Here is a 57,671-nt window from a genome sequence, read left to right as displayed (position 1 = left end):
CGGAAGATTTGAAAGCTGAAATGCTGAAGCCTAAAACGGAGCAGAGCGGTTTAAGCGTCGAGAAACCATCATCGGTTATTGATCTTCATATTGAAGAACTTTTGCCAAGCGGCCCCGGTAAGCGAACTCCCGCCGACTTGCTGAAACTTCAGCTCGATACGTTCGAAAAAACCCTGGAAAATGCCATTGCCAACGGCATGCACGACATTACGTTTATTCATGGGGTTGGCAGCGGAGCACTACGTACTGAATTACATAAGCGATTGAGTCGGCATCCGAACGTTCGGTTTTTCGAAGACGCTCAGAAACAGAAGTTTGGCTATGGTGCCACGAAGATCACTATTAAATAACGCGGATAATAGTTAATGTAATAGTCTTATTAATAATGCGTTATAGTTTATTCTGTCATCCCGGCGATAGGAGGGATCTTCAGTTGTAGAAAGAAATCATAGAAGATCCCTCCTATCGCCGGGATGACAGAAAATGGCTATCCATAATTCACTATTTAACAGTAAGTACCCAATTTCAACAATGCGTATGCTCATACAGGGGATTTTATTCCTTGTCCGTAGTTCCCGGCTGCCTGTTTTCTTTTTAAGTTGTATACTTGTGGCTTGCCAGCCCGGTAATCGTCTAAATCCGCAAGCCCCTAAAGAAGCCTACAACACTACAGAAATGGAAGTTCGTAACGAACGTTTTTTGTCGACAGTTCATGTGCCGGTGTCTATTGCGATAACCGATATCGAGCGTCAGATCAATGCGCAGGTGAACGGGTTGATCTACGAAGACAATAGCCTGGACGATAATCATGGCGACCAGTTTATGACCAAGGTCTGGAAGCGCGGAACCATTCTTATGACCGCCCAGGATAGTCTTTTTCAATTTACGGTTCCGCTGAAAATCTGGGCTAAGGCAGGTGTGTCAGTACTAGGATTTACGCAGTATAAGGAAACCGAATTTGAAATAGACCTGCGTTTCAAGACCAAATTTGATCTGGAACACGATTGGTCGGTGCACACACAAACGCAGTCTGATAGGTATGGCTGGGTTCGAAAACCAACGGTGAGTCTGGTGGGCTTCAATATTCCCATCACGAACATTGTGAGCCGATTAATCGACAAGAACTTAGGCACGATTACCAAGACGCTGGATCAGCAGATCCGACGTAACGTCGACCTCAAAACTCCCGTGCTGAAAGCCTGGAATACGCTTCGTGAGCCGTACCTGATTTCGGAGAAATACCGTACGTATCTGCAGGTCGTTCCCAAGCGTGTGCTGATTACGCCGTTACGTTTCGAGGGACGTATGATTCGTGCAACGATTGGTATTGAAGGCTATACACTGACAACGACTGGTAATCGGCCCGACGTACATCCGGCTGTATCGTTGCCTGATCTGACGGTGGTTCCAAAGGTGAAAGATGATTTTCAGATTGGCTTACTGAGTGAAGCCAGCTATCAGGAGGCCGCCAGAATAGCGTCTGAGGAGTTTGTCGGAAAAACGTTCTCATTCAGTGATAATCGGTACTCGATCACTGTAACGAGTATGGACATGTATGGTCAGAACGACAACCTGATTATTAAGGCGGGTTTGAAAGGGACGATTAATGGCGACATTTATCTGCGTGGTCGACCTTATTACGATGCAAAGGAGCAGACCGTATCGCTGAAAGATCTGGTCTATGATCTGGATACCAAAAATATTCTTCAGCGTTCGGCCAGCTGGCTTTTGAAAGGTACGTTTGCCAACACGCTGGAAAAGCAACTGACCATCCCGGTTGGCTCTCAGATTGCCGACATGCAGAAGTTGCTTCAGGAAAAGTTAAAGAACAATCGACTGGCAAAAGGCGTGGTTGTTAATGGCCAGATCGATGAAATACGTCCAGATCAGGTGTATCTGACGCCAACGGCATTACTGGCCGTTGTACACGCCCGTGGCCGAATCGACGTAAAAGTGGATGGATTGTAAGAGGGGGGCGTTTTGTTTTTAGGTTTATGGTTTATCGTTTTAGGTTTATTGTTTTTGGTTTAGGGTTGATACGCCCAATTAGATGGCACCATCCAACTATAAACCAAAAACGATAAACCCTAAACCAAAAAACTCCTACTTGCTGACGACCTGTACGACATAGGTGCGTTTTATCTGGCCGTTACCGGTTTCAGTTGCTTTCTTTTCGCTAAAGACCACATTGGCAGTGCCAACGGTAATTCCTTTGATCTGGAAAACAGAAGGGCCACCATTAGTCCGTTTTAACGTATCGACAGCTGGGGCTAGATCAGGACGTGATACGTCAACAACTTCCTGATTGTCTGACGTACCAACCAATTGTAGATCTTCGCCACTACGTCCGGGGATCGAAATTTCCTTGATTTCGCCCACCTGCAATCGAATTCGCTTTTTCGAGCCAGAGGGCTTATCGGCACTACAGCCGTTTATGCCGAAAAAACAAACTGTCAGAAAGAGAAAGGCCAGCAACTGATTCGTAATTCGGTTGCGGAAAGTCGGAGATGATATTGTATTTGTTGTTGCCATGAGGCTATAACTGTCTGAATCCAGGCAGGGTTTGAAATACATAGCGTATAGCCTCTTAATACCGAAAGCCCTCTCCTAGAGGGCTTTCGGTATTAATAATAGGAGTGTAAGCTTAATAGAGCCGCCGGGACAAGGTAAGACTATAACCAGTATAGTTGCCGGAAATACCATTGGTTGTACCGGCTTTCTGGCAGGTAACAATCGTGTTGTTGTGGGCAAATGTTGGGTGATTGGTCGTTGTCGGGTCAAGCTGCGTATAGCCCAACTGAATTAATTCCTGTTGTAGCTGGTCGCATTGCTCTTTTGAATGTAGCTGATACACGACCATATTGGAGCGACAGGTGCGAACGTATTGAATCAGACCTGAGGCTTTGTCGGGTATGGGCACAAGCATATTGTTCGCATAGGCAAACAAACACGTCCAGTTGGTTAGCCCGCCTTCACTTCTGTAACAAATAAAGCCATTCCGCATCATGTAGCTGTCCAGCTTTTCGGGCGGGCAGCTCAGGTAAGTCAACAATTCCTTCATGGAGACGCGTTGGGCAAAGGCCGTATTCGTCAGAATTAACAAGCAAATGAGGGATACTATTGCTTTGAGCGCTTTAGGAAGAGACAGAGCTGAGCGTACAGGAAATTTCATTGTCTAGCGAAATGGTCTAGGAATTTACCGTGCAAAATGCAGACCAGAATTAAAAACGACAGCAAAGTTTAACTATTCGGTGAAACTGCCTGGTCTACAGCTTGCTGATGGGTACAATCCGATAGCCTTTCTGCTTAATCTCCGTGAGTAGCTCGTCCAGATGATCGTATAATTTGTCAGTTCGGTCAGGCGATGTACCGATGTGCATCAACAGCATAAAGCCGTTTAGACCCGTAATTCCTTGTTTTTCATACTCGCGGATCGATTGCAGAATGGCATCGCTACTGCGGTAGTTTTTATCGTTAGGCGTGGTATAATCGGCATGGCTCAGCGTGCCCGGCGTATAATTAATCAGTTGAAGACCTTCTTCTTTTGTCCACGCTGCAATACTGTCGTTATACCACTCATAGGGCGGAAGAAACAATTTGGTTTTGCTACGTTGAATACCAAAGCGGGCAAGGGCTCGATAGTTGGCTTTCAAATCTGAACGAAACTCATCCTGCGTAACGAGCAAACTATCCCGCTTCGTCCAGTCGCAATACAGCAGATGCTGATCAGAATGCGGACCGACGTAGTGCCCTTCGCGGTGTAATTGCTGGACCAGAGATGTAAATCGTGGATTGCGAAGAAAACGCCCGGTCAGAAAAAAGGACGCTTTTACTTTATGCCGACGTAGTGTATTCGCAATGGATTTACCGCCGTCGGCAAATTCATCGCCCGTAAAGACGATCGCTAGTTGCCGAAGACTGGTGTCGCCCCGAACCTTGGCCCCTTTAGTAAACAGGGCTTTCGTTTCGGGTGCTGGTGGCGCGCCTGCCGACATACCGGCGTTAGGTGTTTTGGGACGTTTTTCGGATTGTTTAGCTGCCAGCAGATACACCAACGTAGCGGTGCCATCCATTGTCGGTTCGTTGGTGCTATAATCGCCAAAATCATCGTGGTAAACGGCCAGATCGCTTTGGAACGAAGCGTATTCGTCGGGTTCATGAAGCGTAATGCCAATCAGATTTTTGTAGATACTCCCTTTCACCGGGCCGTCTACCAATCCGCCGTCAATTGGGTATTGTTTCAGGTGCGTAAAGGCGGAGTGCGGATCGGTAGGTGTATCGGCATTGCCCGGTAAGCCATATACGAAGCTGGTGCCCCACGGGTTGCACCCGAAGAGCCAGTCGAAATTAGCCTGCTCCAGTGCTACGTATTGCTGATCATTCGTCAGCTGACGGTACCAGTAGCATTGGGTAGCGAAGGAGGTAGTGAGGTTGTTGCTGCACCAGATGAACGGAACGCCCCGATAAAAGGCGTTTTCTTTCGCCCGTTGCCAGACCGTTTCAATGCCTTTTTTGTAAAAATCCGTGACGACTTTCCGTTGCCCGACCGGGTATTGTTTGGCCAAAGCTGCATGACCAACATTCACGAACGGATACCATTGATAATGCCGGGCCGTATCATTGTCGATCCAGGGCGTTACGGGTTCTTCTTTAGCAAATTTGAGGGCTGCATTCCGCCATTGAATGGCTTGCTGGCTTCGGGTGCCCATCATATTGATCTGCTCCACCGACGCTAGTTCCATGTCGTCTGCGTAGTTGTCTTCCTCATAGAAATACGGTGCCCGACCGGGAGCTGTCTGGCAATTGCCGGGCTTCTGAATACCGAGTTTATAGGCCGATTGCGCCCGTTTTCTGAGCTGATCTACGTAGTGCCGGTCGACGTAATCGGCCGGTTTGTTACGTAGCAATTGATAGCCTAAAGCCAGCGCGCTACTTACTTTTCCAGCCGTCGATGCGACGCCCGTTGCGCGGTTTTTATACTTGAATAAACCCTGTGGTTCACCCGTGGCGAAGTAAACAGGGCGCTCAAACCCTTTCCCGTACAAGTTATCTTCTTTGGGAATCCGTAGTCCGGCATGGTCGCGATCATCACCGAGCTGATTAAAAAGCCACTCATCGGTTGGATGCATTTTCAGGAGCCAGTTCAGCCCCCAGTGTGCTTCGTCGAGAACATCGGGCTGCCCGTTGGCTCCGGCCAACCCATTAGTCTGATGCTGATCACCAAAAGCGTCCGGAAAATCGCGGAGGGCGGCCAGTAAATGATACGTAGCGTTGGCCGAGGTGGTTACGTATTGCAGATAGTCGGAGGCATCGTGCCACCCCCCCGATACGTCGATGTGCGTACTGTCTGGCATAGGGCCGTACATGGTATAACCATCGTGAGTGTGGCAGGAATCTTTCAGAAAGGGATTGAAGCCGCTACGTTGCTGGCGCATATAGCGCAGGCAAAAGTCGGCTGCTCCATCGTATACATTCTCATCAATCCGAAATACGGGAGAACGAGTGCCATCATCGGTCCGAAGGAAATAGCGACCGGGTTGGCGAAAGGCTGTAAAGTTCAACCGGTATGTATGCTGAAACGGGCCATAAGCGCCAAAGTCCTGCCCAATTTCACGCTGCCACACCACCTGCTCGTTGTCGGCATTGACGATCTGAAACCGCTTGGTTGTTTGATTGGTGAGACTGCCCCAAACGGCTGTTTTAGAGCTTGATGGACGATAACCGAGTAAATTGATCCGGATAACTGCCGACTCTTCGGCACGAAACACGAAGGCGGCCAACCCAACTGTCAGAAAGAGGAAAAAAAAGAACCGAATAAACATAATGACGCTGAAAAGCCCCAGCCGGGCTTATTTATTCGGAAAGTTAGGGAAACTTTAAGAATGGATGGGGTAGGCGAGGTTGGTTTCCCAACACCGGCAATCGGAAATCTATTGATAGGTGGATGTAGAGACAGATTCCTGAACCGGTGGCGTTGTGCCAAACCGTTTTGCCTGAATCCGGTCATAGTCAGCAACGTAGCGTGGATTTTCGGTTTTCAATAATCGATCCCAAATCCGAAAATACAATCCATAGTTTCCTTTGAACTGGCTGTGATGCAGATTGTGGTGGACCGACGTATTGATGATCTCGAACAAAAAAGAATGACGTAGCCAGCGCGGAGCTATCTCATAGCCCAGATGCCCGTACACATTGATAATAAAGCCAATCAGTACGAATAAAATCACCGTTAGCGGATGAACGGGTATCAGAAAAACAATGACGAATAGAACGGCTCCTTCTGCCACGGCTTCCAGAAAGCTAAACGAATAGGATGCCCAGGGAGATGGATTCGTGGATAGATGGTGCAGTCGATGGGTGTACTTAAACAGGCGTTTATGATGCAGTAAGCGATGCATCCAGTAAAAATACGTATCGTGAATCACCAGGCTCAGCACCAGACTGGCTAACAGCCACCAGACGGAATAATCGGCAAGGTTCGTGTAGAGACGGGTGTACTGTTTAAACGGAGTATACAAAATAACGAGCCCGATGACCGTAAAAATGCCCGTTGTTTGCAGCGAATGAAGAATCTCCCGCACAAAATCCTGCCTGGCTGCCTTTTTATGCTGGATTTTGGCATTGGCAAAATAAGCGGTGAAGAGCTTATAAAACAGCAGAAAAGGGATGCCTGCCACGAAGAAGTAACGTAGCGTTGAAACACCCGCTATTCGCCCTGCAATCTCCAGTGAATGATCCATAGCTCTACTCGATTTGTTCCTATAAAGATAGGACGTATTGGCCGACTGACGCAAGCCAGGTTGATTAGTAGCCTGCCGCCTGGCCGTCTTTTCGCATTTCGGATGCGCCCCAGTAGACTTTATTCGTAGAATCCCATAGAATAGCCTGATAACCGCCGAAGAAATCGGTTTCGGCCAGACGGTGCCCCCGGCGTTCTAACTCAGCCCGAACGTCTTGCGGTATTCCACTCTCAAGTGCTACCCGGCCTCCGTCGGTCATAACGGTGCCAATAGGTTCGCTGCTGCCCGAATGACTGAACCGGGCCGCGTCGCCAGCTTCCTGGACGTTCATACCAAAATCGATGATGTTGCACAGGATTTGCAGATGTCCCTGCGGTTGCATGGCACCGCCCATAACGCCAAAGCTTAGAAAGGGTTCACCATCTTTCGTGACAAAACCCGGAATGATGGTGTTAAATGGCCGTTTCCCCGGTGCGTACACATTGGCATGGTCGGGCTGTAGATTGAAACTAGTTCCCCGGTTATGGAAAACAAAACCCAGGCCGTCGGGTACCATGCCATTGCCAAACTCCAGCATGTTACTTTGAATTAAGGAGACAATATTCCCCTGATCATCGGCCACCGTCAGGTATACCGTATCGCCACTACGTAGCGCTGGGTCGTTCGCATCGATACGGTTAGCTGCTTGTTGAGCGTTAATGAGTTTCCGACGTCGTTCCGCATAGGCCCTGCTCAACAGCGTTTCGACTGGGATTTTGCCAAAGTCTGGGTCAGCATAATACCGCGCCCGATCTTCGAAGGCGAGTTTCTTGGCTTCCAGTAACAGGTGCAGGTAGTCGGCGCTGTTATGGCCCAGCCGTTTCAAATCGTAACCTTCCAGGATGGTAAGCATTTGCAAAACGGCTAAACCTTGTCCGTTAGGTGGGAGCTCATGAACCGTATAGCCGCGATAGTTCACCGAAACTGGATCTACCCAGGTGCTGTGGTGATTGGCTAAATCGTCTTTTCGTAGATAGATTCCCGTTCGTCGGGCATAGCGATCGATCGTTTCAGCTATTGCCCCTTTGTAAAAAGCATCCCGCCCACTCCTGGCAATTGTTTCGTAGGTCGAAGCCAGGTCGGGATTTCGAAAGACTTGCCCTTCAACGGGGGCTTTGCCATTGATCAGAAACGTTTTTCGGAAGTTGTCAAATTCGGTAATGTCTGCTTGGTTGTTTATCAGTCGTTGCGTGGCAACCTGCCAGGAATAGGCAATTACCTGTGGTACCGGAACGCCTTCGCGGGCGTACTGAATGCTGGGAGCCAGGAGTGCTTTCATCGGCACTCTACCAAATCGTTTGTGAAGTTCAAACCAGCCATCTACCGCGCCCGGTACCGATACAGATAGGGGGCCATAGAGCGGAATTTGGGTACGATTGCCCAGGATTGTTTTTAGCTTCTCGTAAGACAATCCGTTGGGCGACCGACCGCTGGCATTCAGCCCGTACAGTTTTCGGTCTTTGGCCGACCAAATGATGGCAAATAAATCGCCACCGATTCCTCCATTGTTTGGCTCAATAACGCCCAATGCTGCATTAGCGGCAATGGCGGCATCGACAGCGGTGCCGCCCTGTTTAAGAATATCCAGACCAGTCTGCGTCGCCAGCGGATGACTAGTTGCCACCATCCCGTGTTTACCCAGAACGGGGCTACGCGTGGCAAAGTTTGGCCCCGTAATCCGATCGCCCTTATCCGATATGGATTGAGCAACCACTGGAAAGGAACAATGGAGAAGCAGTGCTAAGGGGAAGAGCCAGTTTTTTGTCATAACGATTGTAAAAAAAACTTCCCGAAAGTACGGACCTGCTGACGGTCCATTTCGGGAAGTTTCTATACAGGAATGAGCCTCAGGGAAATCCTATTGTTTTAGATTTTTCAGGTACGTAATGCTTTCGGGGACCTGCACATCCTCATGATTGCTCTCGTCTTCAATAAAGTAATGCTTGACCCCCGCTTTTTTCGCTGCTTTCAGAACAGCGGGCATATCAATCTGGCCCTGGCCTAGCACTACGTCGTTTTCGGGGGGAGTGCCACCGCTCAGGTCGCCTTTAATACCTTTTTTCAGGTCTTTCAGGTGCATGAGTTTCCAGCGACTACCGTATTTATTCAGCAATTTAACCGGATCAGCGCCACCGTGCGTTGCCCAGAGAATATCCATTTCGAACGATACGTATTCGGGCTTTGTGTTCTGAACGATGTAATCGAAAAGAGTCCCGTTTTGGTACGGACCGAATTCGTAGCCGTGGTTATGGTAGCAAAACGTAATGCCGTTATCTTTCAGCACTTTCCCGGCGCGGTTGAAATCCTCAACGGCTTTTTTGGCGTTCTCAATGGTGAAGTTACTTTTTTCGTGAGGAATCCAGGCCACCATCACATAGGAAGCACCCAGAGTTTTGGCATTTTTGACGACGCTCTCGGGATCTTTTACGATCTGTTCGTAGCTGGCACCGGTGGCCGGACATTTGATACCCCGCGCATCGAGCATTTTTCGGAACTCTTCGGTCGTAACACCTTTTGGGGCACCACCTTCCAGTTCTGTAAAGCCCAGCTTTTGAATGGTATTAAGCGTTCCTTCTACATCTTTCGGGAAGTAGGCCCGGTACGTATAGGCCTGAACACCGAGCGGGAACGTATAGAGCGGTTTGCCTGATTGGGCTGAAACGAATGACACGGTACCACAAAGCGCAACGGCCAGCAGTAACGAATGAGCGAATTTATACATGGTTGAGACAGTAAAACACGACAATAAAGAAATATCGACTAATCAACTACTGTGTTTGCTCCTATAAAAACGACGTAGCGGAAAGTCGATTCTCTTTCCGCTACGTCGTTACGTAATCAGTGGCTTAACCAATTCTATTTATACTCCAGCAACGTAGTAGCTTCACAAGCTCTGTCGGTTTTGAAGCGAATCCAGCGAGCCTGAAAATCAGCAGGGAAGGCAAAGGTCGAAGCCTTTCCGGGAGCAACGGTTATGGTTTTATACGGCATCCAGACGCCCGTACCAACCGGGTCGGCTTCGATGGTGAACGTAACGGGTGTTGTGGCTTTGTGTGAAAGCTGAACGCTACGTTGGTCGTAAAAGCCAATCAGGTAGGGATCAGAGGTTTCGTTGGCCTTCACCGACGTAGCATTCCAGGGACCACCATGACCGGTTGGTTTGCCCAGCTTCCAGAGATCGTCAATAGCACCGGCCCAAACGGCCGCTTTTTTGTCGTCCGACACAATGATGTGTTCGTTTTTAGCCGCTGCGTTCAGGTCGATACCCGTCATGACCAGCAAACCACGGTACGAAGCATAATCATTAACGCGCAGGTTATGGGACGCAACAGGCCGAATTTTGGCGTAACCGTCGGCGTTTTCGGCGGGAAGTTCATAGAACGTACCGTGGCAGTTCAGCAAGTCGCGTTCCGTGGCCACTTCCCGGCAAATGCGTAGGGCTGCCTGATTGGTTAGATCCGTGAAGGCGTTGTTGCCCAATGGTAAGCGCCACCGACGGCCTTTGTCATCGACGATCAACACGCTTGCTTTGTCGATCGTAACAACCTGCTGCGGAATGGCAAATTTGCTCTTGATAAACGCCTGATCGTCCGGGTTGTCTTTGCGGACCAGTTTCATGTCGGCACTCAATTCGTAGTAGCCCACATCGGTAGGTTTTCCGCCCTGATATGTTTGGGCCGCCAGCGCCAGCGCGCGTCGGTTTTTTCCCAGACCATACATCAATCCACCCGCCGTAGTCGCCGATGTTACGGTAGAAAGTCCGTTGAACATAGCGTTGGCCGACGTAGCACGGGCGTCGTGGGTGGCGTACGAAAAATGGGCGGTCAGGGTAGTGGCTTTATCGGACTTTAGCCGAATCCATTCGCCCGCTGCGTTGGCCGGAAACGTAACGTGGCTAGCGTTGTTAGCACCGATTTTCGCCGTTTGTAGGGTAGTCCAGTTGCCGTTACCGGTTTTATCGACTTCGAACGTAACCGTTACGTCGGCGTCACCGTTGTTCTGTACCCAGGCCGAGCGATTGGCCCATCCGGCAAACAAAAATGGTTCGGATGCTACGTTCGCCTTTATCGATTCGTTCTGCCAGACGGCCCCTTCGGCGGTGTTCGGGCCAAGTTGATCGGGCAGGTTGAGTGGCGTAAACCACAGGTTCGAATTCGATTGGCCGGGACCCTCGATGTTGCCTTTGGTTTTGCGTTTGTTCAGGAATTCTTTTTGAGCCGAATCGTCACAGCCAAATACCAGCTGGTTGTTCCAGCGCGCGAAGTCACCGATCACTTTCAGATAGGCTGTACGAGGGCGAATTCCCGCCGTATTGGCCGTCGTAAACGTGCCGGGAAACGTCCAGAACATACCATGCATGGTCATCAGGTAATCGGGTTTCTGGGCTGAGCCAATATCCCGAATTCGGGGCCATTCGGTATTCCAGCCGTGAGCGCCGTCGTAGCTGTGGCTTGCCTTCGGAAGCCGGAAAAAACGCCAGCCCGTAGCTTTGTCGCGAACGCCCAGCAGGACTGATTTATGGTCCCAGCCGGTGGCCCAGATCGGGTCAGTGTCGGGATTTTTGTTGCCGTAGATGCCGCCAGGCCCCGTTACTTCCACAAACTGATTCCGACGGATCACGGTCCAGTCTTTGCCGTTCCACTCCGACAACGACCCTGCATCGACATCGAACTGTTCCAGTGCTTTCTGGCCGGGTTCGCCATTGTTCGAATAAACCATTACGCCCTGCCCCGAATAAACGCCTTTGCCGTGAACACCAGGCAGTAAATTGGTCTGGAGGTTATTCGATACGTCATCCTCTTTTTTACGCTGAACATTCCCGTCTTCGTAGAGCATCGTTGGGGTTAACGTATTGACATCCACCTCATAGAAGCCTTCTTCCATAGTCCCGTAGTAGATTTTTCCTTTCGGGTCGGTCAGATGGCGCGCGTTACCCGTATGCCGACCGGGCATTACTTTATAGGGAATGGTACGTACGTGGGCTTTGGCGTCGATGGCATACGGACCAATAAAAAGCTGCTGACTTTCCGAATGAATCATCCGGTTGGCGGGCGTACCTCCGATGCTTTCCGGACGGACAATCTGCTTCAGATCGGGCGTGATTTCGTACAGTTTGTCGGAGGAGCCGAACGGCAAATGCGGACCATACGTAACGACCCAGAGTCTACCCGCCCAGGGCACAACCGCGCCAGTGCCGCATTCGCCTTCGTTGTTGTACATGGCCAGTTGCGGATAGATGCCACTAAAGGACGGCTTGCTCTTCGACTGGGCGCTCACCGACTGACCCGCCAGCAGAAGCCATCCGACCAGACAGGCAGAAATAATGTGTTTTTTCATTGAGTATGAACGAACTGGATGATTTTACAGGTTTTTTCGAACAGGATTTACAGCAAATGGGGGAAATCCTGTAAATCCTGTCGAACAAGAGATAGGACTTACTCCCAGCCAGCGTTTTGCGTTAGCTTCGGATTCGCCTGTATTTCTTCGAGCGGAATAGGGTAGTAGCGGTGCTTTGCCTGCGGAGTGCGTGTCGGGTAAACATCGTTGACCGCTTTCGGGATAACCGTCAGGAACGTATTGGTCCGGGTAAGGTCGAACCAGCGATCCGCTTCGGCAAAAAGCTCCCAGGAACGTTCCTGAAGAACTGCTGCGATAAAGGCATCTTTACTAAGGCCGGGTATGAGATCGGCCAGGCCTGCGCGTTTGCGAATCGTATTGATGTAGCTGTAGGCCAGCGTAGTAGCGCCATTCTGACGAGCTTCGGCTTCGGCCGCGATCAGATAAACATCCGCCAGTCGGATAATGGGAAAGTTGCAGTTGTTCGCTTCGGCAATGGAGTTAGGATCGCGGTATTTGCGGATCAGAACCCCTTTTGGCGTAATAGGCGTTACGTCCCGCTGAGGAACGATCTTGCCCGATACATCCCGATACGTAGTGTCCAGCAACTGGCGACGTTTATCCTTTGGGTCGAACGAATCGAAAAAAGCCTGATACGCAAACCAGGAGCCATACGACACCTTGGCGTAATCGGGGCCGCTGCTGTTTCGGGGACCAGCAATGCCCATAACCGTTAACCAGCGGCTCGGCGTTACCCGGTCAGCTTCCACCGCCCACATATTTTCGACTCGGGCGGCATCTTCTTTGTCGACATCAAAGACATCCAGTACGTTGGGCATCAGCGCGTATTTGCCTGAACTGATCACCGCCTGAGCCATCTGCAACGATTTTGCCCAGTCTTCGTTATACAGCGCTACTTTCGCGTATAGACCCTGGATGGCTTCTTTCGACGGCCGCCCTTTTACGAGACTGGCCGAGTAAGATGGTAGGCCCGTAATGGCCTGATCCAGATCGCTATAAATTTGTTTGTAAATCTCCGGGCGGGGACTCTTGGCAACCAGCGATTCGGTTTCGTTACTGCTCGCTTTGGTTTTAACCGGAATCTCGTTGAAGGTTTTGGCCAGTGTCCAGTGATAAAAGCCGCGCAGGGCATAGGCTTCGGCCACAATTTCGGTCCGGCGCTGGGCATCCATCTGAATCTGTGGCACTTTCTCAATCACCCAGTTCGCGTTTTCGATGCCTTTATAACTGAACCGCCAGACGCCCTGCGGCCCTTCCGTTTCGTGACGACCCGAGTTTCGCTGGGCTGTATAATACGGGTCGTAGGTAAACAACGTAATGGTGTTACGTCCAACCACACCACGCGGGTAGGCCTGGTCGGCGGCAAAGTCAGAAGCCGCTACCAACGGGAAGCCATACAGGTTGATCAGTGAACCCGCAGCCGACGTAATGCCAGCCTCGGCATCAGAAGCGGTCTTGTAAAAGTTAGTCGTGAATATGGACGAGAATACCGACTCTTCCAGTTTGCTGCACGATAAGGTCAGGCCCGACAAAGCCATCAGCAGCAGCGTATGTTTTTTCATGGTACAAGTGGTTGAACCGGGATTGAGCTGATTTGAGGATAAAAGAGATTTTGATTGACAAGGTGCTTCGAAGAAGCGAATACAAAATCCCCTTAATCCCCGAATCTGCTCAATCCCGGTTTGGTTTAGAATGTGATTTGCAGGCCGCCCAAATAGGAGCGGGGAATTGGATACGTACCGTTATCGACGAATTGCGTGGTGGCGTTCCCGAAGTTGTTAACCTCCGGGTCATAGCCCGTGTATTTCGTGAGCGTGAGTGGATTATTGGCACTCACGTATAGGCGGATCTGGTTGATTCCCTTGATCTTGGGAAGCGTGTAACCCAGTGAAATATTCTTCAGTCGAACGAACGATGCATCCTCAATGTACCGATCCGACAGGGGCAATCGGCCGCCCTGCAAGCCGCTGGCATACTCATTATTCGGATTCGTGGGCGACCACCGGTCGGCGAGTCCGGCCAGAACGTTCTGTTGACCCAGTGCTGTTTCGAACGTATAGCGGATTAGGTTCATGAGTTTATTGCCCTGAACGCCCTGGATAAATACATTCAGGTCGAAGTTGCGGTACCGGAACGAAGACGAGAAACCAAAAATATAGTTGGGTTGAGCGTTACCGGCAATCTGCTGATCGGCGGCCGTGATCGTGCCGTCGCCGTTGAGATCCTTTACTTTATGACCACCAACGCGCCCGTCGTAACCGGGCAGAATCGTTTCGCCGGTCTGGCTGATGCCATCGAAGACATAAGTCCGATAAAGTCCCATAGGATACCCGACTTTAAGCAGCGCAAACGCCGACCGGGGGAGTTCGTCCAGAATGCCATCCAGCGCCAGCACTTCGTTCTGGTTGAACGTAATATTCGCCGAAGCATCCCACTGGAGTCGATTGCCACCGCCCGGTAAAATCCGGCCATTGACCGCCAGTTCAACACCTTTGTTACGTATCGAACCGAAGTTGCCGGTCAGGGCGGTATAGCCCGACGACATAGGCAGTACTTTCTGGAAGAGCAGGTTGTCCGTACGCTTGTTGTAATAATCTGCCACCACCGACAACCGGTTGTTAAACAGACTCACATCCAGGCCGATGTCGACCTGCGTGGAGCGTTCCCACTTTAGATCGGGGTTAGGGATAGCGCTGGGGTTGATGCCCGTAACGGGATTGTGATTGTAGTTGTAATTAAGTCCCGATGCACTTACCGTTGCCAGGGACTGATACGGATCGATAGCCCCGGCGTTTCCGGTGATACCCCAGCTTCCGCGTAGTTTCAGATCAGAGATGACCGGAACCGTTTTCATGAAAGGCTCTTCGACAATCCGCCAGGCACCCGCCACCGCCGGGAAAAATCCGTATTTGTTGTTTTCGCCGAACTTGCTGGACCCGTCGGCACGGGCCGTTAAATCCAGAAAATATTTGTCCTTGTAGCCGTAGTTGATACGTCCCAGGTACGAATCAAGGCGGGATTTATTTTTGTCGCTGCTGATACGTTGATTGACGGCCAGCCCAATAGCGTTGTTCTGCGTTACGTCGTTGGGGAAGTTTGAGGCCGTTTGCGTATAGCTCTGATTTACATTGGCCTGAGTGGCCAGTACGGCCGTAGCCGTGAGGGTATGATGCTCCGCTAGTCGGGTACGATACGTGAAAATGCTTTCGTGCAACAGCGTTCGACCATACGAACTGGTATTGCTGGCGCTTCCCCCGCCCGACGCTAACTGAGACTGACTCAGCAGCGACAAAGGCGAGTAAAACTCCGACAACGTAGTGCCCAGATCGGCATTGAAACTAGGGCGGTACGTAAATCCTTTGAACAGCTCAAAATCGACGTAAACATTAGCCAGAATCCGCTGGGTTGTCTGCCGGTTGAGGGGGATAATGAAGTTGAGCGGGTTGGTAACTTCCTGGTATTGACCATTCATCTGATCCTGAAAAGGAAACACACTACCATCTGGCCGATACGGAACCAGCGTGGGAGGTGCTGCCAGAGCCGCTCCCAGAACGCCCGCCCGGCTACTCGTTACGTCCGAACCCGTGCCGCCTACGTTGACCCCGTTGTTGATGGAATAACCGTAGTACAGACTGGTCCCGATTTTAATTCGGTCGTTTAATCGATGGTCGATATTTGATCGGAAGGAGTATCGGTTAAAATTGGAATTTTTGATAATGCCATCCTGATTGAAGTAGTTCAGCGACAGCGCCAGCTGGGTTTTCTGATTCCCGCCCGATACCGATAGCTGATGACTCTGGATAGGGGCTTTCCGGAAAATCTGGTTCTGCCAGTTGGTACCTTCGCCCAGACTGGACGGATCAGCGTAGATCGACCGTTTGTAGACCTCATTTTCGAGCTGCCCAAACTGTTGGGCATTCAGTACGTTCAGGGTTTTGTTGATCTGCTGCACACCGCCGTAGCCATCGTAACTGATGCGGGTGCCGCCTTCCTTACCCCGTTTGGTCGTGATCAGAACTACACCATTAGCGGCACGGGCGCCGTAAACAGCGGTTGAGGACGCATCTTTCAGTACCTCAATCGATTCAATATCGTTCGGATTGATCTGGGACAGTGGGCTCACATCGGTAATGCCGCCACTGTTGGCAATCTGGATCCCGTCAATTACGTAAAGCGGCTCAGAACTACCGTTAATCGAGTTGGTGCCCCGGATTCGAACACTGACATTACCACCGGGTGCCCCTGAGTTCTGGGTAATTTGAACCCCCGCCACCCGAGCCTGAAGCCCCTGTGCTACGTTGGCAACGGGAGTCTGGAGTAGATCAGCGGCTTTCACGGAGGCAATGGCGCCCGTGGTTTCGATCTTACGCTGCGTACCGTAGCCTACCACCACCACTTCTTCGAGCGCTTTGGTATCGGGCGCTAACTGGATGTTGATGGTAGTCCTGCTACCGACTGGCACTTCCTGGCTTAAGTAGCCAACGAAACTAATAACCAGCGCGGCCGCTGTTTCCGGTACGGCCAGCTGAAACCTGCCATTGGCGTCGGTAACAGCACCCCGCTGCGTACCCTTGAGCAGGACGCTGACACCCGGCAAAGTCACGCCTTTTTCGTCGGTAATGGTTCCCGAAATGACCCGATCATCGGTACGGCCCGGATCGATCGTTGTAGGTCTTAACGTAACCGGTTTAGCGTAGGTGAGAGACTTACTGCTCATGTGCCGGGCTCTGGTCAGCATGGGGCTGAGTAAACCCCAGAAAAGAGCGCAGCACAGTAAAAGTTTTTGTCGCATAATATTCAGATATTTATAGTTTTTACGGCGATTGTCCCCCGTATTGGGTTTTAGGAATGCGAGTTTGCAAAGGTAAATTTGTACTATACGGCGAGTGTGCTGAAAACATGACCATTTTATTGATCGAAATTTTGGACAACGTAACCGATTAAATGTCAGATTGTTGGCTGCTATGATTACAGAAAATGGACAAGCTGGAAAAGCCGAAGTCTTTCATTATTTGGATGTCTGTTGTCGGCAGGTGAGTAACGCATACGGGAGTCCGGACTGGGACAAATGGACTAATGGTGATTACATTAGCTTAAGCAATATTCTTTTTAAGCAAACGCGCGTGCGGATTAGTCCGAACACGCTCAAACGGATCTTTGGCAAGATCAAAACCGATTCCCGGTATTATCCGCAAAAAGCCACCCGCGACGCGCTGGCCCTCTACACAGGCTATCACGATTGGGATCATTTCGTACAAGTGCAGGAATGGACCGAACGTAATGCCACCCGACCGGCCGAATTACCAGCTTATACACCGCCACCGGCTTTGGTAGCTGAGTTACCAACATCGTCGCAGCGACCAGTGCTAAAGCGATTCTGGCTACCAGGAGCAGTTATGTTTTTACTGGTTGTTCTTGCGTTTGTTTGGTGGCAACAACGTAGGGAAATACCTGAACCCATCCAGTTTGTGTGTCGGAATCCGCTGGGCGAGAACCCTCATTCGGCCGTTTTTCAGGTGTCACCCATTCGCGATCCGTCAGCTCAATACACGATTCAGTTTGGGGATGGTAAGCGGGAAAACCTGAATCAGGACGATAGTGTGTACACCCACTATTACGAGCGCCCCGGACGTTATTTTGCGATCCTGCAACGGAATGACGAAAACATAGATACGGCTACCGTTTATCTACAGACCAAAGGTTGGACCGTAACGGCCAATATGATGCACGACACCAGTCGGGTGTATCCGATTGAGGCTCCCGACCTGTTTGCCGATAAGCGCCGAAGCATCAGCGCGATGGAAGCCGCTCGAGCTGGTGTCGATACGAATCGTACCTTTTTTATGGAGTTCATCAATAGCCATCCTACGGGTATCGATGGGGATAATTTTGAGCTAAAAACCCAGGTGAAAACCTCGCCCGATCGGGCGGGCGTACGCTGCTCACAGATCGGTCTTACCGTTTGGGGTGAATCGTCGCAGCACACCTTCGACGTAATGAAGCCGGGCTGCGTGCACTGGATTAATTTACAGACCTCAGAAGTGGCCAAAAAAAGCCATCGGGACGATCTGAGTTTTCTGGGGGCTGATCTACGCCAGGGCGGAGTCTTAACGTTACGAGTGGTTAATAAGCAGGCATCTATTTTTATCAACGGTCGGAAAGTGTACGAAACCCACTATACGCAGCCACTAGCGCGTATCTACGGTGTCAAAATTCGGTTTGCCGGTATCGGAACCATCAATACCTTTTCGTTGAAAGACCTGAAGTCAGGACAGGTTTTCGATGGTAGTTTTTAGCGGTTCAGGAGTAGAGAAATACGTTAACAAGCCTGTGTCTAGCCTAAATGCAGCTACATATTGACCTGCTAACTACCGTTAAGTCAATCGCCCAACGGCCTTTAATAAGATTCGTTGTTTTTAGCTAATATTCCTCGTGAAAACTGCGGAACTAAACGTGTTTGGTTATGAGCTAAATATAGTTCCGTAAGTTTGCGTACTTTATTATGTTGGGTGGTGTCCAAAAAATGTGTTTGTTCGGCGGGTTCCGGGCGACAAGGCGCACGGCTCGAAAGGCAGGTTTTAGCTCGTTGGGTGGGTTGCGTGTGACAAAATGAACGCCCCGTTTGGACAGTCTGAAAAGTGGGTTTGCCCGCTTTCCGCCGACAGGCCGCATGGCTCGACAGGTCAGGCTTGAAAAATAATTACCGAGAAATGGACAAAAGAGGATTCAAAACCTTAAATGAATACCTTGAAAAAGTGCCAGCTATTGAGAAACCGATTGCATTTGGCGCGGATGACAATGGCTTTTGGTGGGTAAAATTCAGGATTGACATAACTCACCAATTGGCTTGGCAAGTGGTTCAGGAAGTGGGGTTTGTCTGCAATTATTTATCACTTGACGAACGTTTGCCAACCGTCTTTTATCCAGTTTCGCCACCACCTTATTTAAATGGAGGCCCGCAGGATTTTTTATCTTGGGTAATTGAGACGAAAGACAAAGATTTCAAGCCGGGCACTTTAAAACAGTGGTTAGAAGGTCGCCTTCCTAGACCAGTAGATGATTTGATGCAATGGCAGCTTGATGAAGAAGATGAGTAAAAGGGTAGCTATCGGGTGACAGGATGCTCGCCGGTTGGGAAGGCTTGGCAGCCCAACCAAACAGGGGTGTAAAGGTCGACAGTACGTGCGCTTTTTCGAGTAACTTGCTCGCCATCAACCCCTGTGGTTGTTGGGTGAAGAGCAAAAAACTGAAAAACAACGTAGTGGCTGTGTCTCGTTCGACAGGGCAATCGTCCCCCAACAGAACGGTTTGGTTTGTTGGGTAGGTTTCGGTCGACACGAGAGTCGTCCCGGTTGGGCAGGCTGACAAAAGCGCGTTGGCCACGTAGCGGTCGACAAGGCAATCGCCCCGTGACAACGTAGTGAAACAGCTTCGCGCAGGTCAGAAACGTAGTGAAAACGGCTTGGCGCTGTTCTTTCATCGGTTGCGTGCGTAGTGGTTCGCTTGGCGTGTGTTTCCTGTCTGGCGACAGGAAGCACACGCCGGAGGCAAGTTGGGACAGCCCAACTTAATGAGGGTGAAAAGGTCGGAGCTTGGTCGTGTTCAGTAACGTAGCGTGCTCATCCATCAACCCTCATGGGTGTTGGGTGAGGCAACAAGCTGAGATAACGTCGTGGTCGGGTTTCGGTCGACAGGCCGCACGTCCCCGACAGGGTGCTTTGGGCTCGCTAGCCAGTTTCTAGTCGACAGGGATAACACTCCAAATTTACTTATGAATTTTAGAGTCAACTATTTACTTCTGATCTGTAGCTTTTTAGGGGGGGCAGAGGTTCACGCACAATTTATGAATGGTGTACCTAACTTACTTAAAACGCCAATGGGTCATTTTGTCTACGATGAAGGTGTGTGGCCCGAACCCCGATCATTTAGGCTACCGGTGAAAGATTCAGAATTTTATTTCTATAGAGGTCATATTGTTGGCACGAATGGCACTCAACATTATATTATAGATGAGTCCCAACCTGAAGATAGCGCTTATTTTACGACGTCTAAAACAGAGTGGTTGCAACGCATAAAGATTCATCAACTCAAACCTACATTATGGACGAAATGGCATGATACGAGTGAAGGATATTGGGGAAAGACTGAGGTATCAGAATTCTATAAACATGGATTTTTTTATACTCTAAGCATCATCTTGCTCATTTTATTTCTCTGGAATGACATCGGAGCAGGTACCAGTAAATTAACTCTAACACTCTTTTGGATTTTAGTTGGAATCAGACTTATAATTTTGGTTTGGTCAGATTGGATTTCAAGTATATAACCGCTTCGCGTGGGGGTGCTTCCGGTCGACAGTGAGCACGTCCCGAGGGCGGGTTTGCAGCCCAACCAAGCAGGGGTGTAAAGGTTGGAAGTGATTCGTGTTCAGTGTGGTAGCGTCATTATCCATCAACCCCTGTTGGCGTTGGGTGGCCAGTCCAAGTAGTACTTCCATTTCCAGCTTTCGGGCGACAGTTTGACCGCCCCGCGTAGGAAAGTCCGGGCTTCCATTTCTGGGTTTCGGCTGACACAGGAAACGCTCCGATTAGGCAAGCCTATTTCATTGAGTAACTTTCTGGCGACAGGCCATTTTTACAACCAATATTCTATGAGTTTAACAATTAGCGTTTACACTCAATTTTTATCGGATGATCTCATTCCGAAAATAGTGAAACGCTTGAACGATTTTGATATGAGTGTTGAGGGTTACCCCAATTTCTCATTTCAAGAGGAACAAGGGTTTTTACCCTTTAAATTTAGCCTCACTGATACGCATCTCAATAGTTTGAAAGGCAAGGTGCTTAAAAGTGGGTTTGAGTTATACGTTGACAATTTTGATCTCCAATCAGAGAAACAGAAACTTGTTCCTAAACCTACTTTTTTTCAGAAATTGCTTGGTAGAAAGGGGTCCGAAATGGCATTCGCAGAGCCAGAGATTGAAGACCTTTTAACGGATTGTAAAAAAGTGGTGTCTTGTGTTTTTAACGCAGAAGATAGTTTTGAGTTTCGCTTTGCTTGTTTGACAGGTGCAGTCTTAGCTAAGTTGACAGGGGGAGTTTACCGTTCCTCTGATGACATTTGGTATACGGGAAAGGATATTACTGAAGAAGTTTATAAAGAGGTCAAAGAATATGAGCAGTCGTTAACCGAGGTGACTGTTCAATTTCACGAATTTGCTCAGTGGTAGTGTATTTGTGTTCGCTCCGCGTAGGGTAACTCCCCGTCGACAGGAAGCGCGTCCCGCAGGAGGGTTTGCAGCCCAACCAAACGAGGGTGTAAATGTTGGAAGCTGTTGCAGTTTATGACGTAGCATTATCAGCCATCACCCCTCATGGGTGTTGGGTGCAAAAGCAAAAAGTAAAAGCGTGAGTGTCAGCTTCTCGGCGACAGACCGTACGGATCGACAGGCAGGGTGGTTTACAAATTCGTTTGCCAGCTTCCCTGCGACAAGACAAACGCCCCGCTGAGGGTAGCCAAAAAAGTGAGTTTGTGACGTCGTGTGCGACAGGCCGTACGTCCCGATAAGCAGGCTTTTAGCTAGTCAGGCAAGTTTCGATTGATAAAAGAAAATCTGTTGTAGGTAATGAAATATGACTTATCGATTAACACTTTACTAACCATAATTTTTGCTTTTAGTAGTGCTGTATTAGTCGTCATTTTACAGCGTAGAACAGAGCGTCTGAAAATTGTTGAGAATCAGCTCTCTGACAAGAAATATAAAATGTACTCTGAATTATTGTACATATTTTTCGACGTATCAATGTCGGAAAAAACAGGCGAAAACATATCTCAACAGGATTTAATGAAAAGGTTGATTGCCATCAAACGAGATATGTATTTGTACGCACCCGATGAAATATTCAGAGGATTTACAAAATGGCTTTTGGATTTAAATAGTCATGATAACCCAACAAAACAGTTTAAAGACTATTACGAATTAATAAAGTTGATTCGCAAGGATATGGGCAACCGAGCGACTAAATTGAGTTTAGATGATTTTATGTTGTTTTATATGCAAAGCCGGGAAGAGTACGAAAAATTCAAATCTCAAAACGGTTGGTAATCAACAAAGCACTAATCAGTTGTGTCAATATTAGGCAACTTGGCGGGCGACAGTACGTACGTCTCGAGGGAGAGTTTTCAGCCCAACCAAACAGGGTGTAAAGGTTGCAAGTCGTTCGCGTTCAGCGTAGTTTTTTCATCATCCATCAACCCCTGTGGTCCTTGGGTGGCCCGTTCATGCAAGTGAGTATTTCACGTATCCGGCGACAGGATAACGAATTGATGGTGAACGCTCTTTGCCGGTTTGCCACGTGCCTGTTGACAAAATGTAGATGAAAGCGTAGCAACGTAACTGAGCAAATGCATTCAGCTTCAGTAATGAATCCTATACTTGTTTGGTGGTCATAGAATGGCTAACTAACTTATTCCCTTACTCATTGTTGAGCCGCACAGTATGACCCAAAAGCAATTTTGGCTATGGTTTGTAGCCTTAAGTTTACCGATTGCCATTTGTTATTCTGGCTTCGGCAATGACTTCATCCCTTTTCCGTTTTTTCAACTTAGCAACCTGTTTGCCCTTACGCTATCCAGCCCCCTGTTGGTTTTGCTGGGCATCAAAATGTGGCGACAAAACAGGGCCGCTCTTCCAGCAATCGTTTCTCTTTGTGTGGGCCTAAGCTGGGTGGGTGCCTTAGTTTACGCTTTATTTTTTAGTGAGTTTGATTAGCTCTGCGGGGTCCACTCACTTCGGATAGGAAACTGCCCGGCTAGCCTGAGCGGCACCCAACGTGAGCAAAGGTGTAAAGGTGGGTGCTTGGCCGTGTTCAGGGACGTAGCGAGTTGTCCATCAACTCTCATTGGTGTTGGGTGGATAGTTTATTCGCGAATTCACCAGTCAGACGATTATTCTCTTTATCAGTGAGGATTTATTCATGCAAAGAGCCTACGTGACCTAAATCGACGTTGCCCGCTAGTGATATAAATGTATTATCGAGGTGGTATGCCTCGTTTCTGCACAACTCCCCAGCATAATACTGCCCCCGGACGCCAGAAAAACATTGGCTTTACTGCGTTTCTTTATTCCGAATCCTGTCCAGTAGCTGCTGCATCTGCCGAACGCGGTCGGGGTGTTGGTCGGCTACGTTTTGTTTTTCTTCGACATCGCTGGTCAGGTTGTAGAGTTGTGGTTTGGGATTATTGCCAAGTTCAGTGTTTGTTTCGTTGGAACGGGCAGCTCCCTGGCTGGGTTCGATGTATTTCCAGCGGCCTTCGCCAGCGTTTCCCTGCACAATCGATAACGTACCGGCATGTTCGACAATCACCGACCGGCCAACCGGATCGCGGCCAAGCAAGGCATTGAGTTGATTCTCACTGTCGGGAGCGTCGGCATGGTTGTAGGACTGACCCAGCAACGTAGCAAAATCGGCCAGGAAATCGACCTGACTGACGGGAGTTTCGGAAATGCCCGGTTTTACGTGTTTGGGCCAGCGCACCAGTAGCGGCACCCGTGTTCCGGCTTCAAACGCACTGTACTTACCACCCCGTAGCGGACCAGCGGGTTTATGAGTACCCAACTTCTCAACCGCCTGATCCTGATAACCGTCGTCAACCACCGGTCCGTTGTCGCTCGACAATAGAACGATGGTGTTGTCGGTCAATCCTAACCGATCCAGCGTTTTCAGAATTTCGCCCACTTCCCAGTCAAACTCAAGCAGGGCATCGCCACGAGGGCCCAACCCACTTTTACCAACAAATCGGGGGTGGGGTATGCGTGGTACGTGAACGTCGTGGGTAGCGAAATACAGGAAAAACGGGCTGGTGGATGGTCGGTTTTTCTGATTGGCTTCAATGAATTTTACCGCCTGGCGGGTGAATACATCGGCCATGTCTTCGTCTTTCCAGAGGGCTGCTTTTCCGCCGGTCATCCAGCCGATACGTCCCACGCCATTCACGATGGTCATATCATGCCCATGCGAATGCTTCATCTTTAGCTTGTCCGGGTTCTCTCGCCCGGTTGGCCAGTCGCCAATTTTTTGTTTGTAGTCAACCTGAATCGGATCGTTTGGATCGAGATTAACCACGCGATGGTCTTCGACGTACACACACGGAACCCGGTCGCCGGTAGCCGCCATAATGTAGTTGTGGGTAAACCCAACTTCCATCGGGCCGGGTTTCAGCTCACCATTCCAATCGGGTCCTTCGGGGCCACCCAGCCCCAGATGCCATTTGCCAATAGCGGCCGTCTGATAGCCTGCCGCCTTAAAAACCCCCGGCAACGTGCTACGTCCAGGTTTGATGATGAGCGACGCATTACCGGGGGCAATACCCGTTCCTTTCTGGCGCCAGGCATACTCGCCCGTCATCAGCGAATAGCGGGAGGGCGTGCAGGTCGCCGACGTAGCGTAGGCATGTTTAAACCGCAATCCCTGACTGGCCAACCGGTCGACATTGGGCGTTTTAACGGCTGAGGTGCCATAACAGCTCAGATCACCGTAACCGATGTCGTCGGCATAAATGAGTACTACGTTTGGGCGCTGGGCGGTTTGGGCCAGGGTAGTGGCACTTGCGAGCAGTAGACCCAGTATGAGCAGTTTGTTCATCAGGCAGACCCAGATTCCCGACTGGGCAATTAGACGTAAATAGGCTAACTAGCTATTGGGTTAAACGAAGGATGAGCTTCTGACGTAGTGCCCACATCGACAGAAACAATGTAGGCCCGACCGCCCTCGCGTTCGATGGCTTCGGCTACCTTCTCAGCGTTGTCGGGAGCATAGGCAAACATACAGCCACCGCCCCCCGACCCATTGATTTTACCGCCCAATGCACCCGCGTTCAGCGACGCTTCTATCATTCGATTTATCTTGGGGGTCGAAATCTGCTGAGCATCCCGCAGATTAGCCTGATGATCAGTCAGAAGTCGGCCAAATTGACCGTGATCGAACGATCCAGTAGCGGAGGTCTGGATGAGTGTTAAAGCCTCCCGCAGAATGTCGCGGTTGGATAGCGTACCTTTCAGCAGAATGTAATCGTCCTTGGTCAGTACGTCTTTGTATTCCGTGATGGCGGTTATGTCCGTCTTATGCAGCGAAAAATCGGGGTTCAGCTCCGTAAGCTGTCTGGCGATCCGTAGCATACCATGTTTTACCCGGCCCAGAATCCCGATGGTGTCTTTAGGTTCCTGTGAGTTGCCGAGCACAAACGTACCCAGTGGCGGATGATACGTTTCGAGATGGATAGCAGGCTGCGATTCGAGGTAAATGACACCGCCAACGGCCGTCGAATAATGATCCATCATACCACCCGGTTCGCCAAATTCGAGTACCTCGGCCTGGTAAGCCAGTTCGGCTAATTGTTTCGGGTCCAGCGTTTTTGCGTTGTCGGCCAGTTGAGTCAGCACATTGAGCCACGTAATGAGCAACGCCGACGAACTCGACGTACCGGCATTAATAGGAATTCGTCCCTGCACCTCACCATCAATGCCCCCGCTAAACTGAAAACCATTCCGGATCAATACGTTGATCGCACTACGGAAATAATCACGATCGTGCTGATACGCTAGCGGCAACTGACTGAGACTAAATTGCTCCTGGCTACCAATGTCCGGTAGATTCAGATGGATATAGTTGTCGGCGATACGTTCGGCTGCGATCTGGATTCGGCAGGATATAGCCGAAGCAATAACGGGTAGGCCCAGATAATCCTGATGCTCGCCAAACAGGCAAATACGGCCGGGTGTAGAAACGGTGACAGCGTTGTTCATGTAATAAGGAAAGCGTAACGTATCACGAACCTAATCGTATTCGTTAAAAGAAGCTGTTCGCGCTAGGCTACCTTTTATGTTTGTACTAAATTATGTCAAAGTCATATGACTAGTGACCCTGGGTTACTGATTTAACAAGATTTTAGTCTGTAAAGAATTGTAATAATACCAACTGTAAAGACTGTTGCATAACGGCAGTAAGCATACGTTAACAATGATGACGCGGCTATAAAAGGTTCAGCCGCGCCATACATGACCTAACCTATGTATTTATCGTAATTATATTGGACTCGTTATTGCTGAACGCCGTTCCTCTCGACCTCTGCGGAATAAGCGCCAGTTAAGGCAGCGATTCCAGCCCGATACGGGGTATTTTCCGTAAGGCAGGCCGGGTGAAATCGGATTTTAAGGGCGTATACGTATCGAAAAAGCCGCAGTTACGTAGAAAAAAACGCTGACCGTTCAGACCGCCCGCATAATCCATCCGATACGATTTACGAGCCGTGTTATCGCCCGTAAACTGGGCGTTTGTTAGCTCATACCACTTCCCTTCCCGGCTACGTATCCATTGATTCGAGAATTCGACTTCGCGCTGGACGTTGCCCGTTTCGGAGATGAAATTTTCCAGAAACGAATACAGTGATTTCAGATACGTAGTGGTTTTGGGGCGCCGGAAACTAGCGATAAGCTGCCAGTTGGTTTCGTTGATTGCTTTAAAATAAGCCGTATACATAGTGTACCCATTCTCGACCGGCCGACCACGTAGCAAAAACTGATACGTTTGCCCGGCTTTCCAGTTATAGCGCAGGTAACTCTGACCGCCAGATCCTTCGTTGCCAAAATCGTTGGTCACTACGTTGTTACCTTTTCGATCGAGCAGAATTTTCTGATCGGCCGGAATTTTGCTGGGGTCATCGGTCTGGAACGGACTCCATACCGAAAACAAGATCCGCCGTTCTGTAGCCGAGTTGACCTGCATACCGAAATAGCCCTCGCCAAAACCGTTGGCCATATAATACGAACCGATTACATCGTTGCCGGGTGGGACCGTTACTTCGTTATAAAACCACTCTGTTTCGACACCATCGGGAATGGGATAGCGCAGATGAACCGATGGCCCCCGGCGACCCCAGTAAAAGAAATTGCCGTCGTTGTTTCGCACAAAAGCCATGTTGTCATCAACCGCTTCGCCACTGAGGCCAAAATCCGTTACCTCGGCAAACGTAGCACCAGTTTTAGATAGCCCTTCCAGAACCAGTTGAGCATACCCCGCTTTCTGAATTGGCCACTGGCCCAGCTCATACTCCGTCAACGTAGCACCTTGCACGTCAAGCTCTTTCGATTTTCCCTGTAGCGTAAGGCGAAGGCGACTTTTGCCGTCCGGTACGCGCAGTTGAATAGACAGGTTTATCGTGCCTGCTTTACCGAATCGAACATACGTAGTGATCTTACTGTCTGTAGCCGACCAGTTTGTTAAGCCTTCTTTCGTAATAGCGGCTGTTCGTTCCGACGACTTCGTAATCCAGCTGTTGCCGCCAATCGGCACGCGCACTACGTCTGCTGCGTGCGTGATGGGCGTTTCGGAAGGCACAGGCTCTTTCTGGCAGGCAAGAATGAGTAAAATCAGGGCTTGTATCCAGCTTAAGACGGTCATGGGCATAGGCGAAAAAATAACGTAACGGATTAGTGCTGCCGGTCAACAATAACCGACAGCACATCCGGGCAAGATACAAGTTACAATGGGTTCTGTTTCAGGTTTTTGTTAAGCACAATCTCCGATTCAGGAATCAGATGGACAACCTGTTTGTCGTCGGGCGGAACGGTTTGCTTGCCGTCGGTCGTGTTATGATAACCCGGATAATTCCGAACCAGACTCCGGTTGTTGCGGAACAAATCGTAAGGGCGGTGGCCTTCAAAAGCCAGTTCGAGTCTACGCTCCTGAAGCACTACGTCCAGCACGGTTGGCAGTCCTTTCAGGTCGGTAGTGGTGTAGAGTTCGGTACCGGTCAGACCAGCCCGTTGCCGAATCAGGTTTACGTCGGCAATCGCTTTTTCAGTTTCGCCGGTTTTGGCGTACGCTTCGGCCCGGTTCAGGTACATCTCCGATAAACGTAGCACGATAGGCGAACTTAACGTAGCAATACCTCCCTGGTTCGAGAATTTGGTAATGTACACTTTATCGATGCCATTTCGTTTTTCCTGCGCGCCGGTTGAGGTCAGCTTTCTGACCAGAAACGACCGGCGTTTGTCGTTCGGGAATTTGTTGATCAGATCCTGGTATTCCTGCGAGGCATAAATTTCGCCCCAGCCCACACCACCCGGCGAGGTGTAATACATAGAGCCAATCGCACTCCAGGTGCGGTCGTCTTTCAACGTATGTTTGATCGCGTAGATCACTTCCCGGTTCTGTTCATTTTCGACAGTATAAAAATCGGGTACCTGCGTCGACGTAGCGAGCGCATAACGGCTGTCGGCAATGACCAGATTTGCGTAGGTGATAGCGTTGGCATTGTCGTTCATGTAGAGATATACCCGCGAGAGCAGGGCGTTGGCGGCTGTTGCACTGGCGTAGCTGTTGGTACGTACCGTAGTCATGAGTTTGGCGGCCCGCTGGAGTTCACTGACCACAAAGGCATACACTTCTTTCACGCTAGCGCGGCTGGCATTATCGTCGGCTTTGGTATCTGTTTTGATGATGATCCCCGAGTTTGTTTCCGGGCTCTGCGTGTAAGGCCGCCCGAAAATGCGTACCAGATCGAAATGCACCATGGCCCGTAAAAATAGGTTTTCGCCCAGAATCTGGTCCATTTCTTTCGACGTACCTTCTTTAACGGCGCCAATTACTTTGTTACAGCCGATAATGACCTGATAGCCTTTTCGGTAAAACGCCAGCGCATTGCCCTGATCGGAAGTATGTCGATACGTATACGTCAGAAAGAGCGGGTCGGTCGTTGTTCCGCTCAGCGTTACGTTGTCGCCGGGGAACTCGTTGATCTGAAACAGATTGCGGGTGTAGTCGGCATCCTTAATGAATGTATAATTGCCATCCGTGGCGGCTCGTAGGCCCTGCGCGTTTTGCAGGATAGCGTCTTCGGGCAGACCATTGTACGGTTTTTTGTCGATGCTACAGGCCGATGTCAGAAAAACCAGCCCCAGCAGTGTATAACGGGAAAATAAAGCTTTCATGGATTGGTGTTGCTTAGAAATTGAGTTGAACGCCAAAGACAAATTTCTTGCTGAACGGATATTTCGTGCCGACTTCGCCAGTCTCCGTTACGTCGGGATCGATACCCGAAAATTTGGTGATCGTAAACAGGTTATCGGCTGAGGCCGACAGCCGGACACCGTTGAGTTTGGCGCGGTTCAGCAGCGATTTAGGCAGATCGTAGTTCAGCGTAATATTCCGCAAACGGAGATAATTGCCATTTTCGAGGAAGCGCGATGAGGGGCGTTGCGAATTTTTGTTACCACCAATTACGTATTTCGGATGAGTGGCCACGTCGCCCGCTTTTTCCCAGCGGCTCCAGCCCGATTGCAGCGCCAGTAGGTTATACCGGTCGTAGGCACCGTCGTTGTCGAACAGGTTGCGGTCGCCGTTATAGATGGTGGCTCCGGCTGCGTAGGTGAAAAAGACGTTCAGTTCCAGTCCTTTCCAGCTCAACACCTGACGAATACCACCGAACAGTTTAGGGTTGGCATTGCTGCCGATAAACTGCAGGGTAGCTTCGTTGTAGTTATTGGTGGTTGTGGTGGTACCGTCGGCGTTAACTTTCTGCCAGAGCGGGTCGCCAGTGGCCGGGTCAACCCCTTCCCAACGACGCATATACCAGCTATTGAGTGGCATATCCAGCGCGAAGGGGCGCATGTTGTTAGCCACAAACGTCCGGTCGCCGTACAGAGCCGTAACTTTATTGCGATTCAGGCCAGCGTTTAGTTCGGCCCGCCATTTTAAGGGCGTGTTTTGCAGGATATCAGCTGATAAGACAATCTCAAGTCCCTGGTTTCGAACGGCCCCCACGTTTTCAGTAATGGATGCATAGCCGCTGGTGCCCTGCAACGGTCGGTTGAACAGCAGGTCGTTCGTCAGCCGGTTGTAGGCATCGACCGATACGTTGAGCCGATTCCACAACGTAGCGTCGACCCCGATGTTGGCATTGTTGGACACCTCCCACGATAAATCTGGATTTTCGATACGGACGGGCGTAGCCGACGGTATTCCGGCATACTGCCCCGTCAGGCTATATAGCCCCTGCGATGCGTAGTCGCTAACACCACCATCAAACGTACCGTCGACCCGATACCCATTCATACCACTGGCGCTACCCGTAGTACCGTAGCTGAGCCGGAATTTGAGGTTGTTCAGCGTTGTATTGTTGTTCAGGAAGGCTTCGTTAGAGGCAATCCAGGTCAGCCCCACGGCGTAAAAATTGCCATAACGCCGGTTACGTCCGAACTTCGATGAGCCATCACGCCGGAACGACGTAGTGAACAGGTATTTCTCCTTGTACCCATAATTAGCCTGCATCAGATACGACTGAAACGCATTATCCATCTTGTTGCCGCCGATGCTCTCGGGCTGTGACGTAGCATCCAGAATATTCAGGCCGGAGAAAATTCCTTTACCCGTGGCACTCAGCGATTGGAAATAATTTGTCTGGTACTCATACCCGGCTAGCCCGTCGAGGCTATGACCCTCACCAAAGCTGTGCCGAAACTTGAACAGATTGGATGTCAGCAACGTATAAATACGACTGTTATAATTGGACAGTCGACCCAGTACGTCAGCGGCTGCGTTGCCGCGCAGATCCTGACTGCTCTCGCTGCCATATACGGTTGTTTGCCCCCGGTTGGTGGTTGAGAACGAGAGCCAGGGCAGCAGGTCGTATTCGGCTTTCAGCAGCACATCGCCCGCCAGCGTGTTTTCCTTGAACGTATTGAATTGCTGGTTGTAGACGAAGTTGGCATTGTCGCGTCCATACCATTTTTTAGCGCCTGTTATGGGGTTGTAAGGCACACCATTGTAGTATGGATCATCGTAGGGAAGGTACGTATAAGCTCCGTACAGTGAGCCGTTGCTGTTGTCAATGCCGCGTGTGAGTGTACCCGCCGTATTCATGCTGACCCGGAACTTATCGCTCACGTTATGGCTGAAATTGAGCCGCAGGCCAAACCGGTTCAGGCCCGTACCTTTCAGAATACCGTCTTCCTGATAATAGTTACCACTCAGAAAAAAACGGGTTTTATCGCTGCCACCCGACGCGCTTACCTCTGCCAGCGTATTGGTAGCTGGCCGGAATGCGATGTCGAACCAGTTTGTGTTGGCATTGGCTTCTGGGGTTGGCAGGTAATCGTTCAGCACACCCGTTGGACGGTCGCGCTGGAAGACCGCTTTTTGCAGATCATATAATTCCTGACCATTCGTCAGCCGAAAGTTCCCCAGACTCAGATAGCCGACGCCTTTGTTGAAACGGGCACTCAGTTGGGTTTTGCCAGCCGTTCCCCGGCGGGTTGTCACCACAATAACCCCGTTAGAAGCACGGGCACCGTATAAGGCTGTGGCTGAGGCATCTTTCAGAACTGTAATCGACTCAATATCGCTTGGGTTGGGAATCCCGCCAATTACGCCATCCACTACGTAGAGCGGGTCCGAGCTGGCCGTCAACGTACCAATACCCCGGATCAACACTTTGGGTGGGGTTCGGGGATCGCCGGAACTGTTTCCGACAAATACACCCGCTGCCTTACCCTGAAGCATTTGGCCAACGTTGTTGGCCGTTACGTCCTTCAGTTCCTTCGCTGATACAGCCTGCGCTGAACCCGTCAGGTTTTTCTGGGTTGTGGTCGTATAGCCCAGAACAACCACTTCGTTCAGGCTTTTGTTGTCGCTGGCCAATTGGACGTTGATTGCCGTTTGGGCGCCAACCGTTACGTCCTGCGATACGTACCCCACGGAGCTGAATACCAGCACCGCATTGGTTCCGGAAACCGATAGCTGATAGCGCCCGTCGCCATCAGTAACGGTTCCGCGGGTCAGACCTTTCACTACGACGTTTACACCAGGCAGACCTTTACCGGTTTCTTTATCCGAGACTGTTCCATTCACGGTTATTGAGCCCTGGGCCTGAGCGGATACCGATCCCTGAGCCTGGGCGGATACCGCCAGTAAGACCAGACCAAGACCCCAGAGCCAGCGTACCGACTGGCGGATAATTTGCTTTGCTGATAGAAGTGTGTGTTGCATATTGGTGATCGGTTTATAAGCTGGAAAGGATAGTTTTGTTATTGATTATCAGTTTGTTGTATTTTTTTGCTGGTTTCGTTTGGGCACAAAACGCCTTACCAGGGCCAGTTTACGACTGTCTCTGTCCGTGTTGTCAGCAGTTTGGAGAATTGGCTTAGTTAGAGTCCGCGATTATAGTAGTTGAGGGAGTATATAATCGCGGATGAGAATCAGATTGGTCTTTTCGTGCGTTTGACTGCTTTTGTGGGGAGTTTCCTAGCAATTAATAGATGTCGTTCAGGCCGAAAATGGGCTTATTGGTTTTCCATTTTCCACGGGTGAAATCGGGAATGTCGATGGGTTTGCTGCCTTTGGCAATGCTCTCTTCCGATAGTGGGCTGATGGCACTCCAGGCGGCTGCATCATAAACATCCATCGGCGGAGCAACCTGGTTTTTGATCGATTCGATAAAGCCACGTAACACAAAGAAATCGATACCGCCGTGACCCGCATTCTGGGCCGTTTGGGAGTGCTGTTTCCAGAGTGGGTGATCGTATTTTTCCTGATACGGCGCAAAGGGCTCCCAGGTGTGTGGTTTCGGACTGAGCGGTTTGCCGTTAGCGTCTTCCAGGTAAATCATATCGTTATCATCCATCCAGATACCCTGCGTTCCCTGTGCCCGGAAACCGAGCGAGTAGGGGCGGGGTGAGTTGGTGTCGTGAATGATCATGATATTTTCGCCGTTGGCGCATTCAACCATCGTCGTTACTACGTCGCCCAGTTTAAAATTGACCTTGGCATTGGGATGGTTGGCACCACCTTTATCCACTACGTATTTATGCAAACCCCGGCTTTTGGTAGCCATGGAGGTTAGACGAACGAACTGATTGCCCCGGTTAATGTTGAGCCAGTGAGCTACGGGGCCGAGTCCGTGGGTTGGATACAGATCGCCGTTGCGATCAACGGAGTGCTGTGTGCGCCAGCTTGCTTCCGAATAAGCCCCTTTGCCAAATTCAGCCCCGACACCGTGGCCTTTGCCATCGTTGAATTTGATGTTGCGCAGATCATGTTCATAACCACAGTGCGCATAGGTCATTTCGCCAAACATACCCTGACGTACCATGTTCAGAATTGCCATCACATCGCGACGGTAGCAGACATTTTCCAGGATCATGCAGTGCGAACCGGTTTTCTCGAACGTATCGACCAGGTCCCACGATTCTTTTAACGTAACGGTGGCCGATACTTCAACGCCTGCGTATTTCCCGGCTTTCATGGTAGCAACCGCCATTGGTACGTGCCATTCCCAGGGCGTGGCAATCACCACTCCGTCGATATCGTCGCGCTTCAGCATATCTTTAAAGGCTTCATCGCCTTTCGAATACGCTACGGGTGCTTTGCGTCCGGCTTTTTCGATCATCGCATTTGTCTTGGCAATCGAATCCGCCGAAATATCGCAGATGGCCGTAATGTCAACATCGGGCCGGTAGAGCGCCTGTTGAACGTGACTGCGTCCGCGTAGACCGACGCCAATAAAGCCCAGACGAACTTTGTTGAGTGGAGCGCGTAGATTGCCTGCCGTACTGGTCGTATAGAAAGAAGGCATAAACGGGGCAGCGGCCGTACTCAAAGCGGCTGTACGTAGAAAAGAGCGACGGGTTGTCATTGGTAAGAGCGGTAGAAGGATACGGAAAATGTATCACTTGTTGGAAAAAACTGAATGAAAATTAGCGGTTTGGCTCAGCCGGGTCAAGCAACAAACGTAATATGTCTGCAAAAAAAGCGATTTTTGGCGTGCGCAAACGTTTGTCTCCTGTTGTGCAAACGTTTGTCTAAGATAACCGTTCTCGTTATCTTTTGGCTACACATGGCCAATTACATTTGGCTAAATTGCCCGTCGATGAAAGAATCCATTACGATAAAGGAAATTGCCCGTCGATTACATATATCGCCATCGACCGTATCGAGAGCCTTACAGAACAGCCCTCGCATTAGCGTACAGACCCGACAGGCGGTTCATGAGCTGGCCGAGCAGTTGCAGTACTTTCCTAGTATTACGGCCCGTAATCTTCGGCAGGGGCGTACGGGTATCGTGGCAGTTGTGTTGCCCGAGATTCGGGAAAACTTCTTTTCGGAGGTTGTAAACGGTATTGAAGAAGTCGTCTTTGCGGCCCATTCTACGGTGGCATTGTATCAATCGCACGACCGCTACGACCGCGAAAAACAGATTCTTGAAACGCTGGCATCCAATCAGGTCGATGGGGTTTTATTATCGGTGGCTAAAGAATCGCAGCAGTTTGGCCATATTCAGCGGCTACTCGATCGGCGTATTCCCATTGTGTTGCTCGACCGTATTCCGCCCAAAATCAATACGCATCAGGTCGAATGCAATATGGAAAAAGGGGCATTCGAAGCCACCAAATGGCTGGCCAGGCGGGGTTGCCAGCGGATTGCGCTGCTCAATGGTCCACAGCCGCTGGTGGCCAGTGAAGAACGGTATCGGGGGTATATAAAAGCATTGATCGAAGCGAAGCTCAGTGTTGAAAACTCACTCATCAAGCGGGTTGATTTAACGACGGCTGATATAACCGAAAAAATGAATCAGTTGCTGGATACGGCCCGCCCGGATGCCGTGCTGGCTTTTAATGACTACGTAGCACTCGATGCCATGCAGGTTTGCCGAAGCCGGGGTAAACGCATCAATCAGGATATTTCGTTCGTCAGTTTCGCGAATTTGCCGCTCACTACGTATCTGGAATACCCACCGCTGGCTTCGGTGGAGCAACACCCCTACAAAATCGGCTTTACGGCGGCCGAGATTTTGATGAAAATCAACGACGGTACGTTGAATGGCGCTGAACTACAGAAAATAGTGCTGGAACCGGAACTGGTTATTCGAGAGGAGAAAACGGTGAATCTATAAATTAGTGACTGAGGGGCCTGAGAATTGGTATTGCTGGCCGTAATTTTGAGTTGCCAATTAAGGCCGGTCAATCGGTAATACACTCAATGAAACAAACTCTCCTCTTTAGTTTCCTCTTTTTACTGTCAACAATTTCTTATGCCCATCTGGGAACGCTCACGGGGCGGGTAATCGACGAAAGCACCCATCTGCCACTACGTAACGTAACGGTCCAGCTAGTTGGGCTGGGTAAAGCTACGCTAACGGATGATTTGGGTCGCTATCGGTTCGATCATCTGGTGGCATCGCCCTACAAAGTTGAATTTTCGTCGGTTGGCTATGCGTCATTTGTGCAGGACGTAGTGATTGCCGACGATCAGACTGTTTATATCCAGACTAGCCTGACCGTTGCTCCCGTAACGCTGAACACCGTGACCGTATCGGCGCAGAAGGCGCACGACCAGCAGTTGATCAGCAGCCTGGACATCAGACTGCGGCCCATCACCAACTCGCAGGAAATTTTGCGGCTCGTGCCGGGTTTGTTCATCGGGCAACACGCGGGTGGCGGTAAAGCCGAACAGATTTTTTTGCGAGGTTTCGACCTGGATCATGGTACCGACATCCGACTTTCGGTTGATGGGATGCCGGTCAATATGGTTTCGCATGCACACGGACAGGGTTATGCTGATTTGCATTTTGTGATTCCTGAACTGGTCGAAGCGGTAGACTTTAAAAAGGGTACCTATACTACGGACAAAGGTAATCTGGCTACGGCTGGCTGGGTTGATTTTCGAACACGTACCGCACTGGATCGCTCATTCGTAAAACTCGAAGCGGGGCAGTTTGATACGTATCGGGCGGTGGCCGGTATTGATTTGCTGGGCGAAAAAGGGAAAGCGAAAAACCAGTCGGCTTATATGGCTTCTGAATACTCTTACTCCAATTCCTATTTCGATAACCCGCAGCATTTCAAGCGGGTAAACGTAATGGGTAAATACCATCGCCATATTGGCAATAACACTAATCTGACGCTGACCGGCTCTACGTTCTGGAGCAAATGGAATCACTCCGGCCAGATTCCCGACCGAGCCGTTGATTCAGGTCTGATTGGCTGGTTTGGTTCTATCGATCCCACCGAAGGGGGAGAAACCAGCCGGACAAACCTGAATGCGCAATTCGTGACCGTAACGGCTCGTAACCATATCATTAAGAATCAGTTGTATTACGCCAATTACAACTTTGAACTGTACTCAAACTTTACGTTCTTCCTCAACGACAGTCTGAACGGCGATCAGATTCGTCAGAAAGAAGGCCGTAATCTGTTTGGCTACAACGGCAGTTACAGCACGCAAACGAGCCTGGGTAAAACAAGCTGGATCACTACGGTAGGGGCTCAGTATCGGCAGGACGTAACGCCGGGCCTTGGCGGCAGACCGACCGAACTGTCGCACACCAAAAATAGGGTAGAAACGCTGGAGCGGATTCAGTACGGAAACATTAATGAACTCAATGCTGCCCTCTATGCCGATGAGGTCGTACAGCTTTCCAGCCGGTTTAGTGTCAATGCGGGGTTACGCGTCGATTTTTTTCGTTCGCAGTATGAAGATTTGCTGGCTAACCCGGCCACCAAAAAGTACGTAACCCAGGCTATTGTTTCTCCCAAACTGAACCTGTATTACACGTTTAATCCGCGTGTTCAGCTTTATCTGAATACGGGTAAAGGATTTCACTCGAACGATGCCCGTGTGGTTACTGCGCAAAACGGGCGAGAGATTTTGCCGGGTGCTTACGGGTCTGATCTGGGAATTATTGTTAAACCTTTTCCTAAACTGCTGATCAATGCAGCTGCCTGGTATTTGTGGATGCAGCAGGAGTTTGTCTATGTGGGCGACGAAGGCGTTGTTGAACCCAGCGGTCGCTCCCGTCGGCAGGGCATCGACGTATCGGTACGCTATCAGCTGACCCGCAATCTATTTGCCGACGTTGATCTGAACACGGCCAAGCCGCGTGCGCTGGACGCTGAACGGGGCCAAAACTACCTGCCACTGGCGCCGGTCTTTACGTCGACGGGTGGCTTGTCACTTCAGACCCAATACGGGCTAAGTGGTTCGCTGCGGTATCGCTATATTGCCAATCGCCCGGCAAATGACGATAATTCAATCGTTGCGAATGGGTATTTTGTGACAGACATGCAGGCGAATTATGCTCGTAAGCAGTACACCGTGGGGCTATCGGTCCAGAATCTGCTCAATACGCGCTGGAAAGAAACGCAGTTTGCTACCGAAAGCCGTTTACAGAACGAATCGACACCCGTCGATGAAATCCATTTTACGCCCGGTACGCCGTTCTTTGCCCGCCTGAGCCTAACCTATTTCTGGTAGTAGCAGTCCGTATTTCGTCCGCGACATAGTTACGGACGAAATACGGAATTGGTAATTTCAAACTCTGCTAGTTTGGGATTAGGTTGACTTACCTGCAAGTTTTAGGCTCGCAGTGAGCCAATGTACTGATACGTATTGATGAGAACGCCCGTAGGGGTAACCTTCGTGCTGACCAGAGCGAGTTCGCTGGGGTTGGCGCTGTCCGAAAAAAAACGTTTGCCCCGGCCTAACAAAACGGGGTAAACCAGTAGCACAACTTCATCGGCCAATCCTTGCTCAAGCAGTACCGACGTCAGTGTGGAACTTCCCCAGACAATCAGGTCGGGGCCGTCCGATGTCTTCAGAGCGCGAATGCCTTCTATACTATCCGTACCCAAGTCGCTGACCGGGCCCCATTCAAGGTTGTTCGGCCGATGGGTTACTACGTATTTGGTGGCAGCATTCAGACTATTGGCTATGGGCATATTTCCCGCTTTCGGCCAGTAGTCGGACCAGGCATCGTAGGTACGTCGGCCAAGTAACAGATCGAAAGAGCTGCCCTGGGCTTCTATGACAGCCGATAGTCCCTCATGGCTCCGGTAGGGAATACTCCAGTCGCCATACACAAAGTCCTCGCTGTTTTCGTGCTGAATGACACCGTCCAGAGTGACATGTGCCAAAATTCTGATCGTTCTCATTGTATTGCTCGTTGCTTACTGTTTGTACAAAGTTACACCGGACGGGGTAGGTAAATGAGGGGCAATCGCGACAATATGCGGGTGTTTTGGACTATTGGCAATATACCAAAACAAAGCCGCTCACTGCTCATCTGCCATACAGGTGTGGACGAGCGATGAGCGGCTTTGCTCTATTAGAACCTATTAGGCCAGTGCTTTCCGGGCTTCGCGGTCGGGATCATTGGTAAGGGCTGGCGCATCGTCCAGAATCATGGTTTCTCCGTTCTGGGTCGTGTAGGGCTTCCAGTTGGGCAGACCGCCACCGTTTGGATTGCCGGTTTTGCAGAAATTGATAAACGAGTTCGCCATCTTTTCCGACAGCGCACGGGGCCGTTTACCACCACCCGTATGCGTAAGCATCAGGTCTGTATTGTAGAACCAGAAACAAATGTCGTCGCAGTGGAACGCCCGCATCCGTCCATCAAAAAGCGGGGGCTGCCAGCCAAACCACGCTACGTAGACGGGTGCTTTTTGCTGGGCCGCCTTGGCATCGGCGGCAGCAACGGCGTTCTTACGGTTCGACACAATCAGGGCCCAAAGCTCAATTGGGCGGGCTTTGGGGAAGTTTTTGGCATAGGCATCGACTATATCGCCCGATTTGTCGCCAAAGCGCGGTTTGATTTTCTCCTTCACATCGGCCAGCGAAACGGTTTCCAACGTAGCATCCGTTCGGTTGGGATTCATTTCGTGAAACGTCGTGCAGAGCATGAGCGGAATACCGGCCGAAAAATGGTTCGGATCGCGGAAGAAAGCGCCTTCGGTCATATATGTTCCATCGCCTACAGGACTAAAACCGCCACGCTGTAGATTGAGCCGTTTGGCTTCGTCGGTCATTTTTTCGGTCGCCCGATTGGCAATGTCGATGTATTCGCGCCAGGGAATCTGCTGAAGTTTCTCGATTGCGCCGGCTTTCAGGCCCGCTTCTTCCAGGACTTTCATCCCCAGTTTTTCTGAATATTCTTTATTGACGCCCGCCAGCGAACTTCCACTCAACGCTACGGCCTTGTGGAACAGTCCTTTGGCCGATGGCATGTTCATCAACGTAGTGACTTTGGCACCACCGCCCGACTGACCGATAATGGTTACGTTGTTTGGGTCGCCACCAAAATTGGCAATGTTGGTTTTAACCCATTCGAGCGCTGCCACCATATCCAGATTCCCGACATTACCCGAGGCCGCATGGCCGCCAGCGGCTTTCAGGTTGGTATAGCCTAGTGCACCCAGCCGGTGATTCAGCGAACAGAAAACCAGATTACCCAGTCGAGACAGGTTTTCACCATGATAACCATCTTGCTCAATACCGTTTCCGTTCACAAAGCCACCACCGTGTAGCCACACAACTACCGGTCGTTTCTGCGAGTCGAGAGCTGGTGTCCAGACGTTTATCTTCAGGCAGTCTTCCGATACGTCATCGTAATTCCAGTGATCGACAAACGACGCATACGGATTGGCGTACCGTTTCTCCATAATCTGAGGAGCCGAATTGCCCCACCAGAGCGCCGGACGAATATCGGTCCAGGACGCTGGTTTCTGAGGAGGCATAAACCGGTTTTTACCCGACGTGTCGGCCCCATACGGAACACCGAGAAACTGATGAATACCGCGCAGAATAAATCCACGGACTTTGCCATATTCCGTATTGGCAACGGCGATAGTATCGCCCACAAACAGCACCTGGTCGTCGCCCGAAGGCTTGGTTTGTTTAGGCGGAGTTGCGGCAGAAGCGATAGAGGGAGCCGAAACGCCCAGACCAGCAACGCCAACGCCCAGCGATTGCAAAAAATTACGTCTTGAAGCCTTCATCGTTGGTTCTTTAGGAGTTTAAGAGGTACGTGTTCCATTCTGAGGCAAAATGAGATAACGTAGTGAAAAAGAAACGACTAGACACTTTATACTTGACAGAGGAGGGAGCCGGGAAAATTCCTGAAAAAGAAATGCGCCGACAACCGAGGTCATCGACGCATTACATATAGTTGGAAGGTAATTATTTCGCTAATTCTGCCGCCGGAACAACGCCCAGTTCCTGGCCAACTTTTGTGAAAGCCGCGACGGCTTTTTCCAGGTGCTCTGGTTCATGACCTGCCGAAATCTGTACCCGAATCCGGGCTTTTCCGTTTGGAACAACTGGGTAAAAGAAGCCAATCACGTAGATACCTTCTTCCAGCAGTCGGGCGGCAAATTTTTGCGCCAGCGGGGCATCGTACAGCATGATGGGCACAATCGGATGTTCGCCCGGTAGAATATCAAAACCGGCAGCGGTCATGGCTTCGCGGAAGTATTTCGTGTTCGATTCCAGCTTATCGCGCAACGCCGTTGAACTCTCTAAAATATCAAGCACTTTCAACGAAGCACCCACAATAGCCGGAGCTAACGTATTGGAAAACAAATACGGACGAGACCGCTGACGTAGCATGTCGACAATTTCCTTACGAGCCGCCGTAAAACCACCCGATGCGCCACCGAGTGCTTTCCCGTACGTACCCGTAATGATGTCGATACGTCCCAGTACGTTCCGGTATTCGGGCGTACCACGGCCAGTTTTACCGATAAAGCCACTGGCATGACATTCGTCAACCATTGTCATGGCTCCGTATTGATCGGCCAGATCGCAGATTTTGTCGAGTTGAGCAATTGTGCCATCCATCGAGAAAGCACCATCCGTCACAATCAGAATCCGGCGCGAACCGGAAGCGGCTTTTAGTTGGGCTTCCAGATCGGCCATATCGTTGTGCTTATAGCGAAACCGCTTGGCTTTGCACAAACGAATGCCATCAATGATCGATGCGTGGTTCAGTTCATCGGAAATGATCGCATCCTGCTCGCCCAGAATTGGCTCGAAAACACCACCATTGGCATCGAAAGCAGCTGCGTACAGAATACAGTCTTCGGCACCAACGAACTCGGCGGTTCGGCGTTCCAATTCTTTATGAATATCCTGCGTACCGCAGATAAACCGCACCGACGACATGCCGAAACCGTGCGTATCTAACGTATCATGCGCAGCCGCCACTACGTCGGGGTGCGACGATAGGCCGAGGTAGTTATTGGCGCAGAAATTCAGCACTTCGCGCCCGCCATGAATGGCAATTACCGACGACTGGGGCGATACAATAATCCGTTCGGATTTATACAGACCGGCTTCTTTGATACCGTCCAGCTCCTGCTGAAGTTGTTCTTTGATCGTTCCGTACATAATATTAAAGGGTTGAGACAAGCGGTTGGTAAACCGGAGTCAGATTGGTAATCATTTCCTGGGTCATGCGGGGCAGATCGAAAGCGGGTTTCCAGCCCCAGTCTTGTTGAGCCACCGAATCGTCGATGGTTTTAGGCCACGAATCGGCGATTGCCTGCCGAAAATCTGGTTTATACTCCGTCACAAAATCCGGAAAGTGAACCTGGATCGCTTTCGTCAGTTCGGCGGGCGTAAAGCTCATGCCTGCCAGATTGTAGGAGGTACGTACCGAAATGTTGGCTTCGGGCGCATCCATCAGTTCCAGCGTAGCCCGTAACGCATCGTCCATGTAAATCATGGGCAGCAACGTATCGGCCGACAGAAAACACTCAAAATTGTGCCCCTGAACGGCTTCGTGGTAAATGGACACCGCATAGTCGGTGGTACCGCCACCGGGCATCGACTGATAGCTAATTACGCCTGGATACCGTAGCGAGCGAACATCGAGCCCGTAGCGTTTATGATAGTACATCGACCAGTTTTCGGTCGCCACTTTGCTGATCCCATAAACCGTGGCCGGGTCCAGAAACGCCATTTGTGGCGTGTCGTATTTAGGAGCATGTTCGCCGAAAGCCGCAATCGAACTTGGAATGAATACTTTTTTAACCTTGTGGAGCCGGGCTACTTCCAGTACGTTGAGCACCGTCTGCATGTTCAGGTTCCAGGCCCAGATTGGATCACTTTCGCCTTTAGCCGACAACACGGCTGCCAGATGATATATCTGGGTGATGCGATAACGGCGAACAACGTCAGTTAAGGCGTCGGGTTTGGTCGCGTCGAGTAGTTCGAAAAGGCCCTGGTCAGACTGTGGTTGGCGGAGGTCGGTTGCAATGACATGGCTTTGGCCAAACTGCGTCCGAAGAAGAGGGAGGAGGGCAGTACCAATCTGCCCATTTGCCCCGATTACTAAAATGCTTTCTCGTTTCATAGCCAATAAATTGAAACTGCGGAAACGGGTATTACAAGCGAACTTTTATGTTGATGAAGTGTAATTGAATTACGGTACAAAGGTATATTTGCCGTTAATAAATAGATAGAATACGATTAAAATCAGTGAAAATTCCTTTCAATTTTTTAATTAACCGTTATAATTGCTGAATAGGATTATAGTAAAATGATTTTGTAGGAAAATTTTCGGTATGGAAGCACTGGACGACATTGACAAGAAATTATTAAGACTAGTACAGCGGGATGCGAAGCTAACGACAAAGGAATTGGCAGCTCATTTGGGGCTTACGCTATCGCCGGTTTACGAGCGTATCAAACGGCTGGAAGGGCTGGGTTTTATCAAGCAATACGTAGCGGTTCTGGATAAAAGCTTGTTAGGACAGCCGATCACTACGTTCTGCCAGGTGTCGATGCGCTACCACGACAAAGCCTTTATTGACAAGTTTGAAGAAGAAGTGCAGAAACTGGAAGAAGTGCAGGAGTGCTATCATATGGCCGGTCAGGTCGATTTTCTGCTCAAAATTCACGTCGGTAGTCTGCCCGAATACCACGATTTTGTAAAAAACAAACTCTCTCAAATCGAGAACATCGGCGTGTTAAACAGTACGTTTGTACTCAAAGAAATCAAGCATAATCTGGGCTATTTTATTCCCTGAGTGGAAAAATAGAGTAGACGGTTCCTACTTAATGCTGGGAAGTGCCCAGTTGTTACGAATGGCAGCCAGCCGAAACAACGTAATGACACCGGCGGCAAGAACAAAATTGAGGGTAGGGTCAATAGGAAGAGAACGGCCTAGTAAATAGAGTGTAGCGCCTGTCAGGCAGGGTGTTACGTAGAGCTGGCGGTCGAAAATGATGGGGAGATCATTGACCAGCGTATCGCGAATAACACCACCGAACAGAGCAGAAACGACGCCCAGCAGCATGGCTGCCCACGTATTGACACCCGCACTGAGCGCTTTCTGCATACCCAGAATGGTGTAAATGCCAACGCCGAGCGTGTCGAAAAGAAGCAGCGGGCGACGTAATTTACCAAACCACCACTTACGGCACACAATGGCAAGGATTGTTCCAAGGCTAATGACAATCAGGTAATTAGGGTCACGTATCCAGACGATCGGATGGGCATTCATGATTATGTCACGTAGCGTACCTCCGCCAATGGCTGTCAGGAAACTAATGAAAAATATACCTAACAGATCGTGGTACATTTTTTTGCTCAGGGCGGAGAGAGCGCCCGAAATGGCAAAAACGGATATGCCGATTAAATCGGTCAGATACCAGATGGTCATTGACAAGATCGGAGAAAGGCAATCACTAAATCGTTCACAAAAGTACCTGACAAGTGCGAACTAACGAACAGCCGAACGTAGTGACGATGCCCGAATAATCAGTTGAGTGTCCATTATTCTGGTTTCCCGGCTGGCTGGACTGTCTTCGGTAGCATCGAGTTGTTTAAGAAGTAGCCGAACGGTTTCGGTACCCATTTCCTGAATAGGCTGGCTAATGCTGCTTAGGGCTGGCGAAAAAAAGGCCGAGACCGGTTCATTGTTAAAGCTGACAACGGCTACGTCGTCGGGAATACGCAGTCCTTTCTGACTCATGGCATACATAGCCGGATAGGCGACCCGGTCGCTGATCATCACCACACCATCGGGTGGTTGTGGATGGCTCATTAGGGTCAGCGTTTGCATAATCGTGTTTTCCTGAGTGTAGTCGCAGTGAACCACGTACTGATCATTGATCGGTAAACCGTGTTTAGCCAGCGCTTCGCGGTAGCCCATTACCCGCTGATTGCTGAGCAGTAGTTGAGGAGGGCCCGCCAGAAAGCCAATTCGCTGGCATCCGTTCTCAATCAAATGCTCGGTTGCCTTACACGCTGCCGCCTGATTATCAACAATTACTTTGGAGGCATCAATGCCGTCCGCGTAGCGGTCAAACAGAACCAGAGGGATATTTTTGCGGGCCAGACGTTCTACGTGTTCGTACTTGTCGGTGTCGCGGGAGAGGGAAATAATAAAACCTTCTACCTGGCTACGCATCAGGTTCTGAATATTGGTGATCTCCCGCAGATAGGATTCATTCGTCTGGCAAACCAATACGCTGTAGCCTGCCTGTAAGGCCGACTCCTCAATGCTGTTGAGCATCGCTGAGAAATAGTAGTAACTCAGATTCGGGAGGATAACGCCAATAGTACGTGTCCGGCTCTTGGCCAGGTTTTTGGCTAGCTGATTAGGTTGATAATCTAGTTCTTCGGCCAGACGCATAACGGCGTTACGGGTGTCGATATGAATTTCGGGCATACCCCGTAAAGCCCGCGACACGGTCGAAATGGAAATGTTGAGTGATCGCGCAATGTCTTTTATGGTGACCGGTGAGTTTTTCATAACCGCCGAAGAAGCTAAATGTAATTATTGTAAGAAAGGGCTTTACCCGGATAAATCGCTGAAGAACATCCGATAAATCATAAGGCAAATATTGACGAAAAGAATTTAATCTTTTTAAGATTCTTTGTTTTTCTGCAAGCGTTACCGCAAACGTTTGCGGTAACGCTTGCAGAAAAAAAGTCATTAGCCACGCTATATTCTCTCTTCTTTTTGTATTACGCCACTAGATTAGTGTAAAATAGTAAGTCTATGCTAAATAGGCATGGCTTATCTGGCAATTAGCTAGCTAAATAGCATACTATAGGAAATTGTACTTTATGTAGAACCTGTTAGTTGGTATTGTGTCGGTTCTGCATCATAGAGATTAATCATAATTAGAAGAATGAGAAAGGTAATGCCAATCCCTAAAGATGAAGTGTTGATGGCGCAACTCTGGAGCCGTTTCAAAACTGGAGACAGAGAGGCTTTTAACCAACTGACCAAAGCGCGGTATTGGCTACTATTTAACTATGGGAGCCATTTTACCAGAGATAGGCATCTGATTAAGGATTGCGTTCAGGATTTGTTCCTGGAGTTATGGCATCGCCGGAAAACAATTGCCGAAACTCCCTACGTAACGATCTATCTGGTGAAAGCGCTACGGTATAATTTGTTACGAAAATTACGTCGGGAGCAGACTTGGCGGTTGGCTGAGGAAGAAACATTTGAACTGGAAATCGGCTTTACGGATGGTATAACAGCCGAAGTGGAATGGATTGCTGGCGAAACAATCAGGGAAGCGAACTATACGATCAGGCAGGCTGTTGGGCTGCTGCCTAAACGGCAGCAGGAAGTCGTTGTGCTTAAGTTTTACGAAGGCTTGTCGAACGACGATATTGCGCGGGCTATGGCTATTGAAAAGCAGACAGTTGCTAATTTCCTGTATCGGGCTATAACCCAATTGCGGAGTCAACTGCCTGCTCATGTGTTTTCGGGGAGCCAATCCAGGCTGTAGTTTCGGTCGCTATACTTTACTCTCGGGGTATACCTTTTTGTGCTGCGTAACCAGCGTATTGTATTGGTCGGGCGTAAGAATTGATTTATAGGCACGTACTTTATCATCTTCAATACCAACAGCCAGAGTGCGTAGTTTCTTCTGATTCATGCCCGTCGATTTCAGCTTTTTTACGCCATCGTTGTACTTGACAACAGCATCCAGAATAACCTGGCGGGCTTTAGGTAGCTGCTGATCGGTTAGTTTAAGCCGTTGTTTATCGGCTTTCAATACTGATTTTGTGATCATGCCAATGGTTGCACCATTATTGAGGAACACAAATTTTTCGTCCTCCACGGATTTTTGCTGGGCAAACGTGAACGTAGTGAGACCAACGAGCAGGGTCAGGAACAGGCTAAAACGTTTCATAAGAATACTCTGGATTAAAATCTGGTTGTGCTAAGATACAGCTTGAACGATTTATAGGATTCAGGTCGCTAACCAGGACTGCTTGTTTTCTATTACCTGGTAAGCCACTTCGTTCGCTTACTACGAATAAACTGTAAAGGCCGATGACCACAAATTTCTAAAAAGTTATTACTGAACGTAGCCAGGCTTTCGTAGCCAACAGCAGCGGCCAACTGCGATACGTTGTCACAACCTATCTCGATCAACTCCAGTGCGCGCATAATGCGGGCTATTTTGCAATAACTAGAAAATGATGTACCTAATTGCTGGGTAAAAAGTCTACTCAGCGTACGTGCCGAAAAGCCGAACTCGCTGGCTAACCACATAAAGCTAATCGGCTGGGCTAAATGGGCGTGAATATACGTAATAACTGGCAGCAGCTTTTGATGGTTGGTAGAAGGAAGTTGGGTTACTATTGACTTTTCAATCGCTTCGGGTAGCAAGTCCTGAAAGGCCCGCAAAAATGTGAGTGCCTGGCCATCATTATTCGGTCCGTGGCTCCACTTTTCGGTGTAATGAATCATTTCTCGTAGTAGGCTGGATATTGGAAATACGACAATCGATTGGTGCAGCGACGCAACATTGTCGGTTACCGGAAAGCAAACGGATCGGATACTCAGCTGAGAATGATTGGACCAGATTTGATGTTCAGTATTGGCAGGAACCCACACGCCATACCAGCCCGGAATCAAGATGTGTTTTTCGCGGCTATTGATGTGAATACACCCTTTTTCAGCATAAATAAATTGCCCCCACTTGTGCTGGTGCCAATCCGAATGAAAACAGCCAAGTTGTTGATGAAAACTGACAAACGGACGCGTCGTTTGCGCAATAATTGAGGAGCAACTTACGGGTTGGCTATACATGGCCGATACTAACAAAAACTAGTCTTTTTTGCATAATTTCTCAAAGTTAAAAGCAACTAGCTTTGCCAGACAACTAATCAGAGACTTTAGTATCCATGGAATCACATCCTAATATAGAATTGATTAATCGCTTTTTTCAGGCCTATGCCGCCAATGATCTTTCTGCTGTCGAATCAATTTTTTCACCGACTATCCAGTGGCACATTCCAGGTAATCATCCATTAAGTGGTATAAAAACGGGTGTTAAAGAGGTGTTGGCTTACTTTAAGCAATTAGGCAAGGCTGCTTTTCAGGCAAGCCCGATAATTATGGGCGTTAATGATCAGTATGTAATTGACTGCCATCAAAACTGGAGTTCGCTCGAAGGTATCGATCCCCTGAATTCGATGTCCTGTCTGCTGTGGAAAATAAGCGAAGGACAAATTGTCGAGGTTTATAATTTCCCTGAAGACCAGCATAAAGTTGACACCTTTTTTAACAAGGTTTATGGGGCTGAAAGCAAGCTATAATTAGCTATATAGGCCAATAAAAAACCTTTTTGGTTCGTATTCGTCTGCCGTACAATAAAGCGTGAGTCAAAAAGTTCAGTCAGGTAGGCTATGGTCAATAAAACCCTGAAAGCATAATGCAGTTATCTAATAGACTATCGAAATACCCGTCGCTGACAAATGGAGATGTGGGCAGCCGATAAACTGATCATGAACGAGAAAACTGCAAAAAAGATAGCCAGAATGACGTTGGGAGGAACCCTGTTTCTGGCCGGATTAAGCCATCTAACTTTCGCCCGGAAAGATTTTAGAGCACAGGTGCCTGATTGGGTACCGCTGGAAAAAGACGATACGGTTGTCTATTCCGGTATTGCTGAAATGGCGCTGGGAGGGAGTTTGTTGCTGGCCAACGACAAGAATCAGGAGCTGGTAGGAAAAGTGGCGGCCACTTTTTTTACGGCTATTTTTCCTGGTAATATTTCGCAGTACGTCAACAAACGGAGCGCGTTTGGGCTGGATACCGATACCAAGCGACTCGTGCGTCTATTTTTTCAGCCAGCACTCGTGTACTGGGCTTTGAAAAGTACTGATAATGTGTAAAGAGACAATCAGTTACACAACTTGCTATAAAAGCCAGAGCCAGCAGTGTTCTGGCTTTTATGTTTTACCGATGAAGTGTAGAATGATCATTATGAATACGTGGTTTTTATCTTTCTGCAAAAAGATTGATCCCATACGCTACGTGCATCTGCGCGCCGATTGATGAAAAAAGCCGCCATTCTATACTACCTCTTGTTCTGCGTATTCGTTGCTACGCTAACAAGCGCCAGTCCATTTCCAAAAGGCGCAAAACGAATCCTATTTCTGGGCAACAGCATTACGTATGCAGGAATGTATGTCGCCGATGTAGAATCCTACCTGACAGCACGTTATCCGAAGCAACACTATGAGTTTATCAACGTAGGACTTCCCAGTGAAACGGTGTCTGGCCTAAGCGAGCCCAATCATGCAGATGGCAAATTTCCTCGGCCTGATCTGCATGAGCGTTTGGATCGAGTGCTGGCGAAAACCAGACCGGATGTAGTTTTTGCCTGCTATGGCATGAATGATGGCATCTATATGCCTCTTTCGGAAGAGCGTTTTAAGCCCTATCGGGAGGGAATGAAATGGCTGCACAACAAACTGCAAAAAGCGGGTGTCAAACGAATCATTTTTCTGACGCCACCGGTTCACGATGACAAAGAGTTGGGGGTTAACGGGTATAACCTCACGCTCGACAAGTATTCCGAATGGCTCCTTGCTCAGCGCGATTCATTACACTGGGAGGTAGCGGATAGTCACTTCCCGATGACCCGATTTCTGGAAGAGAAGCGGCAAACGGATCGTTCGTTCAAATTGGCCAACGATGGCGTTCATCCTGGTTCGTCTGGGCATTGGTTGATGGCGAAAGCAATTTTACAGTATCTGGGGGAGGATGTAGCCAGTGCGTCAAACGTACTGGGCGCTTTAGCGGGCAATAATAAAGCCGAAGAAATAGCAGGCTTGGTGAGTCAGCGACAGGCCATTATGAAAGATGCCTGGCTGCGCGATACCGGTCACAAGCGTCCGGGTATGGCCAAAGGCTTGCCGTTGGCAGAAGCACAACGTATTGATGAACAGATTGAAAAGCGAATTCGGGCAACGTTGTCGGGAACAGCGCCCAGACGCATTCGCATCTCGTGCATTGGCAATAGTATCACGCAGGGTGCGCGTTTAGAGAATCCCGCTGTCGAAGCCTATCCGGCTCAGCTTCAACGCTTGCTGGGTTACGATTATGAAGTCAGCAATTTTGGGGTGAGTGGTAAGACATTGATGAAGGGAACGGCCAATGCCTACGTATCGACGCCTACCTATAAAGAAGCCCTGAACAGTCGGCCCGATATTGTGACGATAAAACTCGGTACCAACGATAGCCGGTTGCCGTATCGAACCGATATTGCCGACCATTTTGTGGCGGATTACAAAGCACTGATTCGATCGTTCAGAGAATTGCCGTCGCATCCCCGCATCATCCTCTTGCTGCCCGTTGCCTCTTATCTGACTGATACGACCCGGCAAACGGATGCGGCCATTGTACAGCAGATTCTGCCACGCATCCGGCAGGTAGCCTACGACGAAAAACTAGAACTCATTGATCTTCATTCTATAACGTTACAGCGGGACTCGCTGTATCCCGATCAGCTTCATCCCAATCAGCAAGGTGCTTCCCTGATCGCTCAACGGGTTTATGAGACCATCGCCCATAAAACGATCGCTGATTTCAACCTGTTTAAGCATATTCGTCAACCGTTTACGGTATCGTCGTTTTACGGATACGACTGTGCGGATTTTACGTTTGAGGGACGTAACGCTAAACTAGTAAAGCCTCGTGTCGTGGCCGAAGGAAAACCCTGGATTTGGCGGGCAAGGTTCTGGGGCCATGAACCGCAAACCGACATTGCTTTGCTGGACAGAGGCTTTCATGTGGTGTATTGCGATGCTTCCGAACTGTTTGGGAACGACGAAGCAGTGACGCTCTGGAACAAGTTTTACGAGTATCTACACACAGCAGGGCTAGGAAAAAAAGTCGTGCTGGAAGGAATGAGCCGGGGGGGCGTGTATGCCTATAACTGGGCTGCCCGAAACCCCGACAAGGTTGCTTGCGTGTATGCCGATGCGCCGGTACTGGATTTGCGAAGCTGGCCCGGAGGCAACGGTAAAAGCAAAGGCAGTACCGCCGATTGGGAAATCGTTAAAAAGGACTATGGATACACTACTGACGAACAGACGAGGGACTTTCGGAACAATCCGTTAGACAAAATTCCTGAGATCGTCAAAGGCCGATACCCGATGTTGCACGTAGTAGGGGATGCCGATGAGGTTGTTCCGGTAGATGAAAATACCGCTCCGTTTGAACAGAAAGTAAAAGCGGCCGGCGGCTACATTCAGGTTATTCACAAACCGGGAGTCGGCCACCATCCGCATAGTTTACCTAACCCACAACCCATTGTCGATTTTATCCTTACGGCGGTATACGGTAAACAGTAGTCAGACTCGTGCTACGTTAAATAGCCGTAATCTCTCAATTCCTGTTCGGGGTGCCGCAGGAGAATACTACGTCCGTTGTTGGTCAACAGATACGTAGTGTCGCTGATCGCCAATACGTCGTGGTAATAATGGTCGGTCAACAAAATACCTTTGCTGGCTCTGGACACGATAAGCAGAGAAGATAGCGATTCAACATGAAGCGGCATTACGTTGGAAAAAGGTTCGTCTAATAGGACAAAGGGAGCGGGGCTGGTTACGACCATAATCGTTTCCAATAAACGTTGCTGCCCGCCCGATAACTGGTTGAAACGATAAACTAAAAGATCGCTCAATTCAGGAAAGAGCACATGGGCGTACGCCAACGAGGACTTGTATAAGTCGAATGCTTCTGCAACCCGCAACTGCGTCGGCACAAACTGGTGCTGAGGTAAATAAGCGAGTTTATGTCTATGGCGGTACACTCGTTCTACGTAGTGACCATCCAGCCGAACAGAACTGTTCTGTGCGGATCGAGTGCCATAAATCACTTGTAGAAGAGAAGATTTACCACAACCATTTCGCCCGAATAGGCCAGTAATTTGGCCTACTTCCACCTTGATGTAAATGTTCTGCAATACGTTTCGCCCGCCATATTCCAGCCAGATACTATCCGCTTCCAGGCGCTTTACAGGGGTAGGAGGCTTACCAGACAAAGCCATGTCGTGAACAGGATAAGGTCAATAACATACGATCCGACGGCCAGCTCGATTTCGGAAAGGCCAAAATGATGGTAAAAAGCAAAACCCTGGCGATTGCTCAGCCGGAAGACCAGCCAGATCAACAGTTGCGCAACGCTTCTTAGCCAGAAGAAATATGTACTAAACGACAGAAAATCGGGCGAACTGAAGGTAGGATACCCAGCCATCAGCCACATGCACAGCGTAGTAGCAACGGTAAAGGGATACAGTTGCCTGTATAAAATCAGTAAAGCCCGCAGCTGCATAACATCTTGTCCATTCTTTCCGGAAAGATAGACATCTTATGCGCTGACGCGGAGAATTTAAGAAGCTTTAACGCGCTGATCCGCAGTCGCGACGTGAAGCTCGACTACTTACACGAGCACAGGGCTCGGCTCACGTTTCTTCAGCGCAATTAACGTAATGATGGCAGATAGCAAAAGAGAGCCAGCCATGAAGATATACGAAGCGCCAAATCCGCCGGTTGTTCCGTTTAAATAGCCTACAATGTAGGAGCCAATGAACGAACCGAGTGCGCCAAAACTGTTGATAAGGGCCATAGCACCGCCCACTACGTTTCTGGGTAAAATATCGGGAATGATGGCGAAAAATGGGCCGTAGGGGGCATACATAGCTCCTCCGGCAATAATCAGCAAAACAAACGACAGCCAGAAATTATCGGCGCCAATCAGGTAAGAGCCGTAAAACGCAATGGCGCCAATAAACAGAAATGGCCACACAAAGGCTTTGCGATTCAGTGTTTTATCTGAAAAATAGGAAGCCGTCAGCATACCGATTATGGCCAGCACGTAAGGCACTGACGACAGCCAGCCTGTTTTGACAATGTTCATGTTTGGCGCTGCGTTGATAATGGAGGGCAGCCACATTACAAAGCCATAAACCCCAATGCTCCAGAGGGCATACTGGAGACTTAGCAGAATAACAATTTTCGATTTGAAGGCTTCTGCGTAGTTTTTTACGGGTTTGATACCTTGTTGTTCTTGCTGAAGCTGCGCTTCCAGCGCGTTTTTTTCTGAGGTGCTCAACCACGTAGCATCGTCGGGCTTGTCGTCTACGAGCCGCCACCAGAAGAACGCCCAAAGTACCGCCGGGAATCCTTCCAGAATAAACATCCAGCGCCAGCCCACCGACTGAATCAAATAGCCCGACAGAATCGACATCCATAAAATAGTGGCCGGATTGCCCAGAATCAGGAACGTATTAGCCTGTGAACGCTCGGCCTTGGTGAACCAGCGGCTCAAAAAAAGTAGCATGGCGGGCATCACAGCACTTTCGACAACCCCCAGCGTAAACCGGATCACAATCAATAAACTCACGTTACTGATAATCCCCGTTGCCATAGCCAAACCGCCCCAAAGAATAAGCGACCAGAAAATAAGCTTCTTGGCACTCCGCTTTTCCGCGTAGACCGCACCCGGTACCTGAAAGAAAAAATAGCCCAGGAAGAACAACGAACCCAGCAGTGACGACATGGCCGGGGTGATTTTTAAATCAGTAGCCATGCCACTGGCCGCGCCAAAGCCAAAATTGGCTCTATCCAGATAGGCCAGGCTATACGTAATAAACGCTATGGGCAGGAGCCGATACCAACGGGCTTTCGCTAGAGTGTTATCCATCAACGTAAATTCTTCTGATTGATCAGGTTGTTTTGTGGCCAAGGCGGCCATATCACTAAAGGAAAGCCTATGGGATGGTCTACTGAATGTAGTGTTTGTAAAGAAGAACGAGGGCGGATTGTACTAAAACGGACATAACCTGTCCACAATCGTACATGCGTGGTGTACTCCTTAGTGTCTATCTGTTGATTATCAGTAATATATGGTATTGGTATAATTGTTGGTCGGCATAGCGTTGGAAGCCACATTCACTCATTGGAGCTGGAAGAATTTTGTTGATACGATCTTCTGTCAGCTTTGTGTTTCGAGCGGACTAATATACTAGGTTAAGAAAACGCGAAAGCATACCCGGAATCCGAGTATGCTTTTTTGATGAGCAAAAATCACTGCTGACAAACCGAAATCGTACTGGGAAGTTGAATTTTTATAGCCTGGTTCCCTGACGTCTGCCCGGAATTAATCACAACGGCGTTAAAGCCATTGTAGTCGACCCCCGCTTCATAATCCGTGTTGGGCTCTAAACCCAGTAATTTGCCTTGCCCGGCTGTCAGAAACGACTGCTGCCAGTTTTCTGTTCCTACTTTTCGATAGCGTACCCAGGCGCTCGGAGAAACCTGAATGTCGTTTCGATTTTCACAATAGGCCGTAACCGTAACATCCAGGTCAATCAGATTTTGCGGATACGTAACGGTAACCGTATGACTACCGCAAGCATTGCTGACCGTTGAACTGCCGATAACTTTTCCATCGGGTGCGAACAAATCTAATCGGGCTGCACCTGCCGATAGTCTTGAGATAGAGAGGATGTTATTGGATGACGTACCATCGGCTACGTACTGCTGATTTCCATTGTACAAGACCCACCGGATGGGTTTTCCTTCTGGTTTGCCCGTAATCGTCCATTGACCGCCGGTAGCGCAACTGCCATCGGGTGTCCAGAAGGCCAGCGTATAACCCGACGCTTTCGATATGGGGATAGAAGCCTGCAGACCGCTACCCGATTGGGTTAAGCTGATAGTCTGGTCGAAAGTCCATTCGCCGGTCGTTTCCTGATAGCTGAATACGGGAATCTGATCGCCCTGTTTCAGTGGCTGACCCGTTTGTGGATTTTTTAGTAAGCTGGGAATTTGTACCGAAGCAGTGAGTGGCTGGCTTAGGCTGGTTGCTTTTTGGCCATTGGCGGTAGCCAGCTCAAGGGAAATATAGCCAATAGGGGAGAACGTCCCTTTCACACTGGCATTGCCTTGATTATCGCGTAAGACTCTGGTTGTAAAGCCACCCGGAAAGGCACGTAATGACGCTTCGGTCTGGCTTGAATACGTAGCAAATTGGGCGCTTAGTTGTCCGGCAACGGGCTGCCCTTTATCGTCCTTCAGAATAGTATTGGCTGAAATTGTTACCGTAGCGCTAGCTGTCATCGACGCATTGGTGGGAGTCGTGATGGTTTTTGTCTGTCTGATCGTTCCGGTTGAAGCCGTTTCAACCGTTTCCTGCTTCAGAACGACACCGGCTGGCGGATCGGCCTTTCGGACCATATGTAGTGAAAACGGTTCGGGTTTCGTTTTATCGATGAACAGATATATACTCGAACTAATATAGCCCGGTGCGGTGGCAACGATCCGAAGTTCGGCTGGTTTACTGGTAGACGGAACCTCGCCTTTTAGACCCAGAAACAAATCCGCTTTTGCACTTTCGAAGGAGGTTACGGCTGCTCCTTCATACGTAACGACTCGATTGGCATCAGGCCCAAACAGCGTAATCTTTACCGGAACGGCTAAAGGCGTATTGGTTTTAGCGTCAACTATCAGTCCCTGTAACGTAGTGGGAGATGGCTCATAATTGATTTTGAATACCACATTTTTCAGCGGGTCGAGCTGTTGTATATCGCGTATATCCTGACATCCTCCTATCAACATAAATAGAACAATAGTCAGTGTGCTACGTAGCATATTGAATCGGTTCATGACTGTCGGCTAAAAAGAAGTAGAGAGAAAGTTATAAGCAAGCCCAAGGCTGATTACCGGATAGTATTTCAGGGGTTTAAGGTTATTTTCAATAACAGGCGCCTGATCGCTGGATGGTTCCAGCATGCCCGTCGTCGTGAGTGTGATACTGGGGGATTGCTGATAAAAGAAACCCACATCGGCCATGACTTTAAATCGATTGCGTAGAAACGGATGCCCCCAGCCAATTCCGGCATACGGTGCCACTTTCGCAAAACTAGCCTTACCACTCACCGTACCAACCTGATCGATGGTGAACACCACATCGTTAAATCGAACATCTTTAGTCGGTTTGCCAAAAAACGTAACTTCGTTTTGGTTAACATACGCACCTGCTGTGAGGTGGAACCCCGCTCGTTTGAACGGATAATAGTCAATCAGACCATTGAAAGACAGCAGCCTGATTGTATAATCAAACCCAATCTGAAGTTCATCCGTGGCCTTTCCTGATGTGAGAGTTCCTTTGTAGGTGAATTGATTAATGCCGACACGTAGCGCTAGTTGACGGCTAAGCGATTTACTGATGCCAATGCCATAACCGGCTGTGCCGGCATGAGCAACCAGTGCAACCCCTGGTTTGTAAGGAACGTTCTGCGATTGGCTTTTACCAGCCAGCAGTGACAACAGGAGAGGAAGCAGAAAAAAAGTTGATTTCATAAGCATTATCTCCAAATATTATATTTACTATTAATTTATAACGTATATATAATGTTTTTAAAAATAATAAAAAGGTAATAAATGGCAATTTGTTTGGCCACGGTACTAAGGTGGTTATGCTTCTGGAGTAAGAAAGTTGGCCTGGATGAACCTAACAGCAGAATGAATTGGAAGCTCTGAAAAGTTATTGCGCAAAAGTGACCTTATGGAAGTTCGATTGTCCAAATAAAGACGCAATTTGTATTACCTGAAGTAGCCCGGTCATATGGCCGGGCTACTTCGTTTTAGCGTAGTGATTATAGGAAGGGCCTGGCTTACGTAGCATTTTGGAATCTGTGACTTCCTAGTGAATTATATATCCTGAAAAGAAATTTATGGAAGCCACTTAAATCTAACAACGTGCTCCTATCGTATATATATCAACTTTTCTTTTCAAGAATATAAATAAGGCGGCCTAATTGTGGGCAGCCTTATTTTGTTAATGTAGTGCTTTTTAAGTTTAATATTTATCTTTATAGTGAACAAAAATTACACTATTTGATATAATATATACATGAAGTACAGTAAAATGCCTGGTAACACGGCTCGTATCACCTACTTAATGGGTTGGGGCAACTACACCCGCGTGTATCTGATCGACGCCAGCCCTGAGCTAAATTCAACAACATTAAAGAAATGCGTGGACACATTGACTGGCTTTATTCGTCTGAGCAAGAGTTTAGCCGTTAATCCCACCTATATTACTCAGATCAGGCGTAATGATGATCGGTCTGCCGATGTGCTGGTAGCGGGCCACTGGTTGCCAGTCAGTCGTCGACGGATAACGCCTGTTGTTCGGCAATTAAGGGGATTGTCGGGTGTCAAAATAAAAGGATTAATCCAGTTTCGGTCCTGTTCGTATACCGACATTATGGCTACCGATCTGGACTAGCCAGGTAACCGATTTCTAAAGTTTAGCTAGCCAGTCTACTGTTACACGTACCGTTATGTAGATACAACGCATGGCTGCCAGGAAGTTGAGAACGGGTAAAAGAGCTATTCCAACAGCTATTGGCATTATTTCGTCCTGTGTTTGAGCTAACATACCATACGCTAATACGATAAGGAGTGGAGCTATATAGAAAATGGTGATCGATAAAGACATCATAAACGACAGTATATCGGCGAATGGTCAGTGCCGCTATACTTAAGACTCCACAAATGGCTTTCCGTCATTTAGAACTAAACCAATTATAACAAATCAAATAATGTTCAGGGATGTCAAATTTTTTGATTTCCCGGAATCAGCCGTTCTGGTAGGGAATGAAAGGTGAATCGTTGATAATCTGGGCCGCCGGGTAGTTTTTAAATTTTGTTAAAGATGAGAACTGACTATATGTACTAATTGTACAAAATTGTTCTCACATCAATAGTAGCCCAGCTATGAGTTACCAGGAAAGGCAGAAACCAGTTATTTAGTTATAATAAGCACGCTTTTGGAGCAATAGGTGTGCCTTTAGTTATATAGAGCTTTGATGAGGCCATTGAGATTATAATTAAACTACCTGAAAACATTGCTCATAAACCAGAAACGATACGCGTAGTCTGGCTGAAATTTCCACGTATGTCGTATATATTAAACCGTTCATGTGTTGACGATATGAATCGTCTACTGGCTGATTCTCTAAGCCAAGCTATTTACCTCGCCATATTTCTGTTAAGTATAATCAAGAGGACAACAGGGCCGGTTTATCTATGAAGTGGTTCGACGCTACGTAGATATTAAGTGATTTGCGTAGGCGATATGAGTAAAAGAGAGTGCGGTTTCGACTTGGATTAATGGCTTTTATAGAATTAAGATCTAAAGCTTTCCAGCGTAAACGCATAGTGCTAGTCCCCCAAAGGAGTGCCCATCATTTAAGTTTCCATAGGCTGTTATAGCTAGCCCAACCCACTTGAAAGGTATCATGAAGCGTGCTTCAACTGGAATACCGATCGTTGAATAGTGTATTTTTTCGTAACGATCCCCCTTCAATAAAGCGCCTGGCTCAGCTGGCCCAAGATATTGCCTATGGTGCGCCCCATATTTAA

47 protein-coding genes (1 of these 47 running past the window's edge) are annotated in these 57,671 nt (G+C 49.2%); 15 read left to right on the top strand and 32 right to left on the bottom strand.

Translation table 11 applies throughout. The features are described from left to right. Positions 1 to 350, top strand: the 3' portion of a protein-coding gene (locus tag GK108_RS25420; RefSeq protein ID WP_163954393.1) for a Smr/MutS family protein. The gene continues 679 nt to the left of window position 1, outside the view; only the last 350 of its 1,029 coding nucleotides appear in the window; the start codon falls outside the window, past its left edge; its stop codon occupies positions 348 to 350. Positions 351 to 531: 181 nt separating this feature from the next. After that, complete coding sequence (locus tag GK108_RS25415) at positions 532 to 1,968, top strand: DUF4403 family protein (RefSeq protein WP_246225172.1); 1,437 nt, start codon at positions 532 to 534, stop codon at positions 1,966 to 1,968. 135 nt (positions 1,969 to 2,103) lie between these two features. Here the strand turns inward: GK108_RS25415 and GK108_RS25410 are convergent, their stop codons facing one another. The 9 genes from GK108_RS25410 to GK108_RS25370 all read right to left on the bottom strand — a co-directional run bounded on the left by GK108_RS25410 (position 2,104) and on the right by GK108_RS25370 (position 16,929). After that, positions 2,104 to 2,532 (bottom strand): hypothetical protein, encoded by a 429-nt coding sequence (locus GK108_RS25410; protein ID WP_246225170.1) that lies wholly within the window; start codon positions 2,530 to 2,532, stop codon positions 2,104 to 2,106. A 112-nt stretch (positions 2,533 to 2,644) separates the two neighbouring features. After that, positions 2,645 to 3,172 (bottom strand): hypothetical protein, encoded by a 528-nt coding sequence (locus tag GK108_RS25405; protein ID WP_163954392.1) that lies wholly within the window; start codon positions 3,170 to 3,172, stop codon positions 2,645 to 2,647. 94 nt (positions 3,173 to 3,266) lie between these two features. Next, positions 3,267 to 5,822 (bottom strand): glycoside hydrolase family 9 protein, encoded by a 2,556-nt coding sequence (locus tag GK108_RS25400; protein WP_163954391.1) that lies wholly within the window; start codon positions 5,820 to 5,822, stop codon positions 3,267 to 3,269. Positions 5,823 to 5,930: 108 nt separating this feature from the next. Beyond that, positions 5,931 to 6,740: a sterol desaturase family protein gene (locus GK108_RS25395; RefSeq protein WP_163954390.1), complete on the bottom strand. Its 810-nt coding sequence runs from the start codon at positions 6,738 to 6,740 to the stop codon at positions 5,931 to 5,933. Positions 6,741 to 6,804: 64 nt separating this feature from the next. Then, on the bottom strand, positions 6,805 to 8,547 hold the full coding sequence (ggt, locus tag GK108_RS25390) for a gamma-glutamyltransferase (protein ID WP_163954389.1): 1,743 nt from the start codon (positions 8,545 to 8,547) through the stop codon (positions 6,805 to 6,807). Positions 8,548 to 8,637: 90 nt separating this feature from the next. Then, positions 8,638 to 9,501, bottom strand: coding sequence for a sugar phosphate isomerase/epimerase family protein (locus GK108_RS25385; protein WP_163954388.1), 864 nt, complete (start codon positions 9,499 to 9,501; stop codon positions 8,638 to 8,640). A gap of 134 nt (positions 9,502 to 9,635) precedes the next feature. Next, on the bottom strand, positions 9,636 to 12,116 hold the full coding sequence (locus GK108_RS25380) for a hypothetical protein (protein ID WP_163954387.1): 2,481 nt from the start codon (positions 12,114 to 12,116) through the stop codon (positions 9,636 to 9,638). 98 nt (positions 12,117 to 12,214) lie between these two features. Next, complete coding sequence (locus tag GK108_RS25375) at positions 12,215 to 13,699, bottom strand: RagB/SusD family nutrient uptake outer membrane protein (protein ID WP_163954386.1); 1,485 nt, start codon at positions 13,697 to 13,699, stop codon at positions 12,215 to 12,217. Positions 13,700 to 13,824: 125 nt separating this feature from the next. Next, positions 13,825 to 16,929 carry a SusC/RagA family TonB-linked outer membrane protein gene (locus GK108_RS25370; protein ID WP_163954385.1) on the bottom strand — a complete coding sequence of 1,035 codons (3,105 nt, stop codon included), beginning with the start codon at positions 16,927 to 16,929 and terminating at the stop codon, positions 13,825 to 13,827. A gap of 172 nt (positions 16,930 to 17,101) precedes the next feature. On the opposite strand from GK108_RS25370, the gene GK108_RS25365 reads away from it, so the two are divergent. Next, positions 17,102 to 18,433, top strand: a complete 1,332-nt coding sequence (locus tag GK108_RS25365) for a hypothetical protein (protein ID WP_163954384.1) — start codon at positions 17,102 to 17,104, stop codon at positions 18,431 to 18,433. 414 nt (positions 18,434 to 18,847) lie between these two features. After that, positions 18,848 to 19,234, top strand: coding sequence for a hypothetical protein (locus GK108_RS25360; RefSeq protein ID WP_163954383.1), 387 nt, complete (start codon positions 18,848 to 18,850; stop codon positions 19,232 to 19,234). Positions 19,235 to 19,242: 8 nt separating this feature from the next. On the opposite strand, the gene GK108_RS25355 is transcribed toward GK108_RS25360, so the two are convergent. Beyond that, a complete protein-coding gene (locus GK108_RS25355) occupies positions 19,243 to 19,617 on the bottom strand; it encodes a hypothetical protein (RefSeq protein WP_163954382.1) in 375 nt (124 codons plus the stop codon). Positions 19,618 to 19,908: 291 nt separating this feature from the next. Here GK108_RS25355 and GK108_RS25350 point away from each other — a divergent pair, with 291 nt between their 5' ends. Next, positions 19,909 to 20,463 carry a hypothetical protein gene (locus GK108_RS25350; RefSeq protein ID WP_163954381.1) on the top strand — a complete coding sequence of 185 codons (555 nt, stop codon included), beginning with the start codon at positions 19,909 to 19,911 and terminating at the stop codon, positions 20,461 to 20,463. Here the strand turns inward: GK108_RS25350 and GK108_RS25345 are convergent. Further along, entirely contained in the window at positions 20,452 to 20,634 is a 183-nt protein-coding gene (locus tag GK108_RS25345) for a hypothetical protein (protein ID WP_163954380.1), read from the bottom strand. The two genes, GK108_RS25350 and GK108_RS25345, sit on opposite strands and share 12 nt — an antisense overlap. A gap of 153 nt (positions 20,635 to 20,787) precedes the next feature. Here GK108_RS25345 and GK108_RS25340 point away from each other — a divergent pair, with 153 nt between their 5' ends. After that, positions 20,788 to 21,366, top strand: coding sequence for a hypothetical protein (locus GK108_RS25340; RefSeq protein ID WP_163954379.1), 579 nt, complete (start codon positions 20,788 to 20,790; stop codon positions 21,364 to 21,366). 396 nt (positions 21,367 to 21,762) lie between these two features. Then, a complete protein-coding gene (locus GK108_RS25335) occupies positions 21,763 to 22,242 on the top strand; it encodes a hypothetical protein (protein ID WP_163954378.1) in 480 nt (159 codons plus the stop codon). 662 nt (positions 22,243 to 22,904) lie between these two features. On the opposite strand, the gene GK108_RS31440 is transcribed toward GK108_RS25335, so the two are convergent. The 7 genes from GK108_RS31440 to GK108_RS25305 form a co-directional block, all read right to left on the bottom strand. Continuing rightward, positions 22,905 to 23,039, bottom strand: a complete 135-nt coding sequence (locus tag GK108_RS31440) for a hypothetical protein (protein WP_262887461.1) — start codon at positions 23,037 to 23,039, stop codon at positions 22,905 to 22,907. A gap of 206 nt (positions 23,040 to 23,245) precedes the next feature. Beyond that, positions 23,246 to 24,781 (bottom strand): sulfatase family protein, encoded by a 1,536-nt coding sequence (locus tag GK108_RS25330; RefSeq protein WP_163954377.1) that lies wholly within the window; start codon positions 24,779 to 24,781, stop codon positions 23,246 to 23,248. 44 nt (positions 24,782 to 24,825) lie between these two features. Then, entirely contained in the window at positions 24,826 to 25,941 is a 1,116-nt protein-coding gene (locus tag GK108_RS25325; RefSeq protein ID WP_163954376.1) for a GHMP family kinase ATP-binding protein, read from the bottom strand. Between the two features lie 340 nt (positions 25,942 to 26,281). Further along, positions 26,282 to 27,601 (bottom strand): DUF3472 domain-containing protein, encoded by a 1,320-nt coding sequence (locus tag GK108_RS25320; RefSeq protein ID WP_246225168.1) that lies wholly within the window; start codon positions 27,599 to 27,601, stop codon positions 26,282 to 26,284. Between the two features lie 74 nt (positions 27,602 to 27,675). Next, entirely contained in the window at positions 27,676 to 29,127 is a 1,452-nt protein-coding gene (locus GK108_RS25315; RefSeq protein ID WP_163954375.1) for a RagB/SusD family nutrient uptake outer membrane protein, read from the bottom strand. A 13-nt stretch (positions 29,128 to 29,140) separates the two neighbouring features. Further along, the gene (locus GK108_RS25310) at positions 29,141 to 32,182 is read right to left on the bottom strand and encodes a SusC/RagA family TonB-linked outer membrane protein (protein WP_163954374.1); all 3,042 of its coding nucleotides are present in this window, start codon (positions 32,180 to 32,182) and stop codon (positions 29,141 to 29,143) included. A gap of 262 nt (positions 32,183 to 32,444) precedes the next feature. Continuing rightward, positions 32,445 to 33,827 carry a Gfo/Idh/MocA family protein gene (locus GK108_RS25305; RefSeq protein ID WP_163954373.1) on the bottom strand — a complete coding sequence of 461 codons (1,383 nt, stop codon included), beginning with the start codon at positions 33,825 to 33,827 and terminating at the stop codon, positions 32,445 to 32,447. Positions 33,828 to 34,061: 234 nt separating this feature from the next. Here GK108_RS25305 and GK108_RS25300 point away from each other — a divergent pair, with 234 nt between their 5' ends. Both GK108_RS25300 and GK108_RS25295 read left to right on the top strand, forming a co-directional pair. After that, positions 34,062 to 35,084, top strand: coding sequence for a LacI family DNA-binding transcriptional regulator (locus GK108_RS25300; protein ID WP_163954372.1), 1,023 nt, complete (start codon positions 34,062 to 34,064; stop codon positions 35,082 to 35,084). 86 nt (positions 35,085 to 35,170) lie between these two features. Next, entirely contained in the window at positions 35,171 to 37,444 is a 2,274-nt protein-coding gene (locus GK108_RS25295) for a TonB-dependent receptor (RefSeq protein ID WP_163954371.1), read from the top strand. Between the two features lie 101 nt (positions 37,445 to 37,545). Here the strand turns inward: GK108_RS25295 and GK108_RS25290 are convergent, their stop codons facing one another. From GK108_RS25290 to GK108_RS25275, 4 genes are all read right to left on the bottom strand, one after another. After that, positions 37,546 to 38,121, bottom strand: coding sequence for a dihydrofolate reductase family protein (locus tag GK108_RS25290; protein ID WP_163954370.1), 576 nt, complete (start codon positions 38,119 to 38,121; stop codon positions 37,546 to 37,548). Positions 38,122 to 38,304: 183 nt separating this feature from the next. After that, positions 38,305 to 39,963 (bottom strand): carboxylesterase/lipase family protein, encoded by a 1,659-nt coding sequence (locus GK108_RS25285; protein WP_163954369.1) that lies wholly within the window; start codon positions 39,961 to 39,963, stop codon positions 38,305 to 38,307. A gap of 181 nt (positions 39,964 to 40,144) precedes the next feature. Continuing rightward, positions 40,145 to 41,353 carry a glycine C-acetyltransferase gene (kbl, locus tag GK108_RS25280; protein WP_163954368.1) on the bottom strand — a complete coding sequence of 403 codons (1,209 nt, stop codon included), beginning with the start codon at positions 41,351 to 41,353 and terminating at the stop codon, positions 40,145 to 40,147. 4 nt (positions 41,354 to 41,357) lie between these two features. Beyond that, positions 41,358 to 42,320, bottom strand: coding sequence for an NAD-dependent epimerase/dehydratase family protein (locus GK108_RS25275; RefSeq protein ID WP_212592884.1), 963 nt, complete (start codon positions 42,318 to 42,320; stop codon positions 41,358 to 41,360). A 211-nt stretch (positions 42,321 to 42,531) separates the two neighbouring features. Between GK108_RS25275 and GK108_RS25270 the strand changes: the two genes are divergently transcribed. Continuing rightward, a complete protein-coding gene (locus tag GK108_RS25270) occupies positions 42,532 to 42,996 on the top strand; it encodes an Lrp/AsnC family transcriptional regulator (RefSeq protein ID WP_163954366.1) in 465 nt (154 codons plus the stop codon). A 24-nt stretch (positions 42,997 to 43,020) separates the two neighbouring features. Here GK108_RS25270 and GK108_RS25265 read toward each other — a convergent pair whose 3' ends face one another. After that, entirely contained in the window at positions 43,021 to 43,632 is a 612-nt protein-coding gene (locus GK108_RS25265) for a trimeric intracellular cation channel family protein (RefSeq protein WP_163954365.1), read from the bottom strand. 60 nt (positions 43,633 to 43,692) lie between these two features. Next, entirely contained in the window at positions 43,693 to 44,727 is a 1,035-nt protein-coding gene (locus GK108_RS25260; protein ID WP_163954364.1) for a LacI family DNA-binding transcriptional regulator, read from the bottom strand. Positions 44,728 to 45,109: 382 nt separating this feature from the next. Between GK108_RS25260 and GK108_RS25255 the strand changes: the two genes are divergently transcribed. Next, complete coding sequence (locus GK108_RS25255) at positions 45,110 to 45,721, top strand: RNA polymerase sigma factor (protein ID WP_163954363.1); 612 nt, start codon at positions 45,110 to 45,112, stop codon at positions 45,719 to 45,721. Between the two features lie 9 nt (positions 45,722 to 45,730). On the opposite strand, the gene GK108_RS25250 is transcribed toward GK108_RS25255, so the two are convergent. Beyond that, entirely contained in the window at positions 45,731 to 46,129 is a 399-nt protein-coding gene (locus tag GK108_RS25250; protein WP_163954362.1) for a hypothetical protein, read from the bottom strand. A gap of 92 nt (positions 46,130 to 46,221) precedes the next feature. After that, positions 46,222 to 47,034: an AraC family transcriptional regulator gene (locus tag GK108_RS25245; RefSeq protein WP_163954361.1), complete on the bottom strand. Its 813-nt coding sequence runs from the start codon at positions 47,032 to 47,034 to the stop codon at positions 46,222 to 46,224. Between the two features lie 95 nt (positions 47,035 to 47,129). Between GK108_RS25245 and GK108_RS25240 the strand changes: the two genes are divergently transcribed. The 3 genes from GK108_RS25240 to GK108_RS31350 all read left to right on the top strand — a co-directional run bounded on the left by GK108_RS25240 (position 47,130) and on the right by GK108_RS31350 (position 50,588). Continuing rightward, a complete protein-coding gene (locus GK108_RS25240; RefSeq protein WP_163954360.1) occupies positions 47,130 to 47,543 on the top strand; it encodes a nuclear transport factor 2 family protein in 414 nt (137 codons plus the stop codon). Positions 47,544 to 47,732: 189 nt separating this feature from the next. Continuing rightward, positions 47,733 to 48,122, top strand: a complete 390-nt coding sequence (locus GK108_RS25235; protein WP_163954359.1) for a DoxX family protein — start codon at positions 47,733 to 47,735, stop codon at positions 48,120 to 48,122. 162 nt (positions 48,123 to 48,284) lie between these two features. Further along, positions 48,285 to 50,588: a GDSL-type esterase/lipase family protein gene (locus tag GK108_RS31350; protein WP_163954358.1), complete on the top strand. Its 2,304-nt coding sequence runs from the start codon at positions 48,285 to 48,287 to the stop codon at positions 50,586 to 50,588. An 11-nt stretch (positions 50,589 to 50,599) separates the two neighbouring features. Here GK108_RS31350 and GK108_RS25225 read toward each other — a convergent pair whose 3' ends face one another. From GK108_RS25225 to GK108_RS25205, 5 genes are all read right to left on the bottom strand, one after another. Then, complete coding sequence (locus GK108_RS25225) at positions 50,600 to 51,286, bottom strand: ATP-binding cassette domain-containing protein (protein ID WP_163954357.1); 687 nt, start codon at positions 51,284 to 51,286, stop codon at positions 50,600 to 50,602. After that, the gene (locus tag GK108_RS25220) at positions 51,253 to 51,570 is read right to left on the bottom strand and encodes a hypothetical protein (RefSeq protein WP_163954356.1); all 318 of its coding nucleotides are present in this window, start codon (positions 51,568 to 51,570) and stop codon (positions 51,253 to 51,255) included. Before GK108_RS25220 ends, GK108_RS25225 begins: the two co-directional genes overlap by 34 nt. 108 nt (positions 51,571 to 51,678) lie before the next feature. Then, positions 51,679 to 52,941 carry an MFS transporter gene (locus GK108_RS25215; RefSeq protein WP_163954355.1) on the bottom strand — a complete coding sequence of 421 codons (1,263 nt, stop codon included), beginning with the start codon at positions 52,939 to 52,941 and terminating at the stop codon, positions 51,679 to 51,681. Positions 52,942 to 53,324: 383 nt separating this feature from the next. Further along, positions 53,325 to 54,905, bottom strand: a complete 1,581-nt coding sequence (locus GK108_RS25210) for a hypothetical protein (protein WP_163954354.1) — start codon at positions 54,903 to 54,905, stop codon at positions 53,325 to 53,327. A 9-nt stretch (positions 54,906 to 54,914) separates the two neighbouring features. Then, entirely contained in the window at positions 54,915 to 55,601 is a 687-nt protein-coding gene (locus GK108_RS25205) for a hypothetical protein (protein WP_163954353.1), read from the bottom strand. A 553-nt stretch (positions 55,602 to 56,154) separates the two neighbouring features. Between GK108_RS25205 and GK108_RS25200 the strand changes: the two genes are divergently transcribed. Continuing rightward, positions 56,155 to 56,532 carry a LytTR family DNA-binding domain-containing protein gene (locus GK108_RS25200; RefSeq protein WP_163954352.1) on the top strand — a complete coding sequence of 126 codons (378 nt, stop codon included), beginning with the start codon at positions 56,155 to 56,157 and terminating at the stop codon, positions 56,530 to 56,532. A gap of 909 nt (positions 56,533 to 57,441) precedes the next feature. On the opposite strand, the gene GK108_RS31185 is transcribed toward GK108_RS25200, so the two are convergent. Beyond that, a partial coding sequence (locus GK108_RS31185) for a hypothetical protein (protein WP_212592883.1) occupies positions 57,442 to 57,671 on the bottom strand: 230 nt, incomplete at its 5' end.

Origin of the sequence: Spirosoma terrae, from assembly GCF_010435915.1 — a bacterium.
GTDB classification, from domain to species: Bacteria; Bacteroidota; Bacteroidia; order Cytophagales; family Spirosomataceae; genus Spirosoma; species Spirosoma terrae.
Note: the sequence above shows the minus strand (reverse complement) of the source record. Positions and strands in the feature narration are given on the sequence as shown.

Excerpts from the sequence above, each read along its gene's own strand:
- GK108_RS25415 (WP_246225172.1), top strand. The coding sequence starts at position 532 with ATGCGTATGCTCATACAGGGGATTTTATTCCTTGTCCGTAGTTCCCGG.
- GK108_RS25410 (WP_246225170.1), bottom strand. The coding sequence starts at position 2,532 with ATGGCAACAACAAATACAATATCATCTCCGACTTTCCGCAACCGAATT.
- GK108_RS25405 (WP_163954392.1), bottom strand. The coding sequence starts at position 3,172 with ATGAAATTTCCTGTACGCTCAGCTCTGTCTCTTCCTAAAGCGCTCAAA.
- GK108_RS25400 (WP_163954391.1), bottom strand. The coding sequence starts at position 5,822 with ATGTTTATTCGGTTCTTTTTTTTCCTCTTTCTGACAGTTGGGTTGGCC.
- GK108_RS25395 (WP_163954390.1), bottom strand. The coding sequence starts at position 6,740 with ATGGATCATTCACTGGAGATTGCAGGGCGAATAGCGGGTGTTTCAACG.
- ggt (WP_163954389.1), bottom strand. The coding sequence starts at position 8,547 with ATGACAAAAAACTGGCTCTTCCCCTTAGCACTGCTTCTCCATTGTTCC.
- GK108_RS25385 (WP_163954388.1), bottom strand. The coding sequence starts at position 9,501 with ATGTATAAATTCGCTCATTCGTTACTGCTGGCCGTTGCGCTTTGTGGT.
- GK108_RS25380 (WP_163954387.1), bottom strand. The coding sequence starts at position 12,116 with ATGAAAAAACACATTATTTCTGCCTGTCTGGTCGGATGGCTTCTGCTG.
- GK108_RS25375 (WP_163954386.1), bottom strand. The coding sequence starts at position 13,699 with ATGAAAAAACATACGCTGCTGCTGATGGCTTTGTCGGGCCTGACCTTA.
- GK108_RS25370 (WP_163954385.1), bottom strand. The coding sequence starts at position 16,929 with ATGCGACAAAAACTTTTACTGTGCTGCGCTCTTTTCTGGGGTTTACTC.
- GK108_RS25365 (WP_163954384.1), top strand. The coding sequence starts at position 17,102 with ATGATTACAGAAAATGGACAAGCTGGAAAAGCCGAAGTCTTTCATTAT.
- GK108_RS25360 (WP_163954383.1), top strand. The coding sequence starts at position 18,848 with ATGGACAAAAGAGGATTCAAAACCTTAAATGAATACCTTGAAAAAGTG.
- GK108_RS25355 (WP_163954382.1), bottom strand. The coding sequence starts at position 19,617 with ATGAAAGAACAGCGCCAAGCCGTTTTCACTACGTTTCTGACCTGCGCG.
- GK108_RS25350 (WP_163954381.1), top strand. The coding sequence starts at position 19,909 with ATGAATTTTAGAGTCAACTATTTACTTCTGATCTGTAGCTTTTTAGGG.
- GK108_RS25345 (WP_163954380.1), bottom strand. The coding sequence starts at position 20,634 with ATGGAAGTACTACTTGGACTGGCCACCCAACGCCAACAGGGGTTGATG.
- GK108_RS25340 (WP_163954379.1), top strand. The coding sequence starts at position 20,788 with ATGAGTTTAACAATTAGCGTTTACACTCAATTTTTATCGGATGATCTC.
- GK108_RS25335 (WP_163954378.1), top strand. The coding sequence starts at position 21,763 with ATGAAATATGACTTATCGATTAACACTTTACTAACCATAATTTTTGCT.
- GK108_RS31440 (WP_262887461.1), bottom strand. The coding sequence starts at position 23,039 with ATGAGAGTTGATGGACAACTCGCTACGTCCCTGAACACGGCCAAGCAC.
- GK108_RS25330 (WP_163954377.1), bottom strand. The coding sequence starts at position 24,781 with ATGAACAAACTGCTCATACTGGGTCTACTGCTCGCAAGTGCCACTACC.
- GK108_RS25325 (WP_163954376.1), bottom strand. The coding sequence starts at position 25,941 with ATGAACAACGCTGTCACCGTTTCTACACCCGGCCGTATTTGCCTGTTT.
- GK108_RS25320 (WP_246225168.1), bottom strand. The coding sequence starts at position 27,601 with ATGCCCATGACCGTCTTAAGCTGGATACAAGCCCTGATTTTACTCATT.
- GK108_RS25315 (WP_163954375.1), bottom strand. The coding sequence starts at position 29,127 with ATGAAAGCTTTATTTTCCCGTTATACACTGCTGGGGCTGGTTTTTCTG.
- GK108_RS25310 (WP_163954374.1), bottom strand. The coding sequence starts at position 32,182 with ATGCAACACACACTTCTATCAGCAAAGCAAATTATCCGCCAGTCGGTA.
- GK108_RS25305 (WP_163954373.1), bottom strand. The coding sequence starts at position 33,827 with ATGACAACCCGTCGCTCTTTTCTACGTACAGCCGCTTTGAGTACGGCC.
- GK108_RS25300 (WP_163954372.1), top strand. The coding sequence starts at position 34,062 with ATGAAAGAATCCATTACGATAAAGGAAATTGCCCGTCGATTACATATA.
- GK108_RS25295 (WP_163954371.1), top strand. The coding sequence starts at position 35,171 with ATGAAACAAACTCTCCTCTTTAGTTTCCTCTTTTTACTGTCAACAATT.
- GK108_RS25290 (WP_163954370.1), bottom strand. The coding sequence starts at position 38,121 with ATGAGAACGATCAGAATTTTGGCACATGTCACTCTGGACGGTGTCATT.
- GK108_RS25285 (WP_163954369.1), bottom strand. The coding sequence starts at position 39,963 with ATGAAGGCTTCAAGACGTAATTTTTTGCAATCGCTGGGCGTTGGCGTT.
- kbl (WP_163954368.1), bottom strand. The coding sequence starts at position 41,353 with ATGTACGGAACGATCAAAGAACAACTTCAGCAGGAGCTGGACGGTATC.
- GK108_RS25275 (WP_212592884.1), bottom strand. The coding sequence starts at position 42,320 with ATGAAACGAGAAAGCATTTTAGTAATCGGGGCAAATGGGCAGATTGGT.
- GK108_RS25270 (WP_163954366.1), top strand. The coding sequence starts at position 42,532 with ATGGAAGCACTGGACGACATTGACAAGAAATTATTAAGACTAGTACAG.
- GK108_RS25265 (WP_163954365.1), bottom strand. The coding sequence starts at position 43,632 with ATGACCATCTGGTATCTGACCGATTTAATCGGCATATCCGTTTTTGCC.
- GK108_RS25260 (WP_163954364.1), bottom strand. The coding sequence starts at position 44,727 with ATGAAAAACTCACCGGTCACCATAAAAGACATTGCGCGATCACTCAAC.
- GK108_RS25255 (WP_163954363.1), top strand. The coding sequence starts at position 45,110 with ATGAGAAAGGTAATGCCAATCCCTAAAGATGAAGTGTTGATGGCGCAA.
- GK108_RS25250 (WP_163954362.1), bottom strand. The coding sequence starts at position 46,129 with ATGAAACGTTTTAGCCTGTTCCTGACCCTGCTCGTTGGTCTCACTACG.
- GK108_RS25245 (WP_163954361.1), bottom strand. The coding sequence starts at position 47,034 with ATGTATAGCCAACCCGTAAGTTGCTCCTCAATTATTGCGCAAACGACG.
- GK108_RS25240 (WP_163954360.1), top strand. The coding sequence starts at position 47,130 with ATGGAATCACATCCTAATATAGAATTGATTAATCGCTTTTTTCAGGCC.
- GK108_RS25235 (WP_163954359.1), top strand. The coding sequence starts at position 47,733 with ATGAACGAGAAAACTGCAAAAAAGATAGCCAGAATGACGTTGGGAGGA.
- GK108_RS31350 (WP_163954358.1), top strand. The coding sequence starts at position 48,285 with ATGAAAAAAGCCGCCATTCTATACTACCTCTTGTTCTGCGTATTCGTT.
- GK108_RS25225 (WP_163954357.1), bottom strand. The coding sequence starts at position 51,286 with ATGGCTTTGTCTGGTAAGCCTCCTACCCCTGTAAAGCGCCTGGAAGCG.
- GK108_RS25220 (WP_163954356.1), bottom strand. The coding sequence starts at position 51,570 with ATGCAGCTGCGGGCTTTACTGATTTTATACAGGCAACTGTATCCCTTT.
- GK108_RS25215 (WP_163954355.1), bottom strand. The coding sequence starts at position 52,941 with ATGGATAACACTCTAGCGAAAGCCCGTTGGTATCGGCTCCTGCCCATA.
- GK108_RS25210 (WP_163954354.1), bottom strand. The coding sequence starts at position 54,905 with ATGAACCGATTCAATATGCTACGTAGCACACTGACTATTGTTCTATTT.
- GK108_RS25205 (WP_163954353.1), bottom strand. The coding sequence starts at position 55,601 with ATGAAATCAACTTTTTTTCTGCTTCCTCTCCTGTTGTCACTGCTGGCT.
- GK108_RS25200 (WP_163954352.1), top strand. The coding sequence starts at position 56,155 with ATGAAGTACAGTAAAATGCCTGGTAACACGGCTCGTATCACCTACTTA.